We start from the raw sequence: 57,671 nt of genomic DNA, 5'->3' as shown, positions 1-57,671 counted from the left end.
TACTTCCGTACGACTGACGTGACCGGTTCGATCGAGCTGCCGGCAGACAAAGAAATGGTCATGCCAGGCGACAACGTGTCGATCACCGTCAAGCTGATCGCTCCGATCGCGATGGAAGAAGGTCTGCGCTTCGCAATCCGCGAAGGTGGCCGTACCGTCGGCGCCGGCGTGGTTGCCAAGATCCTGGCTTAATAGCCAAGGTAGAGGGAAGCAGAACAACGCTTCCCTCGAACAGCATTGTCTGGTACGCGCGTACCATGTATAATGCTGGATTCAGCGAGAAGTTTTCGTAGGGGTGTAGCTCAATTGGCAGAGCGTCGGTCTCCAAAACCGAAGGTCGCGGGTTCGATTCCCTCCGCCCCTGCCACCGAATTCTGGTGCGCAGCACCGAAAGTAAAAAAGAATGTCTAATCAATCCGTGCAAACTGTCAGCACCTCGAATGACAAGTTCAAGGTCGCACTGGCGGTGGTTGCTGTGATTGCAGGCGTCGTCGGGTTCTTCTACCTGACTGGCCAGAACAAACCAGCCTTGGTCGCCGCCGGCGCCCTCTTGGCTGGTTTAGTTTTTGCTGTCCTGCTTTTGTGGACCTCCACCACCGGCCGTGATTTCCTGAGCTTCGCCAAGGAGTCGGTGCGCGAGACCAAGAAAGTTGTTTGGCCGACCCGTCGGGAAGCCACCCAGATCACCGGCATCGTGTTCGCCTTCGTGGTCGTGACGGCGATTTTCCTGTGGGGCACGGATAAGGTTCTTGAATTCCTGTTGTACGACCTGGTCCTGGGGTGGAAAAACTGATGAGCGATAACGTGCAAGACAACGCGCCGGGCCAAGACCCGGCGCAAGACGCTGGTGCGGCTCCTGTGAGTGTCCCGGTCAACAACAAGCGCTGGTACGTCGTCCATGTCTACTCGGGCATGGAAAAGAGCGTGATGCGCGCGCTGACCGAGCGCATCGAGCGCGCCGGCATGCAGCAGCAGTTCGGCCAGATCCTGGTTCCGACCGAGGAAGTCGTCGAAATGCGCAACGGCACCAAGGCCGTCTCCGAGCGTCGTTTCTTCCCGGGCTATGTCCTGGTTGAGATGGAAATGACGGACGAGACCTGGCACCTGGTCAAGAACACGTCCAAGGTCACCGGCTTCATTGGCGGCAAGTCGAACAAGCCGACGCCGATCCCGGCGCGCGAGATCGACAAGATCATGCAGCAAGTCCAGGAAGGCGTCGAAAAGCCGCGTCCGAAAGTGCTGTACGAAGTGGGCGAGCAGGTGCGTATCAAGGAAGGCCCGTTCACCGACTTCAACGGCAACGTCGAGGAAGTCAACTACGAAAAATCGAAGGTGCGTGTGTCTGTCACCATCTTCGGCCGCGCAACTCCGGTGGAGCTGGAGTTCGGGCAGGTAGAGAAAGTCTAAAACGCCATTACGGAGCGTCGCAGCAGCAAGGCGGAATCCGGAAAGAGGAGCCCCGCCGAAGAGTAGTAGCGGTGGGGCGCTACTACTCAATGCCAACTTAGGAGCCAGACATGGCAAAGAAGATTATTGGCTTTATCAAGCTGCAAGTCGCAGCCGGTAAGGCAAACCCATCCCCACCGATCGGCCCAGCACTGGGTCAGCGCGGCCTGAACATCATGGAATTCTGCAAGGCGTTCAACGCCCAGACCCAAGGTTTCGAGCCGGGCATGCCGATCCCTGTCGTGATCACCGCGTTCGCCGACAAGTCCTTCACCTTCGTGATGAAGACCCCGCCGGCAACCTACCTGATCAAGAAAGCCGCTGGCATCACCAAAGGTTCGCCGAAGCCACATACCGACAAGGTTGGCACGCTGACCCGTGCCCAGGCTGAAGAAATCGCAAAAACCAAGCAGCCGGACCTGACCGCCGCCGACATGGACGCCGCAGTGCGTATCATCGCCGGCTCGGCACGTTCGATGGGCATCACGGTGGAGGGTGTGTAATGGCTAAGCTGTCCAAGCGCGTCAAAGAAATGAAAGCAAAAGTGGATCGTAACAAGGTCTACGCGTTCGACAACGCTGTGTCGATCATCAAGGAATTCGCAACCGCCAAGTTCAACGAGTCGATCGACGTCGCCGTGCAACTGGGCGTGGATCCGAAGAAGTCGGACCAAGTGGTCCGCGGTTCGGTCGTGCTGCCAGCTGGCACCGGCAAGACCGTGCGCGTCGCTGTCTTCGCATCGGGCGACAAGGCTGAAGCTGCTAAAGCAGCCGGCGCCGACATCGTCGGTATGGAAGACCTGGCAGAGCGCGTGAAGGCCGGCGACATGCCGTTCGACATCGTGATCGCTTCGCCGGACACCATGCGTATCGTCGGTACCCTGGGCCAGATCCTGGGCCCGCGCGGCCTGATGCCGAACCCGAAGGTCGGCACCGTGACCCCGGACGTCGCTACCGCCGTCAAGAACGCCAAAGCCGGTCAGGTCCAGTACCGTACCGACAAGGCTGGTATCGTCCACGCTACCATCGGTCGCAAGTCGTTCTCGGACGAACAGCTGAAGACCAACCTGGTCGCGTTGATCGATGCCCTGAACAAGGCCAAGCCGGCAACCTCGAAGGGCGTGTACCTGCGTAAGGTCGCCCTGTCGTCGACCATGGGCGCTGGCGTCCGTGTCGATCACGCTTCGATCGCTGCTTAATCGACAAGGGCTTGCCCTTGTCATTCCCGGCACTGCCGGGAATGACTCCCGGCGAAGGCCGGGATCCAAGGGCGGTAAAAGTTTAAGTCCCCGCTGAACATCGCGGGGCGCATCTTTGGGCTGTCGGGGCAGATCAGCGCTCCGGCAGGCAATCAAAGACCGTTGGGCCGATGGCAGAGGTTGAGCCGGAGGTTAATAGACCACCCAACGCAGATGGTGTACCCGAACAAGTTTTGTAGTCCACGCTGCGTGAATTCATCCGCGTTAGTTTTGACTTCTTAACTTCGGACGCCGTGTTCGAACCGATGCAGACATGTTGTCCGCATCATTTAAGGAGATTGACCGTGGGTCTTAATCTGAATGACAAAAAGGCCGTCGTCGAAGAGGTGAGCGCTAAGGTTTCGACCGCGCAAACCATCGTCGTGGCTGAGTACCGTGGCATCCAGGTTGCTCACTTGACCAAACTCCGTGCAACCGCACGCGCCCAGGGCGTCTACCTGCGTGTTCTGAAGAACACGCTGGCACGTCGCTCTGTGGAAGGCACCCAGTTTGCCGCGCTTGCCGATTCCATGACCGGCCCGCTGATCTACTCGATCTCGGACGACGCCGTTGCAGCAGCGAAAGTCATCAACGACTTCGCCAAAACCAACGACAAGCTGGTTGTGAAAGCCGGTAACTACGCTGGCAAGCAGCTCGATGTGGCTGGCGTGACCGCGCTGGCAAGCATCCCGAGCCGCGAAGTCCTCATCGCCCAGCTGCTGGGCGTCATGCAGGCACCGGTGTCTGGCTTTGCACGAGTTCTGGCTGCAGTCGCAGCACAAAAAGGCGAAGGCGCCCCTGCTCCGGCAGCGGAAGCCGCCGAAGCGTAATCGCTTCGCGACTTTTTGTTCAAGTAGAACCAATCCTGTACTACACACACACAATATTTGGAGTTTCAAATGGCAATTAGCAAAGAAGAGTTCCTGGACGCAGTTGGCGCAATGTCGGTCATGGAACTGAACGACCTGGTCAAGGCTTTCGAAGAGAAGTTCGGCGTGTCGGCAGCTGCAATGTCGGCACCGGCAGCTGGCGGCGGCGCTGCTGCAGCTGCTGCTGAAGAGCAGACCGAATTCAACGTCGTGCTGACCGAAGTCGGCGCGAACAAGGTCGGCGTCATCAAAGCCGTCCGTGAAATCACCGGCCTGGGCCTGAAGGAAGCCAAAGACGTCGTCGACGGCGCACCGAAGACCGTGAAAGAAGCCCTGCCGAAAGCTGACGCTGAAGCCGCTAAGAAGAAGCTGGAAGAAGCTGGCGCCAAGGCCGAGCTGAAGTAATACATATGCATTGGGCACTCTCGCAGTGCCCAGCGCGGGAGTCAAAGCTTGCGGAACCTGCCGAAAGGGAGGGGATGCGGCTTTGGCTCTTTTGTCGTCCCTGCAGCAAACGTCCGCGTCAGGTGCCGATAAGCAACATCAGCAGTAAGCAGTACCGGGTTCAGAAATATCGTAACACAGCAGTACGGCTGTCTTAATCACTTGGCGGGAAAGCAGAGGCTTCAGGCCTTGCGTGTGGTGTGACCACCACTGGCAATTCCTGAATTCTCATCCTTTCTGTCACTCACGGAGTGTCCATGCACTACTCATTTACTGAGAAGAAGCGCATTCGCAAGTCGTTCGCGAAGCGCGCCAACGTTCACAACGTTCCTTATCTTCTGGCTACCCAGCTCGAATCCTACGAGAATTTCCTGCAAGCGGACGCCGTTCCCTCCGTGCGCAAGAACGAGGGCCTGCAGTCGGCCTTCAGCTCCATCTTCCCTATCGTGTCGCACAATGGTTTTGCGCGCCTCGAGTTCCTGTCCTATGTGCTGGGCGACCCCGCGTTTGACGTGAAAGAGTGCCAGCAGCGTGGCCTGACCTTCGCGTCGCCGCTGCGCGCCAAGGTGCGTCTGGTGATCCTGGATAAGGAATCGCCGACCAAGCCGGTCGTGAAGGAAATGAAAGAGCAGGAAGTGTACATGGGCGAACTGCCGCTGATGACCACGAACGGTTCGTTCGTCATCAACGGTACCGAGCGCGTCATCGTCTCGCAGCTGCACCGCTCGCCTGGCGTGTTCTTCGAACACGACCGCGGCAAGACCCACTCGTCGGGCAAGCTGCTGTTCTCGGCTCGTATCATTCCTTACCGCGGCTCGTGGCTGGACTTCGAATTCGATCCGAAAGACATCCTGTTCTTCCGCGTCGACCGCCGCCGCAAGATGCCGGTCACGATCCTGCTGAAAGCCATCGGCATGACGCCGGAGCAGATCCTGGCGAACTTCTTCGTCTTCGACAATTTCACCCTCCGCAACGAAGGCGGCGAGCTGGAGTTCGTGTCCGAACGCCTGCGCGGCGAAGTCGCGCGCTTCGACATCGTCGATCCGAAGTCGGGCAAGACCATCGTCACCAAGGACAAGCGTATCAACGCCAAGCACGTCCGTGACATCGAAGCCGCCGGCATCAAGAGCATCTCGGTGCCGGAAGACTACCTGCTGGGCCGCGTGCTGGCCAAGAACATCGTCGACCAGGACACCGGCGAAGTCATCGCCGTCGCCAACGACGAGCTGACCGAAGAACTGCTGGGCAAGCTGCGCGACGCCAGCGTGACCGACATCCAGACGCTCTACACGAACGACCTGGACCAGGGCGGCTACATCTCGCAGACCCTGCGCACCGACGACACCGCCGACCAGACCGCCGCTCGCGTGGCGATCTATCGCATGATGCGTCCTGGCGAACCGCCGACCGAAGAATCGGTGGAAGCCCTGTTCAACGGCCTGTTCTACAGCCCGGAACGCTACGACCTGTCGGCTGTCGGCCGCATGAAGTTCAACCGCCGTATCGGCCGTGACGAACTCGTGGGCGACATGACCCTGTCGAACGAAGACATCCTGGCCGTGATCAAGATCCTGGTCGAGCTGCGCAATGGCCGCGGCGAAGTCGACGACATCGATCACCTGGGTAACCGCCGCGTGCGTTGCGTCGGCGAACTGGCTGAGAACCAGTTCCGTGCCGGCCTGGTGCGCGTGGAACGCGCCGTCAAGGAACGCCTCGGCCAGGCCGAAGCGGATAACCTGATGCCGCATGACCTGATCAACAGCAAGCCGATCTCGGCCGCGATCCGTGAATTCTTCGGTTCGTCGCAGCTGTCGCAGTTCATGGACCAGACCAACCCGCTGTCGGAAGTCACCCACAAGCGCCGCGTCTCGGCCCTTGGCCCGGGCGGTCTGACCCGCGAACGTGCAGGCTTCGAGGTGCGCGACGTGCACCCGACCCACTACGGCCGCGTGTGCCCGATCGAAACGCCTGAAGGCCCGAACATCGGCCTGATCAACTCGCTGGCACTGTACGCCCGCCTGAACGAATACGGCTTCCTGGAAACCCCGTACCGCAAGGTCGAAGGTTCGAAGGTCACCGAGCAGATCCACTACCTGTCCGCGATCGAAGAAGGCCGCTACATCATCGCCCAGGCGAATGCTGCCATCAACGAAGAAGGCCAGCTGGTCGACGAACTGGTGTCGGCACGTGAAGCAGGCGAAACCATCCTGGTCTCGCCGGAACGCATCCAGTACATGGACGTGGCCCCGGGCCAGATCGTGTCGGTTGCAGCTTCGCTGATTCCGTTCCTCGAGCACGATGACGCGAACCGTGCACTGATGGGCGCCAACATGCAGCGCCAGGCCGTGCCTTGCCTGCGTCCGGAGAAAGCCTTCGTCGGTACCGGTATCGAGCGCACCGTGGCGGTCGACTCGGGCACCACCGTGCAGGCCCTGCGCGGCGGTGTGGTGGACTACATCGATGCAGGCCGTGTGGTGATTCGCGTCAACGACGACGAAGCAACCGCGGGCGAAGTCGGTGTCGACATCTACAACCTGATCAAGTACACCCGTTCGAACCAGAACACCAACATCAACCAGCGTCCGATCGTGCAAGTGGGCGATCGCGTGGCACGCGGCGACGTCATCGCCGACGGCGCCTCGACCGACCTGGGCGAGCTGGCACTGGGCCAGAACATGCTGGTGGCCTTCATGCCGTGGAACGGCCTGAACTTCGAAGACTCGATCCTGATCTCGGAAAACGTGGTCAAGGACGACCGCTACACCTCGATCCACATCGAGGAACTGAGCGTCGTCGCACGTGACACCAAGCTGGGCGCGGAAGAAATCACCCGCGACATCTCGAACCTGGCCGAGAACCAGCTGGCTCGCCTGGACGAGTCGGGCATCGTCTACATCGGCGCCGAAGTGCAGGCTGGCGACGTGCTGGTCGGTAAGGTCACCCCGAAGGGCGAGACCCAGCTGACCCCGGAAGAGAAGCTGCTGCGCGCGATCTTCGGCGAAAAAGCCTCGGACGTGAAGGACACCTCGCTGCGCGTGCCTTCGGGCATGGTCGGCACCGTCATCGACGTGCAAGTGTTCACCCGCGAAGGCATCCAGCGCGACAAGCGCGCCCAGCAGATCATCGACGACGAGCTGAAGCGCTACCGCCTGGACCTGAACGACCAGATGCGTATCGTGGAAGGCGACGCCTTCCAGCGTCTGGAGCGCATGCTGATCGGTAAAGTGGTCAACGGCGGTCCGAAGAAGCTGGCGAAGGGTGCCGCGATCACCGCCGAATACCTGGCGGACCTGGACAAGTTCCACTGGTTCGACATCCGTCCGGCCGACGACGACACTGCGAACGCCCTCGAAGCGATCAAGGAATCGATCAACGAGAAGCGCCACCAGTTCGACCTGGCCTTCGAAGAGAAGCGCAAGAAGCTGACGCAAGGCGACGAGCTGCAGCCTGGCGTGCAGAAGATGGTCAAGGTCTACCTGGCCGTCAAGCGCCGCCTGCAGTCGGGCGACAAGATGGCAGGCCGCCACGGTAACAAGGGTGTGGTCTCGCGTATCGTGCCGGTGGAAGACATGCCGTTCATGGCAGATGGTACCCCGGCCGACGTCGTGCTGAACCCGCTGGGCGTCCCGTCGCGTATGAACGTCGGTCAGATCCTCGAAACCCACCTCGGTTGGGCGGCGAAGGGCCTGGGCCTGCGTATCGGCGACATGTTGCGCGCTCAAGCGAAGGCAGAAGAAGTCCGCGGCTTCCTGGGCAAGATCTACAACGAGACCGGCCGCAAGGAAGACCTCGACAGCTTCAGCGATGAAGAGATCCTGACCCTGGCGAACAACCTGAAGAACGGCGTGCCGTTCGCTACCCCGGTGTTCGACGGTGCGCATGAGTCGGAAATCCGCCGCATGCTGGACCTGGCCTTCCCGGACGAGATCGCGAACCACCTGGGCATGACCCCGTCGAAGAACCAGGTCACGATGTTCGACGGCCGCACCGGCGAAGCATTCGAGCGCAAGGTCACCGTCGGCTTCATGCACATGCTGAAGCTGCACCACCTGGTCGACGACAAGATGCACGCCCGTTCGACCGGTCCGTACTCGCTGGTGACGCAGCAGCCGCTGGGTGGTAAAGCCCAGTTCGGCGGCCAGCGCTTCGGTGAGATGGAGGTGTGGGCACTGGAGGCGTACGGCGCATCGTACGTGCTGCAGGAAATGCTGACCGTGAAGTCGGACGACGTGAACGGCCGTACCAAGGTGTACGAGAACCTGGTCAAGGGCGATCACGTGATCGACGCCGGCATGCCGGAATCGTTCAACGTGCTGGTGAAGGAAATCCGTTCGCTGGGTATCGACATCGATCTCGAGCGCAACTAAGCAGGGCCGCATGGCCGCCAGCCTTCGGGCTGGTCCGCGACCTTCGAGTCGTCGCCCCGGCGCAGGCCGGGGCCTAAGTCCGGTGAATAGCCGGCAAACTTGGATCCCGGCCTGCGCCGGGATGACGTTTTCAAGGGTAGCGGGCTCAGCAAGCACCGGCGAAAATCGGTGAGAAGCGGCGGTAGTAGTACTCAGTAAAGAATTCAATCACCTGGAGTGATACATGAAAGCACTGCTCGATCTATTCAAGCAAGTTCAGCAAAACGAGAGCTTCGACGCCATCAAGATTGGCCTGGCGTCGCCCGAGAAAATCCGTTCGTGGTCCTACGGCGAAGTCAAGAAGCCGGAAACCATCAACTACCGCACCTTCAAGCCTGAGCGCGACGGTCTGTTCTGCGCCAAGATCTTTGGCCCGATCAAGGACTACGAATGCCTGTGCGGCAAGTACAAGCGCCTGAAGCACCGCGGCGTCATCTGCGAGAAGTGCGGCGTCGAAGTCACGCTGGCCAAGGTGCGCCGTGAGCGCATGGGCCACATCGAGCTGGCCTCGCCGACCGCGCACATCTGGTTCCTGAAGTCGCTGCCGTCGCGTCTGGGCATGGTCCTGGACATGACCCTGCGCGATATCGAACGCGTGCTGTACTTCGAAGCATACGTCGTGACCGATCCTGGCATGACCCCGCTGAAGAAGTGCCAGATCATGTCGGAAGACGACTACGCCGCCAAGTACGAAGAGTACGGCGACGACTTCACCGCATTCATGGGCGCCGAAGGCATCCGTGAACTGCTGCGCTCGATCGACATCCACCGCGATGCCGAAGCCCTGCGCGTCGAGCTGAAGGAATCGAAGTCCGAAGCGAAGATCAAGAAATACGCCAAGCGCCTGAAAGTGCTCGAGGCGTTCCAGCGCTCGGGCATCAAGCCTGAGTGGATGATCATGGAAGTGCTCCCGGTCCTGCCGCCGGAGCTGCGTCCGCTCGTCCCGCTGGATGGTGGCCGTTTCGCGACCTCCGACCTGAACGACCTGTACCGCCGCGTCATCAACCGTAACAACCGCCTGAAGCGCCTGATGGAACTGCGCGCTCCGGAAATCATTACGCGTAACGAAAAGCGCATGCTGCAGGAAGCGGTCGACTCGCTGCTGGACAACGGCCGTCGCGGCAAAGCGATGACCGGCGCCAACAAGCGTCCGCTGAAGTCGCTGGCTGAAATGATCAAGGGTAAGGGCGGCCGTTTCCGTCAGAACCTGCTGGGCAAGCGCGTCGACTACTCGGGCCGTTCGGTCATCGTGGTCGGTCCGCAGCTGAAACTGCACCAGTGCGGTCTGCCGAAGCTGATGGCCCTGGAACTGTTCAAGCCTTTCATCTTCAACAAGCTGGAACTGATGGGTCTCGCGACCACCATCAAGGCGGCGAAGAAGCTGGTCGAAATCCAGGAACCGGTGGTCTGGGACATCCTGGAAGAAGTCATCAAGGAACACCCGGTCATGCTGAACCGTGCACCAACCCTGCACCGTCTCGGTATCCAGGCGTTCGAGCCGGTCCTGATCGAAGGTAAAGCCATCCAGCTGCACCCGCTGGTCTGCGCGGCGTTCAACGCCGACTTCGACGGTGACCAGATGGCAGTCCACGTGCCGCTGTCGATCGAAGCGCAGATGGAAGCGCGCACCCTGATGCTGGCGTCGAACAACATCCTGTTCCCGTCGAACGGCGAACCGTCGATCGTGCCGTCCCAGGATATCGTGCTGGGTCTGTACTACGCGTCGCGCGAGGCGATCAACGCCAAGGGCGAGGGCATGCTGTTCCCGGACGTGTCGGAAGTCATCCGCGCGTACGACAACAAGGAAGTCGAACTGGCGACCCGCATCACCGTGCGTATCGTCGAGAACCCGAAGGACCCGGTCACCGGCGAATTCGTGCAGACCCTGACCCGCTACGAGACCACCGTCGGTCGTGCGATCCTGTCCGAGATCCTGCCGAAAGGCCTGCCGTTCTCGGTGCTGAACCGCGCGCTGAAGAAGAAGGAAATCTCGAAACTGATCAACACGTCGTTCCGCAAGTGCGGCCTGCGTGCGACCGTCGTCTTCGCGGACAAGCTGATGCAGTCGGGCTTCCGCCTGGCGACCCGCGCCGGCATCTCGATCGCCGTCGACGACATGCTGATCCCGGACGTCAAGAAGGGCATGATCGCGACCGCCGAAGCGGAAGTGAAGCAGATCGAGCAGCAGTACGCTTCGGGTCTGGTCACCGCCGGCGAGCGTTACAACAAGGTCGTCGACATCTGGGGCAAGACCTCGGATGAAGTCGGCAAGGCGATGATGGACCAGCTGAAAGTGGAGCCGGTCATCAAGCGTGACGGCACCGAAGGCACCCAGGAATCGTTCAACGCGATTTACATGATGGCCGACTCGGGCGCCCGTGGTTCGGCAGCCCAGATCCGCCAGCTGGCCGGTATGCGAGGCCTGATGGCCAAGCCGGACGGTTCGATTATCGAAACGCCGATTACCGCGAACTTCCGCGAAGGCCTGAACGTTCTGCAGTACTTCATTTCGACCCACGGCGCCCGTAAGGGTCTGGCGGATACGGCACTGAAGACCGCGAACTCGGGTTACCTGACCCGTCGACTCGTCGATGTGACCCAGGATCTGGTGGTGACCGAAGACGATTGCGGCACCAGCAACGGTACCCACATGAAGGCGATGGTCGAAGGTGGTGAAGTCATCGAAGCCCTGCGCGACCGTATCCTCGGCCGCGTGACCGGCACCGATGTCGTCAACCCGGAAACCCAGGAAACCGTGTTCGAAGCCGGCACCCTGCTGGACGAAGACATGGTCGAAGAGATCGAACGTCTCGGTATCGACGAAGTGAAGGTCCGCACCCCGCTGAACTGCGACACGCGCTTCGGCCTGTGCGCAATGTGCTACGGCCGTGACCTCGGCCGCGGCATGCTGGTGAACAGCGGCGAAGCAGTCGGGGTGGTTGCAGCACAGTCGATCGGTGAGCCGGGTACCCAGCTGACCATGCGTACCTTCCACATCGGTGGTGCGGCATCGCGTGCAGCAGTGGCATCGTCGGTCGAAGCCAAGTCGAACGGCACGGTCCGCTTCACCGCGACCATGCGTTACGTCACCAACGGCAAGGGCGCGCAGATCGTCATCTCGCGTTCGGGCGAAGTCCTGATCACCGACGACCACGGCCGTGAGCGTGAGCGTCACAAGGTGCCGTACGGCGCGACCCTGATCGTCAAGGACGGCCAGGTAGTCAAGGCCGGTACCGCGCTGGCGACCTGGGATCCGCTGACCCGTCCGATCATCACCGAGTACGCAGGTACCATCAAGTTCGAAAACGTGGAAGAGGGCGTTACCGTCGCTCGCCAGGTGGACGAAGTGACCGGCCTGTCGACCCTGGTGGCAATCGATCCGAAGCGCCGCGGTTCGGGCAAGGTCCTGCGTCCGCAGGTCAAGCTGCTGAACGAAGAAGGCCAGGAAGTGAAGATCGCCGGCACCGAACACGCCGTGACGATCGGCTTCCAGGTCGGCGCACTGATCATGGTCAAGGACGGTCAGCAGGCAACGGTGGGTGAAGTGCTGGCACGTATCCCGACCGAATCGCAGAAGACCCGTGACATTACCGGTGGTCTGCCGCGCGTTGCCGAACTGTTCGAAGCACGTTCGCCGAAAGACGCGGGCATGCTGGCGGAAGTCACCGGTACCGTCGCGTTCGGTAAAGAGACCAAGGGCAAGCAGCGCCTGGAAATCACCGACATGGACGGCGCCAAGCACGAGTTCCTGATCACCAAGGACAAGCAAGTGCTGGTGCACGACGGCCAAGTGGTGAACAAGGGCGAGATGATCGTCGATGGTCCGGCCGATCCGCAGGACATCCTGCGTCTGCTGGGTATCGAAGCGCTGGCACGTTACATCGTCGACGAAGTGCAGGACGTGTACCGTCTGCAGGGCGTGAAGATCAACGACAAGCACATCGAGGTGATCGTTCGCCAGATGCTGCGCCGCGTGCAGATCGTCGAAGCCGGCGACACCGACTACATCGTCGGCGAGCAGGTGGAGCGTTCGGAGCTGCTGGAAGAGAACGACAAGGTCGTCGCTGCTGGCAAGCTGCCGGCAACCTACGAAAACGTGCTGCTGGGTATTACCAAGGCATCGCTGTCGACCGACTCGTTCATCTCGGCCGCATCGTTCCAGGAAACCACCCGCGTGCTGACCGAAGCGGCGATCATGGGCAAGCGCGACGGTCTGCGCGGCCTGAAGGAAAACGTCATCGTCGGCCGCTTGATTCCTGGCGGTACCGGTCTGGCATTCCACCGCGCCCGCAAGGAGAAGGAAGTGTGGGAGGCGGAAGAGCGCCAGGCACTGCTGCAGCAGGAGAAGGCCAACATGGCTGCCGAACTGCAGGCGATGGAAGACCAGCAGAATGCTGCGGCTCCGGCGGAGCAGCATCATGGTGAGGGCGAGTGATCGTTCTAGCTAGCTGAAATGAGGACGGCACCCAGAAGGGTGCCGTTTTTTTTCCGGCATCAGACTACCGGGGCGCTTACGCTGCAATACAAACGTACGACGCTTTTAAGAGTTTCACGGTAGAATGAAAAATTAACATTGTTGACGACGTGTTTTTGGATGGGGTTTGCGATGTCTGTTTTAACGAGAAATAACGTCCAGGTTGCCGGCAATGGGGCCGCCACCATGGTATTTGCGCACGGTTTCGGCTGCGACCAGACCATGTGGCGTTTCATTACTCCTGCGTTCGGCGAACGTTTCCGCACGATTGCATTTGACCTTGTCGGCAGCGGGCGCTCCGATCTCAGCGCCTACGACAAGACGAAGTACGGCACGCTGCATGGCTATGCCGACGACCTGCTCGAGATCCTGGACGAGTGCGCCACAGGACCGGTCGTCTTCGTGGGACATTCGGTCAGTACGATGATCGGCCTGCTGGCGACCATCAAGGCGCCCGAGCGCTTCGTTGCCCAGGTCATGGTCGGTCCATCGCCCTGCTACATCAACGACGGCGACTATATCGGCGGATTCAAGCGGGAAGACATCGAAGAACTGCTCGAGACACTCGATGCCAACTATCTGGGGTGGTCGAGCAGCCTGGCGCCCGTCATCATGGGCGCACCGGACCGGCCCGAGCTGCGCGAGGAACTGAAGAACAGTTTCTGCCGCAATGATCCCGACATTGCCAAACATTTTGCGCGTGTCACCTTCCTGTCGGACCACCGTGCCGATCTGCCCCAATCGCAGGTGCCCGCACTCATCCTCCAGTGCAGCGACGACCTGATCGCACCCCGTGCCGTCGGCGACTACCTGCACCGCCACCTGCCCAAAAGCACCCTTCATATCATCGAGAATGTCGGCCACTGTCCACATATGAGCGCGCCTACCGAAAGTTCGCGGGCGATCGATGCCTTCCTTGCCAACACCCTCCGCTGACCCAGGCAGCGACGGGCTGCCTTCGGACCAGCTGTTTTTCGCGCAGGCCGCTTGCGCACTGGCGGTGACGAACGCCGATGGACTGATCCTGAGAGCGAATGCAACGGCCTGCCGCTGGCTCGGCTACGACAACGATGAACTGGTCGGCAGGCTGCGCATGCCGGACCTGTTGCCGATCGGCGCACGCCTGTTTCACCACACGCATTGCCTGCCTATCCTCCAGGTCATGGGCTCGGTGGCGGAGATACAGGTTGACTTGCGCAACCGGCAAGGCGAGCGCATCCCCATGCTCATCAACATCATGCGCGTGGTGGACGAGGGACGGGTGTTCGACCAGTGGGCGCTGTTCAAGGCGTCCGATCGCAGGGCATACGAGCGTGAGCTGCTTATCGCGCGCAAGACGGCCGAAGCCGCACTTGAGGCACGCCAGGGCGCGGAAGCGCAGCTGAAAGCCCTGAACGAGCAGCTGTCCGCCGCCGACCGCCGCAAGGATGAGTTCCTTGCGACCCTGTCGCATGAATTGCGCAATCCGCTCGCGCCGATGCGCAGCGCCCTCGACGTCCTGACGATGAAGTTGAAGGGGGTGGCAGACGAACGCCTCCTGTCGGCCTTCGACCGCCAGCTCCGCCACCTGACCCGGCTGGTCGACGACCTGATGGAAGTGTCCCGTATCACCCAGGGGCGCATGCAGCTACAGCAGGAACCTGTCGAGCTCACCGCACTGGTGCAGAGTGCCGCCCAGGACGTCACGCCATTGATGCAGGCCGCCGGCCATACGCTGCGCGTGTCGGCGCTACCGCCGCCTGTGGTCGTCAATGGCGATGCCACGCGCCTTGCGCAGGTGATTTTGAACCTCCTGACCAATGCCGCAAAGTACACGCCGGACGGCGGCCTGATCGATCTATCCTTGTCGTGCAAGGAAGGACATGCCGAGATCCGGGTCCGCGACAACGGCATCGGCATTCCCGCCGAAGCCCTGGGCAGCGTGTTCAACATGTTTTCCCAGCTCGAGCCGGCGCTCGAGCGGGCCCAGGGCGGACTGGGTATCGGCCTGGCCCTGGTGCGCGGCATCGTCAAACTCCACGGCGGCACCATCCGCGCAGACAGCGCCGGGCCAGGGAAGGGCAGTGAATTTACCCTGCGATTACCGCTCGTGGCGGAAACCGTACGCGAGCAAAGCCCACAGTCCGATGGGCCGGCGGCTGCCGGACTGCGCGTCATGGTTGTCGACGATAATCAGGATGCTGCCGAGACGTTGACTATGGCGTTAGGAATGTTCGGTTGCGAGGTCAGGGTGGCACACTCTGCGGAGGCCGCACTGGATATCGCAGCCCGCTTCACACCGCAGGTCGCCTTGCTCGATATCGGTCTGCCCGACATGAACGGCTACGAACTGGCCCGGCGCCTGCGAGGCATGCCCGCCATGGCGCAAGCCGTTCTCATTGCCACGACCGGATGGGGGCAGGAAAAGGATCGTGAAATGGCGTTCGGTGCCGGGTTCAATCACCACCTGACCAAGCCGATCGATTTCGAGCAGTTGCGTCGCTTGCTGGCCTCATCCATGTGACGCAGCAGGCGCTGCCGCCGGCGCACACGCATTGGTGCAGCGCTTGAAGCTCGCATTGCAGGCATCGACCCGTTCGCTGTTCCGCCGTTGCGCCGCACGGCGATCGTTCGCCCGCGCCGACTCGGACCACACCTGGCCTGCTCCGTCCGCAGTCCGCGCAAACGGGTTCTTCTCTTCCAGCTTGGGCAAGGTATCGAGTTCGGTCAGCCTGCCTGCGCGCTTCGTGCATTGTTCCTTTTCAGACGTACACACCGATGTGCACACCGAGGCTTCCTCAGCCTGGGCCAGAGGGGCCGCCATGACGCCGAGCAGGGCGACGAGCAGAATAGAAGGGTTCACCTGGATTCCTTTCGCTGACGAAGCAGCTTTTCAATGCAATGCCTGAAGTACCACAAGCATTCTAAATCGACTCGACGCCTCAATAGTTCATCCGAAGACCGGGTCAGCGCAACTTATCCTCCGAGGGTAGGAAGCGATGCGTCCCGCACAATGTTGGCCATCTAACTCAGCCGTACGCCCCCTCCGTGTAATGACTGCTATGATGCACCGCTGAGTTAACGATCCATCACACTTCTTGCCACACGAGCAATATGCCTTGGCCCTTTGATGCAACCCCGGACGCCGCAAGCGCATCGAGCCACTTGACGGAGATGGAGCGCCGCATGCGCGCCTTTCCTTGGGAGACCACCGCCGTCGGTCCGGTCGGCGGCTGGCCGCACAGCCTGAAACAGGCCGTCCGCACCGTGCTCGACCTGCGCCTGCCAGCCTATCTCGCTTGGGGCGATTCCTACGTCCAGTTCTTCAACGATGCTTATGTACCCATCCTCGGGGACAAGAACGACGAGGCCCTCGGCAAGGATTCGCGTGCTACCTGGGCCGAGATCTGGCCGACGATCGGCCCGATGTGGCAGCAGGTGCGGAAGGGCGAGGCGCTAGGCTCCGAAGGGATGCCGCTGACGATCAACCGCTTCGGCTATTTCGAGACCTGCTACTTCAGCTACTCGTACAGCCCGATTTACGGCGACGCCGGCACCGTCGAGGGTGTGCTGGTTACCTTCGCCGAGACAACCAAGGCCGTGCTGGGCGAACGACGCCGGGACTACCAGGTGAAGCTGGCCGACACCCTGCGCCGCGAAACCGAATTCGGCCCGATGCTGAAGGCGACCATTCGCCTGACCAGCGAATACTTCAGCGGCTCCAACGTCGCCTACGTCGAGCTGGACGAGCAAAAGCGCACCTTCACCGTCAAGGAAGAATGGAAGGACGGCGTCGAAACCGGTGGCGCCCAGGGCACGCTGCCGATCGACATGCTGTCCCCAAGCCAGCTCGACGCGCTGCGCGCCGGCACCACCATCTGCATCGACGACGTCTCGACCGATCCGGACTGCGCGGCCGTCGCCAAGCCCTGCCTGATGCTCGGCATCCGTTCGGTGATCGTCATCCCGCTCAAGGATGGCGACCGCCTGCATGGCGCCGGCTTCCTGTACAAGGACCTTGCCTACCGCTGGAACGAGGACGACCGGACCCTGGCCGAAGACCTGGCGCGCCGTACCTGGGAGGCCCTGCGCCGCATCCGCGCCGAGGAAGCCCTGCGTGAAGAGACGCGCATGCTCGAACTCCTGAACCGGGCCGGCAAGGTGCTGGCCTCCACGCTCGACATCGACACGCTGCTGCAGGCGATCACCGACGCCGCCACCGAACTGACCGGCGCCGAATTCGGCGCCTTCTTCTACAACGGCAAGGACGCCAACGGCGACGCCTACCTGCTCTACACGCTGAGCGGTGCGCCGCGCGAAGCTTTCGAGCAGTTCGGCCACCCGCGTCCGACGGCCGTCTTCAGTCCGACCTTCGAAGGCGCCGCGCCGATCCGCAGCGACGACATCACCAAGGACCCGCGCTACGGTCGCATGGGCCCGCACCATGGCATGCCGAAAGGGCATCTGCCGGTGCGCAGTTATCTGGCTGCCTCGGTCTGCTCGCGTTCAGGCGACGTACTGGGCGGCCTGTTTTTTGGCCATTCGCAGCCGAAGATGTTCGACGAACGCACCGAACAGCTGATCACCGGCTTCGTGTCCCAGGCCGCGGTGGCGATCGACAACGCGCGCCTGTACGACCTCGCCCAGCGCGCGGCGAAGGAGCGCGAAGGCATCCTGGCCAGCGAGCGCGCCGCGCGCGCCGAGGCCGAGCGCCACAGCAAGATGAAGGACGAGTTCCTCGCCATGCTGGCGCACGAGCTGCGAAATCCGCTGGCGCCGATCACCAATGCGGCCCAGCTGCTCAGGATGCCGACCGTGGACGAGAACCTGCGCCTCAAGGCCGGCAACATCATCTCGCGCCAGGTGCGCCACATGACGGAGCTGGTGGACGACCTGCTGGACGTCTCGCGCGTCACTCGCGGCCTGGTCAAGCTGGAGACCGAGACGCTGGAGCTGAACACCATGCTGCGCTCCGCCGTCGAGCAGGCGCGCCCGCACATCGAAGCCAAGAACCATGTCTTGAGCGTGGAGGCGCCGCTGCATCCGGTGCTGGTCCGGGGCGACCGCACGCGCCTGGTGCAGGTGCTGGTCAACCTGCTCAACAACGCGGCCAAGTACACGCCGGCGGGCGGACAGGTCACGCTGCGCCTGGAGTCCGGTCCAGAGCAGGCGCGCCTGACCGTGATCGACAACGGCGCCGGCATCGACGCCAAGCTGCTGCCGCACGTGTTCGACCTGTTCACCCAGGCCGAGCGCACGCCGGACCGCTCGCAGGGCGGCCTCGGGATCGGCCTGGCCCTGGTGAAAACCATCGTCCACATGCACGGCGGGCAGGTCGAGGCGCACAGCGACGGCCCCAACCTCGGCGCCTCGGTATCGGTGCTGCTGCCGCTGGCCACCGCGCTGGATGGCGCCGCCGCGCCTGCGCCGCTGCACCTGCATACCCGCACGCAGCAGGTCGCGCCGTGCACGCTCACCATCGTCGACGACAACGTCGATGCGGCCCAGTCGCTGGCGGTGCTGCTGCGCGAGCAGGGGCATACCGTGCACGTCTTCGACGGCGCCATGCGCACGCTCGCCTCCAGCGAGATCGCGCATACCCAGGCCTTCATCCTCGACATCGGCCTGCCCGACATGACCGGCTACGAACTGGCGCGCCGCCTGCGCCGCGACCATCCGGGCGCCAGTTTCATCGCACTTACCGGCTACGGCCAGGCGCGCGACCGCGACCTGTCGAAGCAGGCCGGCTTCGACCACCACCTGGTCAAACCGGTGGAATTCCGGGCACTGGCCGACATCCTGGCCCAGCTGCCGCAGTGCCGGCCGGCGCTTGACGAGGAACAAAAAGCTGTGGCGCAGGAAGCGGATATTGCAGGCATAAGCTGATTGCGTTTGACTTTGTTGCTATAACTCAGCAATATTGTTGAATCTTCGACATCTTTACCTGAGCTGTGTCCCGTAAAAAGAACAGTCGCCAGTGGGCGCGCCTGCGAATCCTGTGTTCCGGCGGCCTGCACCTGATGACCCTCATCCCCGATGCGCTGGACCTGGTGCGCGAGCTGATTCCCAACAGCGCGTCCCAGCTGTTCCTGCTCGCCCAGCAGTCGCCCGAAGACCTGCACGAGGCCAACGTACTGGGCGTGCTGCCGCCGCCCAACGGCTACTTCTATGGCGACTCGGTGGACTTCGGCATGCCCCCGGCGGAGGCGCGCGCACGCGCGGCCCACGTGCTCGAAGCGCGCCTCGGGCCGGCCGCGAATCCGGTCGGCACCCTGACCCTGCTGCGCGACGACGGTCCGCCCTTCGACATGGACGACGAGGAAGACCTGGGACGCGTCGCCAATTACTTCGACCATGCGCTGCGCAATGCGGCCGTGGCCGGCAACGGCTTGTCAGGGGTGATCGAGGACGAGGCCATGCTGCTGGCCACCACCAATGGCGACATCCTGTTCCTGAGCGATTCGGCCGGCGCGCTGCTCGGCCAGCTGGCCTCGCAGGAGCAGCAGGTGTTCGACCGCCGCAGCCTGCCGCCGTTCTGCCTGCGTCTGGTGGAGTCGGTGGTGTACGGCGAGCGCTATCCGTGGCGCCTGCCGGCGGGCACCCTGGAGCTGGCCGGCGGCGTGCTGGAAGCGCGCGCGCAGTGGATGAGTGCCGGTTCCTATGACGCCATCCATAGCCGCACCGTCGGCATCTTCCTGAAGTTCGTGGTGCCGATGCCGCTGCGGATCTGGCGTGCGCTGGGCAGCGTCGAATTGTCGCCGCAGCAGATGGAAGTGGCCTTCTGGATGGGCCTCGGCGGCGGACGCGAAGCGGCCAGGAGCCGCATGGACGTCAGCGACGCCGTGCTGCGCGACTGCGTCAAGGCGGTCTACGAGAAGTTCGGCTGCACGTCAGAAGCCGGGCTGCTGGCCATTCTGCGTCCCGTAGTCTCGCGCATGTAAGCCGGCTGGCTGGCTCCACTGTCGGTAAATTTAACACCCTGGCCGCCGGGCTGGCCCGCCGCAGGCGCAAGTGGCTGAAAGTATAGAAATATTTATTGCTGGCATTGATTTTGCTATCCCTCTGCTCATCAATAAAAACCTGAGGAGAGATCCATGTCGATCAAGCGTCTGCTGATGTCCACTTTTGCAACTGTCCTTCTTGCCGCAGCCGGCAGCGCCTCCGCCGCGCCGTTGCTGCAGTATGCCAGCACGGTCAAGGGGTTCAGCTCGGAATACGGCACCGGCGACAACAGCTGGAGCTCGCGCCAGGTGCTGGGCGCGCCGAACACCTTCGGCTATGGCGACATCGGCACCTCGTGGGCGCCGCGGCCGCGTGACGGCACGCTGGAGTACATCTCGGTCGGCTTCGACACCGCCGTCTTCGCCACCGGCGCCACCATTCGCGAAACCTGGGGTAACGGTTTCGTGTACCAGGTCGACCTCATCGATACCCTCGGCAACCTGCACCAGGTCTGGAGCGGCGTCGACCCCAGCACCGCTGGCGCGCCCTACGATTTTTCGATCTCGTGGGATGCCACCGCCTTCCTCGTCAATGGCCTGAAGGTGTACGTGAACACCTCGCTGTCCGGCGATTGGGAAGAAATCGACTCGATCCAGCTGGCCGGCAATGCACCCGCCCAGGTGCCCGAGCCGACGTCGCTGGCCCTGATGGGCGCCGGCCTCGCGCTGTGCGGCGGGCTACGCCGCCGCCGCCGCGCCTGATTCGCCACGCACGCTTGCGCAGGAAGCAAATGCCCCGGCCCGTGCCGGGGCATTTGCTTTGGGCTGCGTCCCCGTTCCCGGTGGACATCCCCCACGACAGGGGGTGGAATGCAGTTGTTTCATTTTTTATCATACCGTCCATACCCACATGAGGACGACACGATATGAAACCGCATTCCCTGATCGCCGCGGCGCTGCTGGCAGCCGCTGGCGCCAGCCACGCCGGGCTGATCCACCAATACGAGCTGAATGGCAAGCTGAACGACGCGAAGAACGGCGACCCCTTGATTGCGCTCGGCGGCACCCTGGGCCCGAGCGGCTATGCGTTCACCGAGAACAAGGGGCTGGCGCTGCAGTATGCGCTCGGCTCGGTATATACGATCGACATGGTCTTCAAGCTTTCCAGGAATGATCTCAACTACCAGCGCCTGCTGAATTTCCAGTATGCGACGACACCGGACGACGGCATGTACGTCTCGACCGACCACTTCTGCTTCTACCGGGGCAGCTGCCTCAACGGCGCGACCTTCGCGCCGCAGCAGAGCATGCGCCTGACCCTCACCCGCGACAGCAACGCGCTGGTGACTGCCTACTACAACGGTGCGGAGATGTTCAGCTTCGACGACAGCAGCGGCATCGGCCAAGCCAATCTGGCTGGCGACCGCAAGCTGAGCTTCTTCAAGGACAACGGCGCCGGCGAATACGCCACCGGCTCGGTCGACTTCATCCACCTCTACGACAACGCGCTGACGAAGCAGGAGGTCGCCGCGCTCGGTTCCGCCGACGTGCCGGAACCGGCATCGGTCGGCCTGCTCGGCGCCGGCCTGGCGCTGCTCGGCTGGACGCGCCGCCGCCGGCAGTGCGCCGCATAAGGAGCCGCTCCGGAACATCCCCCATCCAAGGGGATGGAATACACTTGCGGGACTGCTTATCATCTCAACTACACAAAGGGGTTTGACATGAACATTCGATGGATGTGCGCCGTCCTGCTGGGCGCCACCTGCGCCGTTGCCAATGCCGCCGACATGAAGGTCACCATGAAGATGGCGACCGACAAAGGAGCGGGCGCTGAGGTCGGCACCGTGACCATCAGCGAGACGCGCCATGGCCTCGTGTTCACGCCGGCGCTCACCGGGCTGCCGGCTGGCCTGCATGGCTTCCACGTGCATGAAAACGGCAGCTGCGGTCCGAACCAGAAAGACGGCAAGACGGTGCCCGCGGGCGCCGCCGGCGGCCACCTCGATCCCAACAAGACCGGCAAGCACGGCCTGCCTTGGGGCGAGGGCCACCTCGGCGACCTGCCGGCCTTGAGCGTCGACGACAAGGGTGCGGCCACCAACCCGGTGCTGGCGCCGCGCCTGAAGCTGGCGGACGTCAAGGGCAAGGCCCTGATGGTTCACGCCGGCGGCGACAACCACGCCGACCACCCGGCGCCGCTCGGCGGCGGAGGCGGGCGGATGGCCTGCGGCGTCATCCAGTAAGCATCGAGCTACTGCCCTGGCCCGCCCTGTGCTGGCTGGACTGAACGAGGCGGCAGCTCCACCTGGGGCACCGGCGTCGCCTGCGCCGCGATGAAGCCACTCAGCGCATTCGACAGATCGTCGAGCACCGGCTTGCCCCAGGCCTTTTCCATCAGCCGGTACTGGCGCTCGATCAGGGGCGCGATCTCGTCGAACAGGCGGTCGCCCTTCGGCGCCAGCCTCACCATCACCCGGCGCGCATCCGCCGCCACGCGTTCGCGCCGCACCAGCTCCATTTCTTCCATGCGCGCCAGCACGCCCGCCATGCTCGGGCTCAGGATCTGGCACAGTTCGCACAGCTCGCGCGGCTCCAGTTGTTCGTGCGCGTCCAGTGCGCGCAGGATGCGCCACTGCTGCTCGGTCACGCCGAAATGGTTCAGCACCGGGCGGAAATGCGACATCAGCGCATCGCGCGCCATCAATAGCTGCTGCGGCAGGTCGCGGTTGGTGATGCGGCGTTGACGGCGGTGGGGGAACAAGGGGAAGACTCCATTCTTTGGTTTGATGAGCTTGACTCGCTAACATATTAGTGATTAACTTACGAACATGTTAGCGAATATCGGCCTGCGCCGGTATCTTTTTTCAAGCGGACGACCGTGATTATCCGAGACAGGCCCTCCGGCCTCAAGCTGTTCCTGCTGCTGCGCGGTTCCGTGCTGCCGCGCATCCTGCCCACGCTCGCCGTCAACGTGGCGATCGCCACCCTGGTCACCTGGTCGCATGGCGACCTGTGGGACCTCAAGATCACGCTCACCACCATTCCCTTCACGCTGATCGGCCTGCCGATCGCGATCTTCCTTGGCTTCCGCAACAACTCGGCCTACGACCGCTTCTGGGAAGGGCGCAAGCTGTGGGGCGAGCTGCTGCTGCGCAGCCGCAACCTGGCGCGCCAGTGCACGGGCCTCATTGAGGGGGACGGGCCGGCCCTGGCCCGTAAGGGCCTGCAAGATGTACGCGTGCGCATGGTCATGCGCGCCATCGCTTATAGCTGCGCGTTGCGCGACATGCTGCGCCACCGTCCGCTCGACCCGCAGCTGGCCGGCCTGCTGCAGCCCCAGGATTTCGCGCAGCTGGAAGGGCAGCGCAACCAGCCGGATGTCCTGATGCGGCAAATGGGCCAGGACCTCGGCCAGTGCATCCGCGACCGCCGCATCGATCCCTGCCTGGCCGCGAACGTCGACCACACCCTGTCGGCGATGACGGCCGCCGCGGCCTCGTGCGAGCGCATCAAGAACACGCCGATCCCGTTCTCGTACTCGGTGCTGCTGCACCGCACCGCCTACCTGTACTGCTTCCTGCTGCCTTTCGGCCTGGTCGACACCATCGGTTTCATGACGCCGGTGGTGGTGGCGATCGTGGCCTATACCTTCTTCGGCCTCGACGCCCTCGGCGACGAGCTCGAAGAGCCCTTCGGGATGGAGGCCAACGACCTGCCGCTGGACGCCATCTGCCGCGCGATCGAGATCGACCTGCGCAGCGCCCTGGGCGACGAACACGTCCCGCCGCCGCTGGAGGCGGTCGATTTTTGCCTGATGTAGTAGAGCCGATTAAGTAGACCCACCGAGGAACCCATGCACCACGATGAACACATCCAGACCGACCGCATCCGCCTGCCGCTGCTGCGCGAGCGCGTCACCAGCGCCGACAAGGCGGCCGAGTGGATCCGCGACGGCATGACCGTCGGGATGAGCGGCTTCACCCGCGCCGGTGACGCCAAGGCGGTGCCGCTGGCGCTGGCCGAGCGCGCGCGCCGCGAACCGCTGAAGATCACCCTGATGACCGGCGCCTCGCTCGGCAGCGACGTCGACAAGACGCTGGCGGAATCCGGCGTGCTGGCGCGCCGCATGCCCTTCCAGGCCGATCCGGCCCTGCGCGCGGCGATCAACCGTGGTGAGGTCATGTTCGTCGACCAGCACCTGTCCGAGACGGTGGAGCTGCTGCGCACGCGCCAGATCGCGCCGGTCGACGTCGCCGTCATCGAAGCGGTCGCGATCACCGAGACCGGCGCCATCATCCCGACCACCTCGGTCGGCAACAGCGCCAGCTTCGCCATCCTGGCCGAGAAGGTGATCGTCGAGATCAACCTGAGCCAGTCGCCGGCGCTGGAAGGCCTGCACGACATCTTCATCCCGCGGCATCGTCCGCAACGCCAGCCGATGCCGCTCATGAACGTGAGCGACCGCATCGGCAGCACCACGATCGACATCCCGCCGGAGAAGATCGTCGCCATCGTCATGACCGAGAAGCACGACAGCGCCTCCACCATCCTTCCGCCGGACGCCGAAACGGCGGCGATCGCCGCGCACCTGACCGGTTTCTTCGTCGACGAGATCGCGCAAGGTCGCCTGACCGAACGCCTGATGCCGCTCCAGGCCGGCATCGGCACCATCGCCAATGCCGTGGTCTCGGGGCTGATCGACGGCCCGTTCAAGAACCTGACGATGTATTCGGAAGTGCTGCAGGATTCGACCTTCGAGCTGTTCGACGCCGGCAAGCTCGATTTCGCCTCCGGCTCCTCGATCACGCTGTCCGAGGCCAAGGGGCGCGAGGTGTTCGGCGACATCGAGCGCTACAAGGACAGGCTGGTGCTGCGCCCGCAGGAGGTGAGCAACCACCCGGAAGTGATCCGGCGCCTCGGCATCATCGCCATCAACACCGCGCTGGAATTCGACATCTACGGCAACGTGAACTCGACCCACGTGTCGGGCACCCACATGATGAACGGGATCGGCGGCTCGGGCGACTTCGCGCGCAACGCCTACTTGTCGGTATTCGCCACCAAGTCGGTGGCCAAGGGCGGCAAGATCTCGAGCATCGTGCCGATGGTCTCGCACGTCGATCACAACGAGCACGACGTCGACATCGTCGTCACCGAGATCGGCCTGGCCGACCTGCGCGGGCTGGCGCCGCGCGAACGGGCGCAACGCATCATCGACAACTGCGTGGCCGAGCCGTACAAGGGGATGCTGCGGGAGTATGTGGAAGAGGCGAACCGGGGAGGAGGGCAGACGCCGCACGTGCTGGAGAAGGCGTTCTCGTGGCACGTGCGGTATCGGGAGACGGGGTCGATGCTGCCGGCGTAGCGGCAGCACCGGAAAAATTACTTCGCCGCCGTACGCGCCTTCCCGAACGGATCCCCTTCCTTCCACGCCGGCGCCTTCGGTGCATCCGCCACCATGCGGCCCAGGTTCAGCGTGAACTGCGCCTGCTGCACCATGCCCGACAGGTCCCAGCTCGGATCGTATTCATCCGTCACCTGGTGGTAGCGCGCACGGTAGGCCTGCTGCTTGGCGTTGCTGGCTTCGACATCCTTCACCCAGCCGTGGCCCGCGCCCACCGAGAATGCCGGCACGCCGGCCTTGGCGAAGCTGAAGTGGTCGCTGCGGAAGTAGCCGCCGCCGAGGTCGGGTTTGGCCGGGGCGATGCTCAGGCCCATGCTCTGCGCGGTGGCGGCCGCCATCGCGCCCAGGTCGGTGCGCTCGCTGCCCGGGGTGTTGACGTCCTTGACCAGGCCGACGAAGTTCAGGCTGTCCAGGTTCAGGTTGGCGACCGTCTTCTCGATCGGCCACAGCGGCTTGGCGGCATAGGCCGCGCTGCCCAGCAGGCCCTGTTCCTCGGCCGCGACCCACAGGAACATCTGGCTGCGCTTGGCCGGGTTGCGCACGGCTTCCTGCGCCATCGCCAGCAGGGCGGCGGTGCCGGAGGCATTGTCGACCGCGCCGTTGAAGATGGTGTCACCCTCGGTGCCCTGCTTGCCCATGTGGTCCCAGTGCGCGCTGTACACCACCAGCTCGTCCTTGAGCGCCGGGTCGGTGCCCGGCACGATGCCGGCCACGTTGAATTCGTTCAGGGTGCGCACTTCGGCGCGCGCCTGGCCCTTCACGCGGGCCTTCAGCGCAACCGGCTTGAAGCCTTTTTCCTCGGCCGCGGCGCGCAGCTTGTCGAGGTCCTGGCCGCCGGCGGCGAACAGCTTGCGCGCGGTGGCGTCGGTCATCCAGCCCTGCAGGCCGGTGCCCAGCTTGCCCTCGGCCAGCTGGAAGCGCTCCGCACTGGCCCAGCTGTTCTGCACCACGCTCCAGCCGTAGGAGGCCGAGGCATCGGTGTGGATCAGCAGGACGCCGGCCGCGCCCTGGCGCGCCGCTTCTTCCAGTTTATAGGTCCAGCGGCCGTAGTAGGTCAGGCCGTCGCCGTTGAAGCGCTTCGGCTCGGCGGCGGTCGGCTTGGGATCGTTCACCATCATCACCAGCACCTTGCCCTTGAAGTCCTGGCCCTTGAAGTCGTCCCAGCCTTCTTCCGGCGCATTGATGCCGTAGCCCACGAAGACCATCTCGGCGTCGAGCGCGTGGTCGGCCTTCGCATCGCCCGGACCCCAGACCCAGTCGGTGCCGAACTGCAGCGGCAGCTTCTTGCCGCCGGCGACGAGGGCGATATTGCTCTTCTGCGGCAGCGAGCGCACGCCGGCGATCTTCACCGGCTGGCGGAAGCTGCCGTTGTTGACGGGCAGCAGGCCGGCTGCGGCAGCCTGGGTTTCAAGGTAGGTGACGGTCAGTTCGCCGCCGCGCTGGCCGGTGCCGCGTCCTTCGACGGCGTCGGACGACAGGAAGGCGAGGTGGGCGCGCAGCGGCGCTTCCTTGACGGTCGCGGCCTGTGCTGGCTGCGGTGCATCGGCTGCAAAGGCCGGGTAGGCCAGCGCCAGGCTGCTTGCGAGGGCGGTAAGGACAACGGAGGAGACGATCTTGTGCATGGCTTCCTGCTGCTTGGGTTGATTGGATGGTGCACGGTGTGCGTCGGCCATTGTATGCCAACTGCTCAGTAAAACCGCAACACATCCGAGGACACCGTCGTGCCGGTGCCCGGCATCCGCGCCGGCGCGCCGGGCGGCAGCAGGTGCTCGGGCAGGCCGGGCATGCGTTCCTCGACGATCACCGCCAGGATGTCGTCCGCCGGGGCGTCGATCGTGAAATGCAGCAGCCCGTCTTCCATCCCGTACAGCGACAGCGACCACGGGCTTTCCTTCGACGTCAGCACGCGTCCGTTGAGGGTCGAGCGATGGGGCTTGGTGCCGGCCACCCACATCTTGATGTGCGGCGCGCGGTTCTTCGAGCGCAGTGTGAATTCCACCTGCCGCATGCCGGGGTTGATGGACGACATGGCCAGCGCCGGGTTTTTGAGCATGTAGGCTTCCGGGAAGGCGATCCGGTCCTCGCGCGGCGCGATCGCGAACCACTGGCGCGGGCTGTGCCAGCCGAACACGTCGACGTAGATCGACGGCTTGTCCAGGTTCGGGAACAGCTGTTTCGACCAGGCGTCGAGCGGCTCGGGAGGAAGCAGCCAGTAGGCGCGCCAGCTGTTCATGTCCTTGAAATAGACCAGGCGGTTCGGCTCGAGCCCTGCACGCTCCGGCGGCGGCAGCGGCGCGGAGGCCTGGCCCGGCAGCGCCAGGCAGCCGGCGAAGGCCAGCGCCGACGCGCCGATGACGACGCGCCCGAGCGGCAGCAGCAGGAACAGGCTGGCAAAGCACAGCATCAGGACCGCCACCAGCAGGGCCGGCAGGTACAGCCCGTGTGGGGCGAAGGCCATCCACGCGTCGCGCAGCACCGGTACGAACAGCAGCAGCACCGGGGCGAGGCCGGCGGCAAGGATGGCCAGGCGCGGCGCGGGCGGGCGCGGCGCCTGCAGCGCCGTGAAGGCCGCGAGCGCCGCGGCCAGCGGCCAGGCCAGCAGCCAGGCGGCGTCGGGCGCTGACAGGAGGGTGAGCAGCAGGGCTACGGCCAGCCAGGTCATCGCCCCCAGGAACACGGAAGCCGCGCCGGTCGCCCTGCGCAGCAGGTAGAGCGCGCCGACGAACAGGCAGGCGCTCGCCACCAGGAACACCAGCGCCGCCGCGCTGTCCTGTGCCAGCGTCAGCGTGGCCAGCTCTTCGCGCCGCTCCCACAGCAGCATGCGCGTCGCCAGCAGGATCAGCGCCATGCCGAAGAAACCCTGCACCAGCGGCGCCACCGTGTCGCCGGACCGCTCCAGCGCCTGGCGGTAGCCGTGCACCAGCATCAGGCAGGCCAGCGCGCCCAGGCCCCAGGACAGGATGGCCGGATGCTGGACCTTGCCCGCCAGCGGCAGGCTGAAATACGCGCGCGGCCGGTAGGCGCCGCGCGCCAGCGGCGCATCGCCGAAATGGCGGGCCAGGCGCAGCATGCTGCCGCCCAGCTGGGCCAGCATGGCCGGATCGAGGCGCTCCACGGTATCGAGACTGCGGCCCTCGAAGCGCCGCCCGGTGTTGGCGAACAGCAGGGCAGGGGCATCGATCGCGGCCAGTGGGCCGACGCGCGGCATGTCCGGCAGCAGCTTGTACAGCCGCGTCATCAGCGACGATCCCGCCACCTCGGGCGCCGCCCGGGCCCAGCCGCGCAGCGCGTCGCCGCCCGCGCCGCTGGCGTCGGCCAGCACCAGCGGCCCGGCGCTGCCGGCGGCGTCGAACCTGAGCGTGAGCCCGACCTGGCGCGCCAGCGCATGCTGCTCGGCGAAGCCCTTGGCGCCCAGGCCGCCGACGTCGTCGCCGTCCGCGAACAGCATCACGATATCGTTGGCATGCGCCGGGCCGGAACGCAGCGCCCGTGCGGTCTCGAGCATGGCTGCCACCTGCGCCGCCCCGCGTGCCGCACCCGGGGTCGCATTGCCGCTGTCGTAATGGCTGGCCAGCAGCAGGGCCGGACGGCGCTGCCCTTCGGGCGCGCTGCCGGGCAGGCGCGCGACGATGTTGTGCACCACGCCGAGCGTCACGCTGGTGCCGCCCCAGTAGCGGATGGTGGTCTTCTGGACCGTGGTCCGCTGCACCGACGCTGCCACACCCATATCGCGCAGCTGCGCCAGGATGTAGTCGCGCGCCTCGGCATTGGCGCGGGTGGCGATCGGCCGTGGCGCCGCCGCCAGTACCGACACGTGGCCCATCATGCGGTCGAGGGGCGGCGGCGCCGTCGGTGCGGATGGGGCGGCGGGGCCAATGGCGGTCCAGGCCAGGACGGCCAGCACCAGCAGGGCAAGCAGGCCGGCCGCCAGCGCGGCCAGGCTCGGGACGCGCGTCGGCGCCGTCGGTATTCCAGCGGTAAGCATTGCTTCTGTCTCCTCGGGCGAAAAAAAGCCCGCGATGAAAGCGGGCGAAGAAGGGAACCGGTGTGTTTATTCCAGTGTCCAGACGTAGGCGATCTGTCCCCAGCCGGCTTCAGCGACGCCATTGTTCATGGCGGGCTTGAACTGGCACAGGCTCAGGGCGCTCAGGGCGGCGCGGTCCAGTTCGCGGTGGCCGCTCGACTTCTGGACCCGTGCATCCTGTACCCGGCCATCGGCGCCGACCAGCAGCGCCAAGGTCACGGTGCCGGTGTCGCCGTTGCGCGCCGCACTGACCGGATAGGCCGGCGTGGCACAGCCATCGGCGTTGGCCAGCACGGCACTGCGCATCTGGCCCGGATTGCTGTTGGCGGGCGCCGGCGGGGCGGGCGGCGCGTCGTTGGCGGAGGGCAGCGCCTGTTCCGGCGCCGGGTCGGGCTCGGTGCTGGCCTGCACCTGTTCTTCGACCGGCGGCGGCGGCAGCTCGACTTCCGTTTTCGGTACCGTGATCTTCGGCTTGACCACCCGCTGCTGGGGCTGAGGCGGTTGCGGCGGGGGCGGCGGCGGCACTTTGGGCTGGATCCAGACCGTGGCGTCCTCGATCAGCTTCGGCAGGGTGATGCTCTTGGAGTTCATCACATTGATGAGGCCCATGGCCACCAGCACGTGCAGGCCGGTGATGACCGCGAACTTGCCGGCTTTGCCGCCGGTTCCATCATTAAGTTGCGTGAAGTGCATGGTGTTCTCCTCTTCTTGTTGGGTCCGGCGACGGGGTCGCAGAACTTTTTGCTTAAGGAAAGATATGCATCTGACAGCTGATGGAATCAATATATGCTAGAGCCTAGCAATATGTAAAGCGCTTTCTTGGTAATTTTACTTCCGGTTGTAAGACTGCTTGGGCCGGGAGGCGATAATGGATGGGTACTCGCGTCACGGCCCGTTGTATGAAATAATCCTCTTATAACCCGCATGCTTTCTGTCGCTTGGCACACAGTTCTGCCAGAGATTGGTAAGCGAATGTAAATGTGCAAATGAGTGCGCCAAACGGCGGGTGATACACAGGAGTGAAAGTCGTGTCCGAACAGAAAAACCCGATCCGCGTGATGCTTGCGGACGACCACCCGATCGTGATGACCGGGTTTGCGATGTCCCTGGAAGCGGCCGGCATGCAGGTGGTGGGTCAGGCCAAGACCCCGAGCGAGGCGGTGGCGCTGTATGCGGCCCAGCAGCCCGACGTCGTCATCCTCGACATGCGTTTCGGCACCGAGCTGACCGGCCTGGATGCCGCGCAGAGCATCTTGAAGGACGACCCGCGCGCCAGGATCATCTTCCTGAGCCAGTTCGACCAGGACAGCCTGATCAAGGAAACTTACCGCATGGGCGCGCACGCCTTCGTCACCAAGGATTGCGATCCGTCCGACCTGGTGACCGCGGTGCGCCACGCGAACGACGGCAAGCTGTACTTCCTGCCGCAGATCGCCTCGCGCCTGGCCAGCATGGCGGTGCGCGGCGACGTGACGCCGCAGTCGCAGCTGGACGAGCGCGGCCTCGAGATCTTCAAGCTGATGGCCGAAGGCATGACCAACGCCGAGATCGCCGAAAAGCTCGACCTGTCGACCAAGACCATCAGCAACATCAGCCAGTCGATCAAGGAAAAGCTGGGCGTGCACCGCCAGGCCAACATCACCCTGCTGGCCGTGAAGCACGGCCTGATCGAGCCTTAAGACAGCGATGCGCCTCCCGACGTCCTTGTGCGCGGCCGTGGCCGCGCTTGCGCTCCTTGCCGGCGTGGCCCAGCCCGTGGGGGCCCAGCCTGCCGACCAGGGGCGCAAGGACGAGGAAGTCACCGGCTTCCGCTTTCAGATCCTGACCGGCGACGACAGCGAGGTCACGCGCCGCATCGCCGAAGACCTGTACAAGCGCCTGGTGCCCACCTTCGCCGCCTTCCGCACCGAACTGGGCCAGCGCCGCCGCATGCTGTACGTGGCAATCGGCCCGGCCGCGCTGCGCGACGCCGTGGCGCGCCGCTGCGACTGCGTGATCATTTCCGCCTTCACCTCCAGCCAGGTCTGGCGCGCGCTCACCGACAAGACCCCGGGCGTGCGCGCCGGCCTGACCACCGCCGTGTATGCCGAGCCGGCGCCGGCCGACCAGCTGCGCCTGGCCGCGCTGCTGTACGGACGGCCGGTGCGGGTCGGCGCCATCCTCGGCGAAGACACCACCTTCCTGCGCCCGGCGCTGGAGGCCGAGGTCGATGTGCAGCCCTTCGCCGCCGGCGACGACATCAACCACACGCTCAACCGCATGACGCGCTCCGAGGTGCTGCTGGCGATGCCCGACGGCGACGTCTACAACCCCGAGAACGTGCGCAACATCCTGCTCTCGACCTACCGCCGCAAGCAGGGCGTGATCGGCTTCTCGGCCGACATGGTCAAGGTCGGCGCGCTGGCCACCACCTATTCCGAGATCGAGGACATCAACACCCAGGTGGCCGAGATCGCGGCCGCCTTCGTCGTCACCGGCAACCTGCCGCCGCCGCAGTTCCCGCGCTACTTCCGCACCGTGGTCAACGAAGGCGTGGCGCGCTCGCTCGACGTGCGCGTGACCGACGGCGCGCGCCGCTTTGCGCACCTGCCGGCGAAACTGCCCGTGCGGCCGGCGGCCAAGCCATGAACCTGCGCTTCTGGCGCGGCTGGAGCATCGGCCGGCGCATGGCCTTCATCACCATGCTGCCGGTGACCTTCCTGTTCACCGCCTTCGTGTGGTACTCGTATTACTCGCATCGCGCGCAGGTGGCCGAGGAGCTGGCCGAGCGCGGGCGCACCCTGGCGCGCGCGCTGGCCGAGACCAGCGAATACAACGTCATCTCGGGCAACCTGTCCGACCTGCGCCTGACCATCAACGGCCTGGTGCAGTCCGACAGCAGCATCTACCGCATCGAGGTGGTGGGCACCGACGGCACCCAGGCGGTCCGGGTCGATTCCGAATCGGCCATCGACGCCCAACCCCACCACTACGAGGCGCCGATCAAGAAGCAGGTGGTGTGGATCAACCTGTTCACCGACAACGGCACGCCGCACGTCTCGGCCTCGAGCGACCTGCGTCCGCCCACCCTCACCACCGAGATCGTCGGCTGGGTGCGGGTGACGATGTCGCCCTCGAACATGATGGCCAAGCAGACCCGCCGCTTCCGCTTCGAGGTGAGCATCGCCGCGCTGGCGCTGGTGGTCAGCGGCGTGCTGGCCTGGGTGCTGGCGCGCTCGCTCACGGTACCGCTGCGCGAGGCGATGGGCGCGCTGAGCCGCATCCGCAACGGCGACTTCCGCGTGCACCTGCCGGTCAATTCCGGCGGCGAGGTCGGCGAGCTGCAGGCCTCGATCGGCGAGATGTCGCTGGCGCTCGACGAATCCAAGCGCGACCTCGAAAACAAGGTGGCCGAGCGTACCCGCGACCTGCTTGCCTCGCGCAACGAGGCGCTGCGCGCCGACGCCGACAAGCGCAAGCTGATCCAGAAGGTAAACTCGATCATCGAGGACGAGCGCAAGAGCATCGCGGTCGAGATCCACGACGAACTGAACGCCTCCCTGATCGCCGCGCGCCTCGAAGCCCAGTCGATCGGCGCGCTCGCCGCCAAGGTCCCGCCGACCCCGGAGATCGAGGAAATCGGGCGCAAGTCGCAGGCCATCACCAAGCTCGCGCTCGACCTGTACGCCAACGGCCGCCGCCTGGTGCGGCGCCTGCGTCCCGAGGTGCTCGACATGCTGGGACTGCACGGCGCGGTGGAAGAGATGGTGCGCCACTACGACGGCAGCGCGGGCTGCGGTTTCGAATTCCACGGCGAGGGCGATTTCTCGCGCCTGTCGAACGAGCTGGCGATCTCCGCCTACCGCATCGTGCAGGAAGCCCTGTCGAACGTGATGAAGCACGCCCACGCCACCTCGGCCCAGGTGCGCCTGGTGCTGGACGAAGGCGCCCAGACCCTGCGCATCGTGGTCGCGGACGACGGCAACGGCTTCGACCCGGCCAGCGCCTCGGAAGGCATCGGCATCATCGGCATGCGCGAGCGCGTGTATGCCGTGCACGGCGTGATGGACGTGCGTTCCAGCCCAGGCGGCGGCACCGTGGTGGCGATCACGCTGCCGCTGCACGCCCCGGTGACCGTCATGCCCGTCCCCTCGGTTTAACCCAACATACATCTACCATGTCCATTGAACTGCTGACGCCCTATGAGAAGGGCAACCTGAACCAGACCACCACGCACGCCGAGTGCATCGCCTGGTATGAAGACCTGGCGCGCCGTTATCCGGGCGTGCTGCGCTTTTACCAGGTGGGCGTGTCGGATGCGGGCGTGCCGATCCACGCCGGTGTGGTGAGCAGCGACGGCGTGTTCGAGCGCGACGAGATCAAGCGCGCCGGCCGCTCGGTCTTCTTCAACAACAACGGCATCCATCCGGGCGAACCGGAAGGCGTCGATGGCTGCATGGCGCTGGTGCGCGATTTCTGCACCCAGCCGGAGCGCCTGGCGGCGCTGGGCAAGACCGTGTTCCTGTTCGTCCCGCTGTACAACGTGGACGGCAGCCTGAATCGCGCCGACACCTCGCGCGTGAACCAGGACGGCCCCGAGCAGTTCGGCTTCCGCGGCATGAGCCGCCACCTCGACCTGAACCGCGACTTCATCAAGTGCGACTCGCTCACCGCGCAGGTGTTCAACAAGCTGTTCACCGCCTGGGACCCGGACGTGATGGTCGACACCCACACCTCGAACGGCGCCGACTACAGCTACACCATGACCCTGATCCACACCCAGCCGGACAAGCTGGGCGGCGAGCTGGGCGACTTCCTGCGCGACACCATGCTGCCGGCGATGTACGCCGACATGGAAGCGCGCGGCTGGCCGACCTGCCCCTACGTGAACCCGGTCAAGGACAGTCCGGACCACGGCATCGCCGACTTCCTCGAGACGGCACGCTTCTCGACCGGCTACGCGGCCCTGCACCACACGATCGGCTTCATGCCGGAGACGCACATGCTCAAGCCGTTCAAGGACCGCTATGAGTCGATGCGCGCGCTGGTCGAGACTGCGCTTTCATTCACGGTGCAGAACGCAGAGCAGATCCAGGCGCTCCGCCGCGCCGCCAAGCAGGCCGGCCGTACGCGCCGCGAATGGCCGGTCCACTGGGCGATGGATGCGGCGAATCCGTCGACCTTCCGCTTCAAGGGCTACGAGGCCGGGTACAAGCCGAGCGTGCTGGGCACCTATTCGCGCCTGTGGTACGACCGCAGCAAGCCATGGGAGCGCGACATCGCCTGGTACAACCGCTTCCCGGCCGACATCCATGTTTCGGCGCCGCGCGCCTACGTGGTGCCGCAGCAGTGGCGCGAAGCGATCGAGCGCCTGCAGTGGAACGGTGTGCATCTGGAATGCGTGGAAGCCGATCGCATGGAAGAGGTGGACTACTACCACGTGGTGTCGGTCAGCTCGCGCCCGAACGCCTACGAGGGCCACATGTTCCATGACGACGTGGTGCTGGAAAAGCGCCGCGCATCGGTGCTGCTGCGTGAGGGTGACTACATCGTGCCGCTCGACCAGGACAATGCGCGTTATGCGGTCGAGACGCTCGAGCCACTGGGCCACGACAGCTTCTTCCGCTGGGGTTTCTTCAACAGCGTGCTGGAAAAGAAGGAAGCGTATTCGGATTATGTGTTCGAGGACCACGCGGCCGAGCTGCTGAACGACGAGGCGGCGCTGGCGGCGAAGTTCGAGGCGTGGAAGGAGGCGAATCCGGGGCTGCTGGGGAATCAGGAAGCGGTGCTGGATTTCATCTTCGCGAATTGCGAGCGCTATCGCGAGCCGGAGTGGCGGCGGTATCCGGTGGTCATGATCGGTTGATCGAGGCAGCGCATCGATTGATTCGCTGGATTACAGGCTGGGGTCCCGGCTGAGGTCCCGGCTGGGGTCAGGTCTGACATTCAGACACAAACTCATCCGCAGGCGAACGTTTCCTACAGTGCAAATGAAAATCCATATTGATGAGTGCGTGTCTGATTGTCAGACCTGACCCCACCTGGACCCCTGTCTGATTGTCAGACCTGACCCCACCTGGACCCAAATGAAAATCCATATTGATGAGTGCGTGTCTGATTGTCAGACCTGACCCCACCTGTGCTGCTGGGTGGGGCTATGGGCTTGGCATTTCACGTGATCGGAAACATGCATTTGCTTAGCCGCTGATCGCATTCCCAGCCGCAGGGGCCGCAGCCGTGTGACACGTCTTCAATGCCCCCGCCGGATACCAGCGCGCCCGCAGCCGCATGAACGGCATCTCCACCACCCGATACAATACCCAGCCACCCAGGACGCCGGCCCCCATGATCGCCGCAATGTTCAAAGGCGCACTAGGATCAATGCCCCTGCTTGCCAGTTCCGGCCGCAGCGCCATGAACACCGGCTTGTGCACCAGGTAGACCGCATAGGACCACAGCGCCAGACTGCCCGCGCCGGGAATGCGCAGGCGGTTCAGCAGCGAGCCGGGGCTGAGCGCAGCGCAGGTCAGCAGCGCGAAACTCGCAGCGACCAGCGAAAACCCGAAGGTGGACGCCATGAAGGCGCTCGGCGCCTCGTTCATCACACCGTAGAGGACCGCAGAAGCCATCGCCAAGCCCGCTACCAAGAGCGCGTTCCCGTGGCGCAAAATGCGCGCAAACGCAGCAGGGTGAAAGTTCTTCAGCATGGCAATCGCCACACCCGGCAGCAATTCGTCGAAGCGGCAGAAGCTCGAGTAGTACACCGGCGCCGCGAAGACATCCTTGCCGTCCATGAAGGCGGCGCCACGCGCCATCATGCCGGCGCCGATGGCGGCAAACAGGGCGCACCACAGCAGGTGCGGCGAGCGCCGGTTGCCGACCAGCGCCAGCACCGCCAGCGGCAGCACCAGGTAGAACTGCTCCTCGATGCACAGCGACCACGAGTGCGTAAACGTCTCCCCGTAGTTCAGCCCGAAGTTCTGCGTGAAGGTGAGAAAGCGCCAGGCCGGCGCCATGCTCTTGCCGGCGATCGGGCTATCCGGCAGCAGCAGGTAGATCGTCAGCACCGCATAGTAGTTCGGCAGCGTGCGCAGCAAACGGCGTGCGAAAAAGCTCTTCACATCCAGGCTCTCGCCGCGCGCGGCCGGCGCCAGCAGCTGGTTGCCGATCAGGTAGCCGCTCAGAACGAAGAACAGGTCGACACCGGCCCAGCCGATGCTGCCGATGACGCCGAAGGTCGGCGCCTGGCTGACGAAGCTGTTGTAGTGAGACATCAGGACCAGCGCGATGGCGAGCGCGCGCAGGGTGTCCAGCCCGGCGAGCCGGGCGGGTTTCGATTCAGGCTGCATCATGCGGATTGTTTGTTGAGGTGTTGTAGTGCTTCCGCCAGGGCGGGCATATAGCTGCGGCTGGCGCGCAGCACGCTGCCGTCGCGCAGGCGCAGCAGGGCATCGCGGTTGGTGAGCGAGCGCAGTTCGGCGATCATGTCCAGCCGCACGATGGTCGAGCGGTGCACGCGGTGGAACTGGCGCGGATCGAGTTGCGTGGCAAGCTTGTGCAGGCGTTCGCGCACCAGCCAGGTCTTGCCGTTCGCGTGCAGGGTGGCATAGTCGCCGTCGGCCTCGATGCGCTCGACTTCCGCAACCGGCACCAGCACGGTGCGTGTCCCGACCCGCACGCTGAAGCTGCGCGTCGTCGGCGCGGCAGGCGGCGCGCTACGGCCCTGGCCGCGGTAGGGAAAGGCCTGTTGTGCGCGGTCCAGGGCTTCGTCCAGGCGGTCGTCATCGACGGGCTTGAGCAGGTAATCCAGGGCGGCCAGCTCGAAGGCTTGCAGGGCGAAGCCGTCGTAGGCGGTCAGCAGGATCGCCATCGGCCGCTGCGCCGGCGGCAGCGCGGCCAGCACCTCGAGCCCGGTCTTGCCCGGCATCGCGACGTCGACGAAGACCAGGTCGGGCCGCAGCGCCGCGATCCCCTCGTACGCGCTGTCGCCGTCGGCGAATTCGCCAACCAGCTCGAAGCCGCTGCGTCGCGCCAGCCTGAGCTTGACCGCCAGCCTGGCCAGCGGTTCGTCGTCGACAACCACGACCCGGATGTTCATGCCGCCGCCTCCATGCAGCGCAGCGGCAGTGCGATGCGCACGCCGAAGCGGCCATCGCGGCCCCATCCCGCGTCGACCTGATGATCGTCGCCATACAGGTGGCGCAGGCGTTCCCGCACGTTGGCCAGGCCGATGCCGCTTCCGGCCTGCATCGGCTGGCAGCCGTCGTTCTGCACGTCGACCAGCAGGTGGGTCCCGGCACGCTCGAGACGGATGTCGAGCCGGCCGGGAACGGCCAGCGGCGCGATGCCATGGCGGATCGCGTTCTCGACCAGCGGCTGCAGCATGAGGTAGGGCACGACGCTGTCCAGCAGGTCGGGGCCGGCCTTCATCGTCAGGCGCAGGCGCTCGCCGAGCCGCGCCTTTTCGATTTCGAGGTAGGCATCGAGCAGGGCCAGTTCTTCGGCGAGCGAATGCTCGTGGCGGCCGTCGTGCGCAAGGGTGGCGCGCAGGAAGTCGGACACGCAGGCGAGCATGCGCTTGGCCTCGCGGTTGGACTGGGCCGACACCAGCGCGGAGACCGCGTTCAGGGAGTTGAACAGGAAGTGCGGGTTGACCTGCAGGCGCAGCGCGCGCAGCTCGGCGTCGCGCGCCGCGGCCTGGGCCTGGGCGAGGCGCAGGTGGACCTGCTGCAGCGACAGGTAATAGGCCGCCACCGCATGCACCGCGCAGAACGCGATCAGGGCCAGCCAGCAGCCGTCCAGGCCCTGAACCAGCTCACCCCACTGGTAGCCCGTTTCCAGCCCGAGCGAGATCGCGAGGCGCTGTCCCAGCACGGCGTTCAGGATCGACATCGCGTAGCTGGCCACCAGCAGTACCAGCGCCATCCGCAGCCAGGGCCAGTCGCGGCGCCACATGGCGCGCTGCAGCAGCGCCAGCGGAATCAGCCACGCCAGGCAGGCGATGAAGTACAGCGTGCGGAAGGCGGCGGCATAGCCGTGGCCGAAAGCCGGCAGCCCGAGGATGGCCATGCAGGCGCAGACCGGCAAGGCGGCCAGCACGGGGACGAGCAGGGGCGTTTCGACTTTCATGCTGGATTCCGGAACTGTCATCGTGCGATTCTATCGCCTCAGTCGCCCATCGAGAACAGCATCGAGCTGATCTTCCAGCCGTCTTCGGCACGCACCATCTGCCAGCTCTCGCTGCCGCGGTTGGTCACCTTGCCGTCTTCCAGGAAATCGAAATCGAACCAGACCGAGGCGACGGCGCCGTTGGTGTCGATGCGCACGTTGTAGAAGCGTTCCTCGATCGGTTTATTGGAAGTCTGGACGAATTCGGCGAAGGACTTCCAGGTGGAGGGGAACACCTTGCGCGCCTTCGGGTTGCGCGCCTTGACCTGCGCCCAGGCCGCCTCGTCGGCGACCGACAGCCAGCTGTTGTGATCCTGCAGGAACAGGCTGCCGAGGGTCTTGCCGTCATGGGCGATAATGGCGGCCTTGAATTGCTCGACGACCGCGTGGATCGCCGCCACGTCGGCCACACGGGCGCCGGTGGCCGCCTGGTCGGCGGCGTGGGCCGGGCCGGCCAGGCACATGGCGAAAAGGATGAAAGAAAGCAGGGCGCGCATGGGAACTCCCGAGTTTGGAAAGTCCCCACCTTAGGCGGCGGCCGGACGGCGGTCCAGTGGAATGCGCCGACCCGTGCACGCCTTGCGGCAAAGCGGTGGTGCATCATGACATCGATGATTCAGGCGTGGCGGAAGCCCGGCACTTCTGCCGGGTCAACAAGGCGATCAGCTGACGACCTGTTTCGCTACATATGGCGGGATGCCACTTGCCGCGTGCCATACGTTTTGCGACATAGGACTGGAATTCGGCAGGCGGCAAAACCCGATCAACTGGACGGTTGTGACGTCGCCTATTGCAGTAGAGGCAGGCGGCAACGATGTTTTCAGCGGTATCCCGTCCCCCATCCTGTCGCGGAAGCAGGTGTTCGGCAGTACATTGCAGAAGCCTGCACAATGCAAGCTCGCGCGATGAAGCAGCATTGCCGGAGTGGAGAGGGAGTTCGCAGTAATAGCAGCGGCCACGCTGCCGCTTGCATGCCTGCTGACGCAGGTGGACCAGGGTCTTTTGGCTCATAGGAATCACTTAAATAAATAAGCAAATCCCCGATGAGCCTCGAGCTACTTCGGGCGCCGGCGGTCATCCGTATCGGCTATGCACCGGCTCACCCGAGTGCGGTCAGGGTTGCGGACCTGAGCGCTATTAATGTAGCGTGAATGACGAGCCAGCGCAATAAAGAAACCGGGATGCTGTCCCGGTTTCTCACGCCGCCCGTAAGATGTCGCTTACTTCGACTCCGCAATCCACCGGTCCACCTTCGCCTCCAGCACCGCCAGCGGCAGCGTGCCTTCGCCCAGCACGATCTCGTGGAACTTCGGCAGGCTGAACTTGCTGCCCAGCGCGTCTTGCGCGCGCTTGCGTAGCTCCATGATCTTCAGCGACCCGATCTTGTACCCCAGCGCCTGGCCCGGCCACACCATGTAGCGCTCGATCTGCGCGCGCGCCTCGGCTTCCGAATAGCCCAGCGTATCCTGGAAATACTTGATGGCGCGGTCGCGGCTCCAGCCCTTCGCATGCAGCCCGGTATCCACCACCAGGCGCGCCGCACGCAGCATCTCGTCGTTCAGGTGGCCGAAATAGTCTTCCGGCTTCTCGAACAGGCCCATCTCCTTGCCCAGGGTCTCGGCATACAGCGCCCAGCCCTCGGTGAAGGCATTGTTGCCGCCGAACTTGCGGAAGTTCGGCAGGCCCAGCTCCTGCACCAGCGCGATGTGGAAGTGGTGGCCCGGCTGGCCTTCGTGCAGGTAGAGCGTGACCATGCCGGTGCTGCCGTACAGCTTCGGATCGTTCACCACCGACCAGAACACGCCCGGACGCGAGCCGTCCGCGGCCGGCGGGGTGTAGTGGTCCGAGGCGGTGGCGCGCGACAGTTCCGGCTCCAGGCGCAGATCGAGCGGCGCCTTCGGCATCAGGGTGAACAGCGCCGGCAGCTTGGCGCGCACCTTGGCGTCCAGGTCGCGGTAGACGTCGATCACCTGCTGGTCCGAGGTGAAGGGCTTGAACTTCGGCTGCTCCGACACCCAGCGCGGCAGGCCGGCGGCCGGGCCGTTATAGCCCATCTTCGGACCGGTGACGGCGTATTCGCCCTGGATGCGCGCCACTTCCTTCAGGCCGATCTCGTGGATCTGTTCAGGCGTCAGGTCGGTGGTCGTCATCGCCGCGGCGCGCGCCGCATACCAGGCGGCGCCGTTCGGCAGCGCGTTCCAGCCGGCGCTGCTGCGCGTCTTCGGCAGGTAGTCCTTCTCCAGGTAGGTCGCCAGGCGGGCCAGGGCCGGATTGAGCTTGTCACCGATGGTCTTGCGGTAGGCTTCCCTCAGGCTGCGCTTCTCGGCCTTGGAAAAGCTGGCCGGCATGTTCTTGACCGGCGTGTAGAAAATGCTGTCCTGGGTCTTCTTGGTCACCAGCTGCTTGAACTGGGGCAGGGCGGACTGCATCGGCTCGCGCGGCTGCACCACGCCGCGCCGGACCCCTTCGCGCATGTTGACGATCGACTGGTCGATGTGGGGCACCAGTTGGGCCAGGCGGCTCAGGTAGGCGCGGTAGTCGCGCACCGTGTTCAGCGGCTGGGCGCCCTGTCCGCCCGCGTAGTTCGCCAGGATCACCGGCATGCTGACCATCTGGTCGATCGGGATCAGGTGTTCCGGGTAGGCGGCCAGGCGCAACGCGCTGTCCAGCTCGAACTTGAGGATGTCGTAGCTGGTCTGGTCGCGGCTGCCGAGGCGCTCGCGCGGAATGTTTGATAAGCGCTTGAGATAGCTGCGGTAGCGCGCGAACTGTTGCTCGCGCAGCTTGGGCGAGATCGACAGGCCCAGTTTGTCGTTGAAGCGGCTGTCGCCGTTCTCGGTGGCCCACACCGGCTCGAAACGCGCCAGCGATTCGTAGTATTCGTCGGCCAGGGCGTTGATCGCGCGGCTTTCCGGCGTTGCCGCTGCAGCGGCGGGCTTGGGGGCATCGGTCTGTGCGGCCGAAGCAGGCGCGCACACCAGCAGCGCGGCGGCGGACAGGGCCGCCAGCTTGAACATGGCTTTCATGGCGTTTCCTTGCGAATCAATAGCTGGCCAGCGGCGTCAGGGCGCCGTTCCTGAAGGTGTAGACCGTGACGGTCGTCTTCTTCAGGTTGCCCTTCGGGTCATAGCCATAATTGCCCACCACGCCCTGGTAGCTGATCGTGCGCATCGCGGCGCCGACCTTGGCGGCATCGACGGAATTGGCCGACTTCATGGCCTGGGCGATGAACCTGGTCTGGTCGTAGAACGAAGGCGCATACACGTCCGGGTCGCGCTTGAAGCGCGCCTTGTAGGCGTCGATGAAGGCCTGGCCGCCCGGCTGCTTGGCGACGATGGCGCCGGCCTGGGCGCAGCGCACGTTCTCGCCGACGGCCGCGCCGCCGAGTTTCGCCATCTCCGGGCTGCACAGGGTGTCGCCGCCCAGCAGCGGCACGTTCAGGCCGAGCGCCTTCATCTGGCGCGCCATCGGGGCGCCCTGCGGCGCGTAGCCGCCGAAGAACACCGCATCGACGCGCTTGGCTTTCAGGGCGGTGAGGATGGCAGCGAAGTCGGTCGCCTTGTCGGTGGTGTATTCGTGGCCGGCGACCTTCATGCCCTTGCCCTGGGCCTGGCGCTTGAATTCCATCGCGATACCCTGGCCGAAGGCGGTGCGGTCGTCGATCACGCCGACGTTCTTGACCTTCAGTTCCTTGGCCGCGTAGGCCGCCATCGAGCCGCCCACCTGGGTGTCGCTGGCGACGATGCGGAACACGGTCGGGTAGCCGGACTGGGTGATCTTGGGGTTGGTGCCGACGGTCGACATCAGGATGCCGTTGTCGTTGTAGACGCGCGAAGCGGGAATGGCCACGCCCGAGTTGTAGGGGCCGAGCACGAACTTCACCTTGGCGTCGGCGAACTTCTGCGCCACGTTCACGCCCTGTTTCGGGTCGCCCTGGTCGTCTTCGGACTGCAGCTCGAAGCGCAGCGTATTGCCGCCCACCTGGAGCTTCTGCTTGTTCAGTTCTTCGATGGCGAGGCGCACGCCGTTCTCGTTGTCCTTGCCGGCGAAGGCATTGGAACCGGACAGCGGGCCGCTGATGCCGATCTTGACGACTTGTTCGGCGGCGTTGGCGCCGGTTGCGACGAGCAGCGCGGCCAGCGCCAGCGGCGCCATGTGCAGTTTGGATGGCATTCCTGGGTCTCCGTTATGTTCAATCAAACGGACGCCATCATCGCACGAAACCCGCCAGTGGTTAAGCCGGAATCCCGTGCGAGATCAGCTCCAGCGGCAGCGCGGTGGTGCACTTGATCTGCTCCATCGAGAAGGCGGACGAGACCCCGGTCAGGCGCGCGGCCTTGATCAGCTTCTTGTAGAAGCGGTCGTAGCCCGCGATGTCGGTGGTGACGACCTTGAGCAGGTAGTCGACGTCGCCGCTCATGCGATGGAACTCGAGCACTTCCGGCAGCGCCACCACGGCCGAGGCGAAGCGCGCCAGCCATTTTTCATCGTGTTCGCTGGTACGCACGCTGACGAACACGGTCACCGGCAGACCCACTTTGTCGCGGTTGACGATGCTGACCCGGCTCTCGATGTAGCCCTCTTCCTCGAGGCGCTTGACGCGCTTCCAGCAAGGTGTGCTGGACAGGCCGACCTTTTCGCTGAGGCCGGAAATGGAGAGGGTTGCGTCCGCCTGTAATGCGGCAAGAATAGCGCAATCAAACTTGTCGAGTGAATTCATTTTCCCTATATCGATATATGGAGAACGTATATGCCAATTCCGCGCCATAAAGCGGAAAAATTAGGATATGTTTACCGGCACGACTCCGTAACATATTCGCTAACGATAACACGATCCGCAACAACTAATTACTTTTTTGTAATTATGAATATGAACACTGAACTTTACCTCGACGCCAACGCCACTTCGCCGGTCCTCCCGGCGGCCATCGAAGCGGCGACGGCGGCCATGCAGGCCTGCTTCGGCAACCCGAGCAGCAGCCATGCCTGCGGCCTGCGCGCCAAGGCCCTGCTCGACGCCACGCGGGCGCGGGCGCGCCGGGTGCTGGGCGCCGCCAGCGGACGGGTGATGTTCACGAGCGGCGCCACCGAAGGCATCCAGACCGCGGTACTGTCGGCGCTGTGCGCAGTGCAGGAAAGGCGCCGGCGCGGCGCGGCCTGCGGCGACCTGCTGGTGGTGGGCGCGACCGAGCACAAGGCCGTGCCGGAAAGCCTGGCGCACTGGAACCGCCTGCTCGGCACCGGACTGGAGCTGCGCGTGCTGCCGGTCGACGGCGACGGCCGCCACCGCCTGGACGTGCTGCGCGAGCTGGCGCCGCGCGCCGCCTTCGTGTGCACCATGGCCGCGAACAATGAGACCGGCGTCGTGTCCGACCTCGACGGCATCGCCCGCGTACTCGCCGAGACCGACAGTCCGGCGCTGTGGATGGTCGACTGCGTGCAGGCCCTCGGCAAGCTGCCCCTCGCCCTCGACGCCACCCGCATCGACTATGCGCCGTTCTCCGGCCACAAGCTGTATGCCCCGAAGGGCGTCGGCCTGCTCTACGTGCGCGAAGGCGCGCCCTACACGCCGCTGATGTGCGGCGGCGGCCAGGAAGCGGGGCAGCGTTCCGGCACCGAGAACATGGCCGGCATCGCCGCCCTGGGCGCCGTGCTCGGCGCGCTGGAAGAAGGCGGCACGTTCCGCTCCCATGCGCAGCTGCACGCCTGGCGCGACCGCCTCGCGGCGGCACTGCGCGAAGCCTTCCCCGGCCTGGTGTTCAATGCGCCGCTCGCGCATGCGCTGCCGACCACGCTGAACTTCTCGGTGCCGGGCATGAGCAGCAAGGAGCTGCTCGACCTGTTCGATGCCGCCGGTGTGCGCGTCAGCGCGGGTTCCGCCTGTTCGGCCGCCAAGGCGGCGCCGAGCTACGTGCTGGATGCGATGGGCGTGCCGGCGGTGCGCAGCGCATCCGCCGTGCGCCTGTCCTTCGGACCGCTGGCGGACGAGGGCTTCATCGAGGACGCCTGCGCCCGCATCCTGCACTGTGGCCGCGCACTCGGGGTGGCCAAACCCGCGGCGCGGCTGCAGCAGCTCGAATCCTGCGGCGCCAGCGGCTGGCTGCTGTTCGACGACGCCGGCCACCACTGCATCGCGATCGATCCCCCGGCGGCGCTGGCGCAGCGCATCGCCGCCGACCTGGGCGCGCGCGGCTGCCGCCTGCTGGCCTGTTTCGACACCAGCCACGGGGCCGGCGGCGCCGACGCACTGTGCGAGATCCTGGGCGTGAAGCCGGGCTGGCCGGGCGGGGCGCAGCACGTGGTTTTCGCCGGGGCCATGATCGACGCCATCGCGCTCGGCCAGGACGTGCTCGCGAACGCCGGCGACGCCTGGCTGCTGGGCCGCGCGGAGAACGGCATGCTGGCGCCGCAGGGCGTGCGCTTCGTGTTCGGCGCCGCGCCGGCCGATGCCGCCCTCGATGCCGCGCTGTGCTGTCACCGCATCGGCGAACCCGCCGTGTCGCGTCCCGGGGCCGCTGCGCTGCCGGACGAGGACATCGATCTCGACCCGGCCTCGGCCGCCGCCTACCTGGCGGCCCACCCCGACGCCCTGCTGGTCGACGTGCGCGAGCTGCCCGAACATGCGGCAGCCTGCGCCCAGCTGCGCGGGCGCAGGGCGCAGCACGTACCGCTGTCGCAGCTGGCCGGCCAGGCCGCGCAGTGGCTGCGTGAACCGCGTCCGCTGGTGTTCCTGTGCCGCAGCGGCAACCGCAGCGCACGCGCCGCGCGTCTGCTGCGCCGCCTCGGCCATGCCCAAGCCTGGCACGTGGCCGGCGGCCTGGCCCTGGCCGGCTGATCCAGGCCTGAAACCACGGGCGCATCTGCCGCCTGTGTACGCCACCGCACAGTAAGCACGGCCGGCTTCTTCTAGCATGACGGTGGCCGTGCGCGCCCTGCGTTTCCCTTCCCATCGACCTGCTTCGGGCGCACTGTGTGCCGGCGGTCGACAGCGCGCGCCTCTGTGTCGAGGTCCCTGTTTTGAAGCAAGTGAAGAATCCGAAGGCCGAATCCGGCGCCGCAGCAACGCGAACTCCTGCTGACGACGACGGTGCGCCGGGCCTGCGGGCGCAACTGGCCGAACTGGCCGATGCGCTCGACGCCGCATGCGATGCGCTCGATGGCGCACGCCGGCGCGGCAGCGATCTTCCGCCTGCCGCCGGCCTCATCCTCGACAACTCTCCCCTGATCGATGCCCAGCTGCGGCAGGCGCGCGGCCAGCTGCTGCACGACCGCGGCGTGCTGCCCTTGCAGGCCGGGGGCGGCGCCCGCATCCTGGCGCTTGCGCGCGACGCGGTGGAGCGGGACGACGGCCGCATCGAACGCGAAGGCCTGGCGCGCTTCCTCGCCGACTGCCAGAAGGACGCGCCGCTGCGGCTGGCCGAACTGCGCCTGTTCCCGGCGGCGCTGCGGGTCGCGCTGCTCGACGGACTGCGCCAGATCGCCGTGCGCTGCGCCCGCGCCTGCGAAGAGCGGATCCTCGCCGCCGACTGGGCCGGCCGGATGCTCGACACCGCCACACACCGATCCGGCGACCTGGTGCTGCTGGTGGCCGACATGGCGCGCGCCGTACAGCCGCTGGGCAGCAGCTTCGTGGCGGAGCTGGCGCGCCGCCTGCAGGGGCAGGGCGCCGCCGTCGCGCAGGCGCTCACCTGGATCGACGCACGCCTGGCGGACGCCGGCTCCAGCATCGGCCAGCAGGTGCAGCACGAGCGCGACACCATGGCGGCCGACGGCAGCAGGGCTGCGCACAGTCTGGCCAGCCTGCGCCTGCTGGGCGGGATCGACTGGCGCCTGCTCGCCGAAGGCGCCAGTGCGGTCGAGGTCTTGTTGCGGGCCGACCCGGACGGCAGCTACCCGCGCATGGACGGCGCGACGCGCGACCTCTATCGCCTTGCCGTTGAAAAGCTGGCGCGGCGCAGCGGCCGCAACGAAGCCGAGGTGGCGCAGGAGGCACTTGGCCTGGCAGGCGTGCACCGCGCCCCGAGCGAAGGCGGGCTCGATGCGCGCCGCCGCCATATCGGCTACTACCTGCTCGGTCCCGGCCGGCCGGCGCTGGAAGCGCGGCTGCAGCCGAAACCGGCCCTGGCTACCCGTTTCAGGCGGCGCCTGCATCACGCGCCATTGGCGGCGCGCATCCTCGCGATGGCGCTGCTCACGCTGCTGTTCGCGGCGGCGGTCCTGGTCTGCGCGCGCCAGCAGGGTGCCGGTTCGTGGCTGCAGGCGCTCATCGGCTTGCTGGCGCTGCTCGGTGCGAGCGGCCTGGCGCGCGCGCTGGTGGACATGATGGCGGGCTGGCTGGCGTCGCCGGCAGCCAGTGTGCGGATGGATTTCGGCGACGGTATTCCGCCGGAAGCGCAGACCCTGGTGGCCGTGTCGGCGCGCCTGGCCAGCCCCGGCCAGGTCGACGCCCTGTGCCGCGACCTCGAAGTGCGCCATCTCGCCAACCGCGATCCGCGCCTGCGTTTCTGCCTGCTGGCCGACCTGCACGATGCGCCGGCCGAACACCTGCCGGGTGACGAAGCGCTGGTGGCGCATGCCGTCGCCGCCATCGACGCCCTCAATCGCCGGCATGCGCGCCGGCACAGCCTTGCCACGCTCGACGAGGACGGCCAGACCGCCACCAGCACGCTGCTGGTCGAACCCTTCCTGCTGCTGCAGCGCCCGCGCACCTGGAACAGCGGCGAGCAGGAATGGATCGGGCGCGCGCGCCGCCGCGGCCAGCTGGCCGACCTGAATGCCTTCCTGGCCGGCACCGGACGCGAGCGGTTCGCGACCGTCGCCGGGAACACGGCCGGGCTGGCCGAAATGCGCTACGTGATCGCCCTCGACGCCGCCACCGACCTGCCGCGCGATGCCGCGCGGCGCCTGGCCGGCGCCATGGCCCACCCGCTCAACCAGCCCGCGCTCGATGCCGGCGGCACCCGCGTGGCCGAGGGACACGCGATGCTGCGTCCCGCCGTCGGCGCCGCGCTTCCAGGTCCCCAGGCCTGCCGCTACCAGCGCATGTGGCTCGAAGCCCGCGGCACCTGGGCCGCCGGCCTGGCCGGACCCGAATGCGAAGCGCAGGGCATGGTCGGCTGGTCCGCCATCTACGACGTCGATGCCTACGAACGGGTGCTGCGCGGCCGCCTGCCCGAGGACGCGCTGCCCTTGCCGGGGGCGGTCGAAGAGGGCTGCCTGCATGCGGCCAACGACTGCGAAGTGCGGCTCGAGGAAGCACTCCCCGCCAGCTATGGCGAACACGCGGTGCGCCGCCATCGCGCGGTGCGCGCGGCTTGGCAGGCGGCGGGCTGGCTGCGTCCTCATATCGACCACGGCAAAGGCAGGCGTGAATCCAATCCGATGACGGCGGGCTCCCGCTGGCAGTTGTTCGACACCCTGCGCGACAGCCTGGTGGCGCCGGCGCTGGCCACGCTGCTGGTGCTGTGCTGGAGCACGCTGGCGGCGCCCGCGTTCTGGACCGCCATGGTGCTGTCGGTATTCTTCCTGCCGGCCCTGCTGGGCGGCCTGGTGGCGCTGGTCGACCGCCCGCACGACGCGCCCTGGCGCCAGCACCTCGACAGCTGGATGCGCGGCGCCCGCGTACCGCTGGTGCGCGCCGCGCTGGCGACCAGCTTCTTGCCGCATGCGGCCTGGTGCCAGCTCGACGCGGTGCTGCGGGCGGTGTGGCGCCGCCACGTGTCGCGCCGGCGCCAGCTGGAGTGGCGCGCGGCGGGACTGGCGCGCTCCGCCCTCGTGGTAGCCAACAACTGGCTGACGATGTGGTTCGCGCCGGCCCTGGCGGTGGCGACGGCGTTGCTGCTGACTTTCGCCAATCCGTATTCGCTGTTCACGGCCGCGCCGGTCCTGCTGGTGTGGTTCCTGTCGCCGCTGCTGGCATGGTGGACCAGCCTGCCGCTGCGCTTCCAGCTGCCGCGCCTGTCCACGGCGCGCCACGCCTTCCTGCAGCGCCTGGCACGCCGCAGCTGGAGCTTCTTCGAAGACCACGCCGGCCCGGCCAGCAACTGGCTGCCGCCGGAAAGCATGCAGGAGCATCCGCACCCCATGCTCGACGCCCGCACCACGCCGTCCGGCATGGCGGTCTTCCTGCTGTCCACCCTGGCGGCACGCGACTTCGGCTATGTGCCGGCGGGCGAGCTGCTCCGGCGCCTGGACGCCTCGCTGGCCTCGATGGCCCTGCTCGAGCGCTGGAAAGGCCACTTCCTGGCTTCCTACGACAGCGCCACCCTGGCGCCGGGCGAACCGGCCTATGTATCCGCCCGCGACAGCGGCTGGCTGGCGCTCGGCCTGCGCACCCTGGCCTCCGGCCTGGACGAGCTGCCGGACGCGCCGGTCACCGGGCCGCAGGCGCTGGACGGCATCCGCGGCGCGCTGCACGTCGTGGACGAACTGGCGCAGCATCAGGCGCATGGCGTGCGCGCACTGGTGGCCGCCGTGTGGGGCGCGCTCGATCCGCAGCGCTGCCGCGCGGCCGACACGCTGCCCGGCCTGTCCGACTGCCTGCGTCACGTCGCGGCCGCCGCCGATGCCCTGGCGGCTGGCCTGCCCGGCACGGCCGACGCCGCCCTGCGTGACTGGGCCGCGCGCCTCGCCACGCAATGCCACGCGGTGCAGGACGACCTGCTGGCGCTGGCGCCGTGGATGCGCGCCGAACAGGAATACGTGCTCGACGCCAGCCTGACGCGCATCCCCACGCTGCGCGAGCTGGCGGCCCTCGAGGCCCCGGCGGGCAGCCACCATGGGCTGGCGCGGCTGGTGCGCGACGGGCGCCAGCATGCGCAAGGCCTGCTGTCCGAGTGCGCACGGCTGGCGGGACAGGCGCGCGGCTTTGCCGAGATGGACTTCTCCGCGCTGCTCGACCGCGAGACCGGCCTGCTGGCGGCCGGCTGCAACGTGCGCGAGGAGCGCCTGGATGCCGGCAGCTGCGACCTGCTGGCCTCCGAGGCGCGCATGGCCAGCTTCCTGGCGGTGGCCCAGGGCCAGCTCGGGCAGCGCCACTGGTGGGCGCTCGGACGGCCGCTGCGCATCGCCGAATCGGAGCAGCTGCTGCTGTCGCGCAGCGGGGCCTTGTCGGACTACCTGGCGCCGCAGCTGCTGCTGCCGGTGTGGCGCGAGACCCTGCTCGACCACGCGGGCCGGGCCGCCGTGCGTGCGCAAGTGGCGCATGGCGCCCGCCACGGCATGCCATGGGGTTTTTCGGAATCGGCCTGCAACGCGGTCGATGCGCAGCTGCGCTTCCAGTTCAGCCAGTTCGGCATTCCCGCCGCCAGCCTGGCGCGCAGCCCGGATGCCGGCCTGGTCGCCGCGCCCTATGCGGCCATGCTGGCCCTGCCGGCCGCGCCGGCCCCGGCGCTGGCCAACCTCGAGCGCATGGCGCAGGAAGGCCTGCTCGGCGACTATGGATTCTTCGATGCGGTCGACCATACCCCGGGCCGGCTGCCGCATGGCGAGCAGCGCCACGTGGTGCGCGCGGTCGCCACCCGCCACCAGGGCATGGGCCTGCTCGCGCTGCTGCAACTGCTGCACGACGCGCCGATGCAGCGCCGCCTCCAGCGTGACGCCGAACTGCGTGCGGCGCTGCCGCTGCTGCAGGAGCCGCCGCCGGCCAGCGGCGCATCGCGGCCCGCGCCCTACGACACGGCGGCACGGCACGCCGGCCCCGCCCAGGGACGGCTGATCGACCGGCTGGACACGGCGGCGCCGGACATCCAGCTGCTGTCGAACGGCAGCTACCACCTGATGGTGAACAGCGACGGCAGCAGCCGCAGCCGCTGGGGAGACTTGCCGCTGACCGACTGGAAGCCGGATCCGCTCGGCGCCCGCGGCGGCCTTGCCTGCGTGCTGCGCGATACCGGCTCCGGCGGGCTGTGGTCGGCCACGCTGGCGCCGGTCTTCGGCACGCCGGAACGCTACGAAGCGGTGTTCGCCGAGGGCCGCGCCAGTTTCCGCCGCGAAGAGCGCGGCTTGTCGCTCATGAGCGACGTGGTGGTGGCGCCCGAGGATGACGTCGAGCTGCGCCGCATCCGCATCCGCAATACCCTCGATGCGCCGCGCACGCTGGAGCTGACCAGCCACGTCATCCTGGCCGCGCCGGCGACGGTGCGCATCGACGAGGCCGCGCAGGCCATGCTGTGCGCCTTCGGGCCGGGCGCGCCGACCGTCCTGCACCTGATGGCGGTGCGCGGCGAAGCGGGTGCGCCGGACTTCAGCAGCAGCTGCCTCGATCCTGCCGGTCCGCTGCCGCCCCTGGATGGCACGCCGCATCCTGCTGCGGCGCTGGCGATCCGCCGCGGCATCACGCTGGCGCCGGGCCAGGAAGTCAGCATCGACCTGGTGCTGGGCGCGGCGCCGACGCCCGCCGCGGCGCGCGAACTGGCCGCGCGTTATGCCGGAACCCAGGCGGTGGGGCAGGCCGTGGAAGCGGCATGGACGCATGGCCAGGCCTTCCTGCGCGCGTCCGGCCTCGGCGAAGCCCAGGCCCAGCTCTACAACCGGCTGGCCGGCTGCCTGCTCGACCCGCTGCCAGGCTTGCGGGCCGAAGCCGGCGTCATCGAACGCAACGTGCGCGGCCGCGCGGCCCTGCGGCCCTATGGCGTGGACGGCAGCCGTCCGCTGCTGGTGCTGCAGCCCGGTCCGGACAGCGGCCTGGCGCGCGAGATCCTGCAGGCGCATGCCTACTGGCGTGCGCGCGGCTTCGCGGCCGATCTGCTGGTGCTGTGCGAGGACCGCGCGATCCTCGAGCAGGTGAGGGCGCTCGCGTCCGGCGATCCGGAAGGCATCCACCTTCACCTGCTGGCGGACCTGCCGCAGGAAGACCGCATCCTCTTGCGTGCGGCGGCGCACGTGCTGTTGCTGGAGGAGCGCGGCAGCCTGGCCGAACAGCTGGGCCGTGCGGCGCCGGTGCTGCGCGCGCTGCCGACGCCCTTTGTTCCGGAGGCCGAGCCGCCGTCCTGGGACAGCGACGCCGCCTTGCCGGCCGACGAAGGCAGCAGCGGCTTCTCGCAAGACGGGCGCGAAGCCCTCATCCGCAGCAGCGCGGCGGCCTGCGAGAATGCCCTGGCCAATGGCGTTTTTGGTGCCGTGCTGCCGGAATCCGGCCCGGGCAGCACCTGGTGCGGCCGCCGCACCCAGCTCTTGAGCGCGACCCAGGGAGAAGCCTTCTACCTGCGTGACGATGACAGCGGCGCGGCATGGTCGCCGACACCCTGGCCGATGCCGTCCGGCGCGCCTTACCTGACCCGCCACGGTTTCGGCTACACCCAATTCGAGCATGTGGCGCAGGGCATCCGTTCCGAACTGCGCTGCTACGTGGCGCCCGGCGCGCCGCTGAAATATGCGGTGCTCAGGCTGCGCAACGCCTCCAGCGCGCCGCGCCGCCTGTCGGTGACGGGCTATGTCCAGTGGTGGATGGACGATGCCGAATCGGCACCCGGGCTGCAGATCGTCACCGGCGTCGACGTGGCCAGTGGCGCGCTGGTCGCACGCAATGCCTTCGGCGAGGGCTTTGGCGACAAGGTCGGCTTCTTCCACCTCGATGCACCCCAGGTGGCCTCGACCTGCGACCGGGATGAATTCGTCGGCCGCCACCGCAGCCTGGCACGGCCGGCGGCGCTGGAACGCAATGGGCTGGCGGGCACGGCCGGCGCCGGGCTCGATCCTTGTGCGGCCCTGCAGACCCGGATCGAGCTGGCGCCGGGCGCCGAGACCGAACTGGTGTTCGTGCTTGGCGTCGCCGGGCCCGATAGCCTGGCGGCCAGCCGCAGCGTGCAGGAGCACGGCGGCGCGAAAGCGGCGGCGCGGGCGCTGCGCCAGGTGCATGCGCTGTGGGATGAACTGCTCGGCAGCGTGCGCGTGTCCACGCCGGACGCGGCCTTCGACCTGTTCGCCAATGGCTGGCTGCCTTATGCTGCGCTGGCCGGCAGCATGGGCGGCACCCCGGCCCAGCAGTTGCAGGGGGCGATGGCGGCGGTGCATGGCGGCCCGGAACTGTTGCGCGACGCCCTGCTGCGTGCCGCGCGCGAAGACATCGGCGCGGCCGGTGCACCGGTCGAGGACTTCCTGTGGCTGCCCTACGCCCTGCAGCGCTACGTCAGCGTGACCGGTGACTACGGCATCCTGCGCGAGCCGGCCGGCGGCGACCCGTCCAGCGGCACCCGCCTGGCCCGCGACGACCTCTACCAGTACTGCGTGCACGGCCTGCGCGGTTGCCTGCGCTTCGGGCTGCACGGCATGCCGCTGCAGGATGCGCGCATGCACGAGGACGAGCAGGAGCTGGATGCCCGGCCCGAGAACGCGGGCCTGGCCTTCCTGCTCGCCACGGTGCTGCAGCGCTTCGCCGAGGTGGCCGACCGCCGCGCCGATTTCGGCTTCGCCACCACCTGCCGCGGCGCCGCGCTTGCGCTCAAGGCCCAGGCCGAGGAATATGGCTGGAACGGCGCCGCTTATGGCGATGCAGGGGGCGACCCGGCGGCCCAGGCCTGGGCCGCCATGGCCGGCGCCGATCCCGAGCGCGTCAAGGCGGCGCTGGGCGCGCTCGCCGCTGCCGATGCTCAGGATGGGCGTTCGGCGGCCTGGACGGCGCTGGCCCTGGCCGGCGAGGGCGCCGGCACGAGCGCCTGGGAGCTTGCCTGCAGCCTGAATCCGCTTGGCGGCCGGGACAAGCCCGAGGCATCCGTGCGCTGCGGCGCTGCGCCTTGCTTCATGATGGATGGCGCGCACGCCGGACCGGTGGCCGGCTGGACCTATGTGCTGCTGACCGACGCGCTGCTCGGCCTTGGCCGGTCGGTCGACCGCATGGCGCTGGCGCCGCTGCTGCCCGTCGGCTGGGACAGCCTGCGCTTCCGTTACCGCAGCGGGCGGACCGGCTACCAGGTCACGGTGTTGCCGGCCACGGTGGGCGAACTGCTCGTGCTCGACGGCGAGCCGCAGCAGGGCACGGCGATCGAGCTCGTTGACGACGGCCGCGAGCATAAGCTAGAACTGTATGTGGAACGCAGGCCGGGAGATGCGCTCGCCGGCCATCACGACAACCAGCCAGGGACGACAACATGAGAAAAAAAGCGACTGGAGCGGCCTGCGCCGCCTTGCTGATCTGCGCGCTGCCCGCCAAGGCGGTGGACTGGAGCGACAACGCCATCAGCTACCGCTACGGCACCCGCTTCGCCGAACCCTTCAATCCGGAGCACATCAAGAAGCACATCGTGGCCTTCACCCACGCCAGCGGCTACAAGTACGGCAGCAACTACCTCAATCTCGATATTCTCAAATCAGACAGTACCGATCCGCGCTCGCTCGGCAGCGACAGCGGCGCGCGCGAAGCCTACTTGCTGTACCGCCACACGCTCGACATCGGCGCGCTGCGCGGCTCCGAGATCCGCTTCGGCAAGGTCAAGGGCATGGGGCTGACGGTCGGCTTCGACGTCAACCACAAGGACGACGTCGGCTACAACTCGCGCAAGCGCATGCTGGTCGCCGGCCCGACCCTGTTCTGGGACGTGCCGGGCTTCCTGAATACCAGCATCCTGTGGCTGCGCGAATCGAATGCGCCGAGCGGGCCCTTCCCGCCGATCGCCAACGTGCGCGGGCGCTACACCTACGACACCCACCCGATGTTCGGCGCCAGCTGGGGTATCCCGGTGGCCGAGGGCTGGTCCTTCGAGGGCTTCCTGAACTTCATCGCCGCCAAGGGCCTGGACGAGACCGGGGCTCCCACCAGCGCCGAGACCAACCTCGACATGGCGCTGATGGTTGACATCGGCCCGCGCCTGGGCTACGCGAAGAAGAAAATCCGGGTCGGGGTTGGCTACCAGTTCTGGAACAACAAGTTCGGCAATTCGCGCCGGACCACGGGCGGGGCGGGGCAGCGCGCCAGCACGCCGATGCTGCGGGCGGACTTCCATTTCTGAGGACGGCTACCGGCGCTTCATCTTCTTGAACATGCTGGTCATGGTGGCTGCATCCAGGGTCTGCATGTCCACCAGCTTCAGCGATTTGACCATGTGAAGCGTCGTGGTTTTGTATTTTTGGAAATGCGGCGTCTTGAGGTGGGCCTCATAGGCCTGGCGGTCGGCATACATCTCGAGAATCCGGAACTCGGTGGCGTTTTCTCGCTGGACCATCGGGAATATGGCGATCACGCCCGGTTCCAGCCTCACCGAGGCTTCGGCCTCCTCCTTGAGAATTGCCTTGTACTGATCGAGATGCTCCGCGTGTACCTGTATCTCCGAAATCCGGACCATCATCTGCTGCTCTTGGGCGTGAGCCGGGTGAAAGCTGAACAGCAGCCACGCAGGGATCGCCAGTGCAAAGCATTGACGGATCAGCTTCTCCATACCTTCGGTTTTCCAGCCTGTCATTCTTGACTCCTGTAGTGTTCACAACATAGCCAGTGGGCGCCGCTAGGCGCCTTCGCCCACCACGCGCAATGCGCGCACGTCGCGCATGGGCGGTTGGCCAAAGACACGGCAGTATTCGCGGTTGAACTGGCTGGCACTTTCATAGCCGACCTCGAAGGCGGCACTCGCGGCATCGAGGCCGTCCACGAGCATGCGCCGCCGCGCTTCATACAAGCGAAGCTGCTTTTGATACTGGAGCGGCGTCATGGACGTGAGCGCCCGGAAGTGGTGATGCAGTGTCGACACCCCCCTGCAGGCGATCCGGGCCAGCGTTTCCATGCGCAGCGGCTGTGTGTAGTGTTCCCTGATCCATTCGATGGCCCTGGCCGTCCGTTGGTTGCTGTCTCCCAGGGTCGCGATCGCGCGGAGGCGTTGCCCTTCGGCGCTTTGAAGGATCCGATAGATGATTTCGCGCTGGATCAGTCCACTCATGAAGCCGATGTCTTGCGGAGCATGGTGCAGGTCCATCAAGCGGCAGAAAGCGTCGAGAAGTTCGGCAGTCGTCTCCGCGGTCGCCATCGCGGGTTCGCTTTTGCGGGGCCACGGGGCCGGATCAGGGTCGCGGCTGAGCAGTTCCCCGACCACGGCAATGTCCAGCTTCAGCCGCAAGCACAGGTAGGGCGCTTCAGGGCTTGCCCCGATGACCTGGCTGGTGACCGGCAGATCGAGCGAGGTCAGGAGGAAACGCGAAGGACCATAGTCGAAGTGCGTGCCGCCCAGGATGACGCGCTTTTTTCCCTGGACGACCAGGGCAATGCTCGGTTCGTAGCTTACCCAGTCCGGCACTGACGGGGCGGTGTAGCGATACAAGGTCAGGTTGGGAATCGAGGTCGCGAGGCTCGCTGCGGAGCCGATCAAGGATGCAGTACGGCCGGCCAGTTGCGCCCGCAATTCTTCGCGGCGACGGGCCGAAGACGAGGGCGGCGGGGTGGGGGCAAGCAGGTGCACGGTAGCGGTCTCCATTTCCATCACAAGAATAAGGCGGAATCGGATCGATGCCTATGCAATTGTTACTTAGTCAGAGGATCAGGCAACAAATCGGCAGGATGAGGATACCGCCTGAAGCCTGCTGCCCACATGATGCTCGTACCTGCCGAAAACGCAGTTCGAAACTGGTCAGAAGGAAACACTATGAAGATGAAACCCGGCATGCGGCGCTGGATCGCCACGGCCCTCATTGGCCTCAGCGCGGCCACCGCTCTGCACGCAGCGGCGCCGGCAGGCACGCCGCGTGCGTTCTACGTCTCCGAATTCGTGGTGACCGACCGTGAAGGCATGAAGCCCTACAGCGCCCAGGTCGAATCGACCTTCCGGCCGTTCGGCGGCCGCTACATCGTGCGCGGCGGGAACATCAGCGCGCTCGAAGGAGACGGTCCCAAGGGAGGGATGGTCGTCATCGAGTTCGACAGCAAGGAACAGGCGCAGGCCTGGTACGACTCTCCCGCTTACCGGAAGCTGATGTCGATCCGCCATCGATCGTCGAGCTCGCGCGTGTACATCGTCGAGGGCAGCGTCACGCCACCTGCGCACTAGGCAAGGCAACTGTGTCGAATCAGAATGTGTGTCGAATGCCAAGGTTGAAGGCACGATCGCCCGAACCGGCTTCCGAATTGTTGGCAACGGTATATCCCGCCCCGTTCTCGTTATCGATTGCGCCATATACCGAATATAGCGTCGAGCGTTTGGATAACTGATACAGGTAACCAATACCCAGCGAGCGTGCATCCTGGTTCCGCAGGGTCTTGTCGTCCTTGCGCTGCAGCGTCACCACCAGCTTGCCGGGGCCGGCCGGCACCACGGCGCCGAGCAGGATCTCGTTGCCGCCGGTTGACGCGGTCGGGGCGACGCCGCCATACGGGTTGTTGTTATTGCCCAAAGGCGCGCTGTTGAAGCCCTGATCGACACTGAGGGCAAGGTAGGCCTTGAGTATCTTGAAGTCGTAGTTCGCCGCCAGCAGCTTGTTGCTGCCATTGCCGCGGGTGGCCCCGGTGACGCCGGGTGCAGCGGCGACGTCGGCATTCTTGTGGTTGTACGCAAGGCGTACATTCAGCGGGCCTGCAGAATAGCCCAGCGAAGCGCCCATCTGGCGGCCGGATGCCGTACTGCCGGCCTGTTCGCCGGCGCTGTATGCCACCTCCGCCGTGAAGCCCTGGATGGCCGGCGTCGCGTACAGCACCGTATTGCTGGTGCGAACATTGGCGCCGAAATCCGGGAACAGGTTCTTCGCACTGCCCGCATAGCCGGTCGAGAAGGGATCGCCCACCTGTACCAGGGCCTGGTGCCAGGGCGTATGCTGGCGGCCGATCGTCAGCTGGCCGGCCCTGCCCTTGATGCCAACATACGCCTGGCGGTTGAAGATCGTGCCCTCTGCGTCAACCGCGCCCGTGTCCAGGCGATGACCGTTCTCGAGCAGGAAGAGGACCGAGGTTCCGCCTCCGAGGTCTTCCGTGCCGCGGAAACCGATGCGCGAGGCCGAGCCGACGCCGCTGCTGATCTTGTTGACGCTACCGGCCGTGCCACCGCTTTCGTGGACGAAGCCGGCGTCGGCGATGCCATAGATCGTCAGTCCGGTCTGGGCTTGCGCTGCAGCGGAACTGACAGCCAGGATGGCTGCTGCGATGATTTTCACTTCCATGTCTCCTCCTTGTCGGGACAAAGCCCCTTTTATTGTTGGGCAGTAGGCTTGATCGCGACCACGGCCCCGACCAGCACCGCCGTCATGTTCACGATCCGGCGGACGGTCGCGGAAGGCGTCAGTACCTGCACCGGCTTTGCTGCGCCAAGCAGGATCGGGCCAATGGCAACGTTATTGCCGGCAGCAACCTTGAGCAGGTTGTAAGAGATATTCGCAGCGTCGATATCGGGCA

43 protein-coding genes and 1 tRNA gene (2 of these 44 running past the window's edge) are annotated in these 57,671 nt (G+C 65.9%); 27 read left to right on the top strand and 17 right to left on the bottom strand.

What is annotated here, in order from left to right:
- From tuf to ACSQ25_RS23255, 12 genes are all read left to right on the top strand, one after another.
- Nucleotides 1–192 carry part of the coding region annotated (gene tuf, locus ACSQ25_RS23310) for an elongation factor Tu (protein ID WP_436108001.1) on the top strand (this coding region is incomplete at its 5' end). The annotated region extends 712 nt beyond the left edge of the window, so 192 of the 904 annotated nt are shown.
- Nucleotides 193–291: 99 nt separating this feature from the next.
- Nucleotides 292–367 (top strand) — tRNA-Trp (locus tag ACSQ25_RS23305).
- Nucleotides 368–403: 36 nt separating this feature from the next.
- A complete protein-coding gene (gene secE, locus ACSQ25_RS23300) occupies nucleotides 404–793 on the top strand; it encodes a preprotein translocase subunit SecE (protein ID WP_436108000.1) in 390 nt (129 codons plus the stop codon).
- Entirely contained in the window at nucleotides 793–1,407 is a 615-nt protein-coding gene (gene nusG, locus ACSQ25_RS23295; protein ID WP_436107999.1) for a transcription termination/antitermination protein NusG, read from the top strand. The genes secE and nusG overlap by 1 nt, the downstream gene beginning before the upstream one ends.
- Nucleotides 1,408–1,517: 110 nt before the next feature.
- Nucleotides 1,518–1,949 (top strand): 50S ribosomal protein L11, encoded by a 432-nt coding sequence (gene rplK / locus ACSQ25_RS23290; protein WP_020653552.1) that lies wholly within the window; start codon nucleotides 1,518–1,520, stop codon nucleotides 1,947–1,949.
- On the top strand, nucleotides 1,949–2,644 hold the full coding sequence (rplA, locus tag ACSQ25_RS23285) for a 50S ribosomal protein L1 (RefSeq protein ID WP_436107998.1): 696 nt from the start codon (nucleotides 1,949–1,951) through the stop codon (nucleotides 2,642–2,644). Before rplK ends, rplA begins: the two co-directional genes overlap by 1 nt.
- A gap of 344 nt (nucleotides 2,645–2,988) precedes the next feature.
- On the top strand, nucleotides 2,989–3,513 hold the full coding sequence (rplJ, locus tag ACSQ25_RS23280) for a 50S ribosomal protein L10 (protein ID WP_436107997.1): 525 nt from the start codon (nucleotides 2,989–2,991) through the stop codon (nucleotides 3,511–3,513).
- Nucleotides 3,514–3,582: 69 nt separating this feature from the next.
- Complete coding sequence (gene rplL / locus ACSQ25_RS23275; RefSeq protein WP_436107996.1) at nucleotides 3,583–3,957, top strand: 50S ribosomal protein L7/L12; 375 nt, start codon at nucleotides 3,583–3,585, stop codon at nucleotides 3,955–3,957.
- Nucleotides 3,958–4,253: 296 nt separating this feature from the next.
- Entirely contained in the window at nucleotides 4,254–8,363 is a 4,110-nt protein-coding gene (gene rpoB, locus ACSQ25_RS23270) for a DNA-directed RNA polymerase subunit beta (RefSeq protein WP_436107995.1), read from the top strand.
- A gap of 223 nt (nucleotides 8,364–8,586) precedes the next feature.
- Nucleotides 8,587–12,837, top strand: coding sequence for a DNA-directed RNA polymerase subunit beta' (rpoC, locus tag ACSQ25_RS23265; RefSeq protein ID WP_436107994.1), 4,251 nt, complete (start codon nucleotides 8,587–8,589; stop codon nucleotides 12,835–12,837).
- A 171-nt stretch (nucleotides 12,838–13,008) separates the two neighbouring features.
- A complete protein-coding gene (locus ACSQ25_RS23260; protein WP_436107993.1) occupies nucleotides 13,009–13,812 on the top strand; it encodes an alpha/beta fold hydrolase in 804 nt (267 codons plus the stop codon).
- The gene (locus tag ACSQ25_RS23255; RefSeq protein WP_436107992.1) at nucleotides 13,784–15,379 is read left to right on the top strand and encodes a hybrid sensor histidine kinase/response regulator; all 1,596 of its coding nucleotides are present in this window, start codon (nucleotides 13,784–13,786) and stop codon (nucleotides 15,377–15,379) included. Before ACSQ25_RS23260 ends, ACSQ25_RS23255 begins: the two co-directional genes overlap by 29 nt.
- Here the strand turns inward: ACSQ25_RS23255 and ACSQ25_RS23250 are convergent.
- Entirely contained in the window at nucleotides 15,368–15,718 is a 351-nt protein-coding gene (locus ACSQ25_RS23250) for a hypothetical protein (protein ID WP_436107991.1), read from the bottom strand. The two genes, ACSQ25_RS23255 and ACSQ25_RS23250, sit on opposite strands and share 12 nt — an antisense overlap.
- Before the next feature lie 323 nt (nucleotides 15,719–16,041).
- On the opposite strand from ACSQ25_RS23250, the gene ACSQ25_RS23245 reads away from it, so the two are divergent.
- From ACSQ25_RS23245 to sodC, 5 genes are all read left to right on the top strand, one after another.
- The gene (locus ACSQ25_RS23245) at nucleotides 16,042–18,741 is read left to right on the top strand and encodes an ATP-binding protein (protein ID WP_436107990.1); all 2,700 of its coding nucleotides are present in this window, start codon (nucleotides 16,042–16,044) and stop codon (nucleotides 18,739–18,741) included.
- 134 nt (nucleotides 18,742–18,875) lie between these two features.
- Nucleotides 18,876–19,796 (top strand): helix-turn-helix transcriptional regulator, encoded by a 921-nt coding sequence (locus ACSQ25_RS23240; RefSeq protein ID WP_436107989.1) that lies wholly within the window; start codon nucleotides 18,876–18,878, stop codon nucleotides 19,794–19,796.
- A 153-nt stretch (nucleotides 19,797–19,949) separates the two neighbouring features.
- The gene (locus ACSQ25_RS23235) at nucleotides 19,950–20,558 is read left to right on the top strand and encodes a PEP-CTERM sorting domain-containing protein (protein ID WP_436107988.1); all 609 of its coding nucleotides are present in this window, start codon (nucleotides 19,950–19,952) and stop codon (nucleotides 20,556–20,558) included.
- A gap of 164 nt (nucleotides 20,559–20,722) precedes the next feature.
- On the top strand, nucleotides 20,723–21,430 hold the full coding sequence (locus ACSQ25_RS23230; protein ID WP_436107987.1) for a LamG-like jellyroll fold domain-containing protein: 708 nt from the start codon (nucleotides 20,723–20,725) through the stop codon (nucleotides 21,428–21,430).
- An 87-nt stretch (nucleotides 21,431–21,517) separates the two neighbouring features.
- Nucleotides 21,518–22,039 (top strand): superoxide dismutase [Cu-Zn] SodC, encoded by a 522-nt coding sequence (gene sodC / locus ACSQ25_RS23225; protein WP_436107986.1) that lies wholly within the window; start codon nucleotides 21,518–21,520, stop codon nucleotides 22,037–22,039.
- Between the two features lie 8 nt (nucleotides 22,040–22,047).
- Here sodC and hpaR read toward each other — a convergent pair whose 3' ends face one another.
- On the bottom strand, nucleotides 22,048–22,557 hold the full coding sequence (gene hpaR, locus ACSQ25_RS23220) for a homoprotocatechuate degradation operon regulator HpaR (protein WP_436107985.1): 510 nt from the start codon (nucleotides 22,555–22,557) through the stop codon (nucleotides 22,048–22,050).
- 117 nt (nucleotides 22,558–22,674) lie between these two features.
- Between hpaR and ACSQ25_RS23215 the strand changes: the two genes are divergently transcribed.
- Nucleotides 22,675–23,616: a bestrophin family protein gene (locus tag ACSQ25_RS23215; protein ID WP_436107984.1), complete on the top strand. Its 942-nt coding sequence runs from the start codon at nucleotides 22,675–22,677 to the stop codon at nucleotides 23,614–23,616.
- A 33-nt stretch (nucleotides 23,617–23,649) separates the two neighbouring features.
- On the top strand, nucleotides 23,650–25,161 hold the full coding sequence (locus ACSQ25_RS23210; protein ID WP_436107983.1) for an acetyl-CoA hydrolase/transferase family protein: 1,512 nt from the start codon (nucleotides 23,650–23,652) through the stop codon (nucleotides 25,159–25,161).
- A gap of 17 nt (nucleotides 25,162–25,178) precedes the next feature.
- Here the strand turns inward: ACSQ25_RS23210 and ACSQ25_RS23205 are convergent, their stop codons facing one another.
- The 3 genes from ACSQ25_RS23205 to ACSQ25_RS23195 form a co-directional block, all read right to left on the bottom strand.
- Nucleotides 25,179–26,822, bottom strand: coding sequence for a M28 family peptidase (locus ACSQ25_RS23205; RefSeq protein WP_436107982.1), 1,644 nt, complete (start codon nucleotides 26,820–26,822; stop codon nucleotides 25,179–25,181).
- Nucleotides 26,823–26,887: 65 nt separating this feature from the next.
- On the bottom strand, nucleotides 26,888–29,185 hold the full coding sequence (locus ACSQ25_RS23200; RefSeq protein WP_436107981.1) for a M28 family peptidase: 2,298 nt from the start codon (nucleotides 29,183–29,185) through the stop codon (nucleotides 26,888–26,890).
- Between the two features lie 66 nt (nucleotides 29,186–29,251).
- On the bottom strand, nucleotides 29,252–29,917 hold the full coding sequence (locus ACSQ25_RS23195; RefSeq protein WP_436107980.1) for an energy transducer TonB: 666 nt from the start codon (nucleotides 29,915–29,917) through the stop codon (nucleotides 29,252–29,254).
- 335 nt (nucleotides 29,918–30,252) lie between these two features.
- Here ACSQ25_RS23195 and ACSQ25_RS23190 point away from each other — a divergent pair, with 335 nt between their 5' ends.
- From ACSQ25_RS23190 to ACSQ25_RS23175, 4 genes are read left to right on the top strand one after another with little or no spacing between them, the layout of a single operon-like run.
- Nucleotides 30,253–30,903 carry a response regulator gene (locus tag ACSQ25_RS23190; RefSeq protein WP_436107979.1) on the top strand — a complete coding sequence of 217 codons (651 nt, stop codon included), beginning with the start codon at nucleotides 30,253–30,255 and terminating at the stop codon, nucleotides 30,901–30,903.
- 7 nt (nucleotides 30,904–30,910) lie between these two features.
- A complete protein-coding gene (locus tag ACSQ25_RS23185) occupies nucleotides 30,911–31,852 on the top strand; it encodes a hypothetical protein (protein ID WP_436107978.1) in 942 nt (313 codons plus the stop codon).
- On the top strand, nucleotides 31,849–33,363 hold the full coding sequence (locus ACSQ25_RS23180; RefSeq protein WP_436107977.1) for an ATP-binding protein: 1,515 nt from the start codon (nucleotides 31,849–31,851) through the stop codon (nucleotides 33,361–33,363). Before ACSQ25_RS23185 ends, ACSQ25_RS23180 begins: the two co-directional genes overlap by 4 nt.
- Nucleotides 33,364–33,380: 17 nt before the next feature.
- Entirely contained in the window at nucleotides 33,381–35,069 is a 1,689-nt protein-coding gene (locus tag ACSQ25_RS23175; protein WP_436107976.1) for a M14 family zinc carboxypeptidase, read from the top strand.
- 331 nt (nucleotides 35,070–35,400) lie between these two features.
- On the opposite strand, the gene ACSQ25_RS23170 is transcribed toward ACSQ25_RS23175, so the two are convergent.
- From ACSQ25_RS23170 to ACSQ25_RS23135, 8 genes are all read right to left on the bottom strand, one after another.
- On the bottom strand, nucleotides 35,401–36,555 hold the full coding sequence (locus ACSQ25_RS23170) for an acyltransferase family protein (RefSeq protein WP_436107975.1): 1,155 nt from the start codon (nucleotides 36,553–36,555) through the stop codon (nucleotides 35,401–35,403).
- Entirely contained in the window at nucleotides 36,552–37,301 is a 750-nt protein-coding gene (locus ACSQ25_RS23165; protein WP_436107974.1) for a LytR/AlgR family response regulator transcription factor, read from the bottom strand. The genes ACSQ25_RS23170 and ACSQ25_RS23165 overlap by 4 nt, the downstream gene beginning before the upstream one ends.
- Nucleotides 37,298–38,332, bottom strand: coding sequence for a sensor histidine kinase (locus tag ACSQ25_RS23160; RefSeq protein ID WP_436107973.1), 1,035 nt, complete (start codon nucleotides 38,330–38,332; stop codon nucleotides 37,298–37,300). The genes ACSQ25_RS23165 and ACSQ25_RS23160 overlap by 4 nt, the downstream gene beginning before the upstream one ends.
- A 38-nt stretch (nucleotides 38,333–38,370) precedes the next feature.
- Entirely contained in the window at nucleotides 38,371–38,868 is a 498-nt protein-coding gene (locus ACSQ25_RS23155; protein WP_436107972.1) for a hypothetical protein, read from the bottom strand.
- Nucleotides 38,869–38,971: 103 nt separating this feature from the next.
- Nucleotides 38,972–39,382, bottom strand: coding sequence for an HNH endonuclease (locus ACSQ25_RS23150; protein WP_436107971.1), 411 nt, complete (start codon nucleotides 39,380–39,382; stop codon nucleotides 38,972–38,974).
- A gap of 209 nt (nucleotides 39,383–39,591) precedes the next feature.
- Complete coding sequence (locus ACSQ25_RS23145) at nucleotides 39,592–41,397, bottom strand: DUF885 domain-containing protein (protein WP_436107970.1); 1,806 nt, start codon at nucleotides 41,395–41,397, stop codon at nucleotides 39,592–39,594.
- Between the two features lie 16 nt (nucleotides 41,398–41,413).
- Entirely contained in the window at nucleotides 41,414–42,544 is a 1,131-nt protein-coding gene (locus ACSQ25_RS23140) for a branched-chain amino acid ABC transporter substrate-binding protein (RefSeq protein ID WP_436107969.1), read from the bottom strand.
- Nucleotides 42,545–42,605: 61 nt separating this feature from the next.
- Nucleotides 42,606–43,091, bottom strand: coding sequence for an Lrp/AsnC family transcriptional regulator (locus ACSQ25_RS23135; protein ID WP_436107968.1), 486 nt, complete (start codon nucleotides 43,089–43,091; stop codon nucleotides 42,606–42,608).
- A gap of 150 nt (nucleotides 43,092–43,241) precedes the next feature.
- Here ACSQ25_RS23135 and ACSQ25_RS23130 point away from each other — a divergent pair, with 150 nt between their 5' ends.
- The 3 genes from ACSQ25_RS23130 to ACSQ25_RS23120 all read left to right on the top strand — a co-directional run bounded on the left by ACSQ25_RS23130 (nucleotide 43,242) and on the right by ACSQ25_RS23120 (nucleotide 54,315).
- Nucleotides 43,242–45,206 carry an aminotransferase class V-fold PLP-dependent enzyme gene (locus ACSQ25_RS23130; RefSeq protein WP_436107967.1) on the top strand — a complete coding sequence of 655 codons (1,965 nt, stop codon included), beginning with the start codon at nucleotides 43,242–43,244 and terminating at the stop codon, nucleotides 45,204–45,206.
- Nucleotides 45,207–45,397: 191 nt separating this feature from the next.
- Complete coding sequence (locus ACSQ25_RS23125; RefSeq protein WP_436107966.1) at nucleotides 45,398–53,461, top strand: GH36-type glycosyl hydrolase domain-containing protein; 8,064 nt, start codon at nucleotides 45,398–45,400, stop codon at nucleotides 53,459–53,461.
- Nucleotides 53,458–54,315, top strand: a complete 858-nt coding sequence (locus tag ACSQ25_RS23120; RefSeq protein WP_436107965.1) for an outer envelope protein — start codon at nucleotides 53,458–53,460, stop codon at nucleotides 54,313–54,315. Before ACSQ25_RS23125 ends, ACSQ25_RS23120 begins: the two co-directional genes overlap by 4 nt.
- A 6-nt stretch (nucleotides 54,316–54,321) precedes the next feature.
- Here the strand turns inward: ACSQ25_RS23120 and ACSQ25_RS23115 are convergent, their stop codons facing one another.
- A complete protein-coding gene (locus ACSQ25_RS23115) occupies nucleotides 54,322–54,765 on the bottom strand; it encodes a putative quinol monooxygenase (RefSeq protein WP_436107964.1) in 444 nt (147 codons plus the stop codon).
- Between the two features lie 42 nt (nucleotides 54,766–54,807).
- The gene (locus tag ACSQ25_RS23110) at nucleotides 54,808–55,767 is read right to left on the bottom strand and encodes an AraC family transcriptional regulator N-terminal domain-containing protein (RefSeq protein ID WP_436107963.1); all 960 of its coding nucleotides are present in this window, start codon (nucleotides 55,765–55,767) and stop codon (nucleotides 54,808–54,810) included.
- Nucleotides 55,768–55,935: 168 nt separating this feature from the next.
- On the opposite strand from ACSQ25_RS23110, the gene ACSQ25_RS23105 reads away from it, so the two are divergent.
- The gene (locus ACSQ25_RS23105) at nucleotides 55,936–56,337 is read left to right on the top strand and encodes a DUF1330 domain-containing protein (protein WP_436107962.1); all 402 of its coding nucleotides are present in this window, start codon (nucleotides 55,936–55,938) and stop codon (nucleotides 56,335–56,337) included.
- A 19-nt stretch (nucleotides 56,338–56,356) separates the two neighbouring features.
- Here the strand turns inward: ACSQ25_RS23105 and ACSQ25_RS23100 are convergent, their stop codons facing one another.
- Together ACSQ25_RS23100 and ACSQ25_RS23095 are read right to left on the bottom strand one after the other, a co-directional pair.
- Nucleotides 56,357–57,439: a porin gene (locus ACSQ25_RS23100; protein ID WP_436107961.1), complete on the bottom strand. Its 1,083-nt coding sequence runs from the start codon at nucleotides 57,437–57,439 to the stop codon at nucleotides 56,357–56,359.
- A gap of 29 nt (nucleotides 57,440–57,468) precedes the next feature.
- A protein-coding gene (locus ACSQ25_RS23095) for an NADP-dependent malic enzyme (RefSeq protein WP_436107960.1) crosses the window boundary here: on the bottom strand, nucleotides 57,469–57,671 show its end. Its footprint extends 2,104 nt past the window's final position; the window shows 203 of its 2,307 coding nt (coding positions 2,105–2,307); its start codon lies beyond the right edge, outside the window; the stop codon is at nucleotides 57,469–57,471.

Source organism: Massilia sp. LjRoot122, assembly GCF_964252725.1.
Taxonomy (GTDB): domain Bacteria; phylum Pseudomonadota; class Gammaproteobacteria; order Burkholderiales; family Burkholderiaceae_D; genus Telluria.
Note: the sequence above shows the minus strand (reverse complement) of the source record. Positions and strands in the feature narration are given on the sequence as shown.

Coding starts and splice junctions, on each gene's coding strand:
- secE (WP_436108000.1), top strand. CDS start 404: ATGTCTAATCAATCCGTGCAAACTGTCAGCACCTCGAATGACAAGTTC.
- nusG (WP_436107999.1), top strand. CDS start 793: ATGAGCGATAACGTGCAAGACAACGCGCCGGGCCAAGACCCGGCGCAA.
- rplK (WP_020653552.1), top strand. CDS start 1,518: ATGGCAAAGAAGATTATTGGCTTTATCAAGCTGCAAGTCGCAGCCGGT.
- rplA (WP_436107998.1), top strand. CDS start 1,949: ATGGCTAAGCTGTCCAAGCGCGTCAAAGAAATGAAAGCAAAAGTGGAT.
- rplL (WP_436107996.1), top strand. CDS start 3,583: ATGGCAATTAGCAAAGAAGAGTTCCTGGACGCAGTTGGCGCAATGTCG.
- rpoB (WP_436107995.1), top strand. CDS start 4,254: ATGCACTACTCATTTACTGAGAAGAAGCGCATTCGCAAGTCGTTCGCG.
- rpoC (WP_436107994.1), top strand. CDS start 8,587: ATGAAAGCACTGCTCGATCTATTCAAGCAAGTTCAGCAAAACGAGAGC.
- ACSQ25_RS23260 (WP_436107993.1), top strand. CDS start 13,009: ATGTCTGTTTTAACGAGAAATAACGTCCAGGTTGCCGGCAATGGGGCC.
- ACSQ25_RS23255 (WP_436107992.1), top strand. CDS start 13,784: ATGCCTTCCTTGCCAACACCCTCCGCTGACCCAGGCAGCGACGGGCTG.
- ACSQ25_RS23245 (WP_436107990.1), top strand. CDS start 16,042: ATGCGCGCCTTTCCTTGGGAGACCACCGCCGTCGGTCCGGTCGGCGGC.
- ACSQ25_RS23240 (WP_436107989.1), top strand. CDS start 18,876: ATGACCCTCATCCCCGATGCGCTGGACCTGGTGCGCGAGCTGATTCCC.
- ACSQ25_RS23235 (WP_436107988.1), top strand. CDS start 19,950: ATGTCGATCAAGCGTCTGCTGATGTCCACTTTTGCAACTGTCCTTCTT.
- ACSQ25_RS23230 (WP_436107987.1), top strand. CDS start 20,723: ATGAAACCGCATTCCCTGATCGCCGCGGCGCTGCTGGCAGCCGCTGGC.
- sodC (WP_436107986.1), top strand. CDS start 21,518: ATGAACATTCGATGGATGTGCGCCGTCCTGCTGGGCGCCACCTGCGCC.
- ACSQ25_RS23210 (WP_436107983.1), top strand. CDS start 23,650: ATGCACCACGATGAACACATCCAGACCGACCGCATCCGCCTGCCGCTG.
- ACSQ25_RS23205 (WP_436107982.1), bottom strand. CDS start 26,822: ATGCACAAGATCGTCTCCTCCGTTGTCCTTACCGCCCTCGCAAGCAGC.
- ACSQ25_RS23200 (WP_436107981.1), bottom strand. CDS start 29,185: ATGCTTACCGCTGGAATACCGACGGCGCCGACGCGCGTCCCGAGCCTG.
- ACSQ25_RS23195 (WP_436107980.1), bottom strand. CDS start 29,917: ATGCACTTCACGCAACTTAATGATGGAACCGGCGGCAAAGCCGGCAAG.
- ACSQ25_RS23185 (WP_436107978.1), top strand. CDS start 30,911: ATGCGCCTCCCGACGTCCTTGTGCGCGGCCGTGGCCGCGCTTGCGCTC.
- ACSQ25_RS23180 (WP_436107977.1), top strand. CDS start 31,849: ATGAACCTGCGCTTCTGGCGCGGCTGGAGCATCGGCCGGCGCATGGCC.
- ACSQ25_RS23175 (WP_436107976.1), top strand. CDS start 33,381: ATGTCCATTGAACTGCTGACGCCCTATGAGAAGGGCAACCTGAACCAG.
- ACSQ25_RS23170 (WP_436107975.1), bottom strand. CDS start 36,555: ATGATGCAGCCTGAATCGAAACCCGCCCGGCTCGCCGGGCTGGACACC.
- ACSQ25_RS23165 (WP_436107974.1), bottom strand. CDS start 37,301: ATGAACATCCGGGTCGTGGTTGTCGACGACGAACCGCTGGCCAGGCTG.
- ACSQ25_RS23160 (WP_436107973.1), bottom strand. CDS start 38,332: ATGAAAGTCGAAACGCCCCTGCTCGTCCCCGTGCTGGCCGCCTTGCCG.
- ACSQ25_RS23155 (WP_436107972.1), bottom strand. CDS start 38,868: ATGCGCGCCCTGCTTTCTTTCATCCTTTTCGCCATGTGCCTGGCCGGC.
- ACSQ25_RS23150 (WP_436107971.1), bottom strand. CDS start 39,382: ATGAGCCAAAAGACCCTGGTCCACCTGCGTCAGCAGGCATGCAAGCGG.
- ACSQ25_RS23145 (WP_436107970.1), bottom strand. CDS start 41,397: ATGAAAGCCATGTTCAAGCTGGCGGCCCTGTCCGCCGCCGCGCTGCTG.
- ACSQ25_RS23140 (WP_436107969.1), bottom strand. CDS start 42,544: ATGCCATCCAAACTGCACATGGCGCCGCTGGCGCTGGCCGCGCTGCTC.
- ACSQ25_RS23135 (WP_436107968.1), bottom strand. CDS start 43,091: ATGAATTCACTCGACAAGTTTGATTGCGCTATTCTTGCCGCATTACAG.
- ACSQ25_RS23130 (WP_436107967.1), top strand. CDS start 43,242: ATGAACACTGAACTTTACCTCGACGCCAACGCCACTTCGCCGGTCCTC.
- ACSQ25_RS23120 (WP_436107965.1), top strand. CDS start 53,458: ATGAGAAAAAAAGCGACTGGAGCGGCCTGCGCCGCCTTGCTGATCTGC.
- ACSQ25_RS23115 (WP_436107964.1), bottom strand. CDS start 54,765: ATGACAGGCTGGAAAACCGAAGGTATGGAGAAGCTGATCCGTCAATGC.
- ACSQ25_RS23110 (WP_436107963.1), bottom strand. CDS start 55,767: ATGGAGACCGCTACCGTGCACCTGCTTGCCCCCACCCCGCCGCCCTCG.
- ACSQ25_RS23105 (WP_436107962.1), top strand. CDS start 55,936: ATGAAGATGAAACCCGGCATGCGGCGCTGGATCGCCACGGCCCTCATT.
- ACSQ25_RS23100 (WP_436107961.1), bottom strand. CDS start 57,439: ATGGAAGTGAAAATCATCGCAGCAGCCATCCTGGCTGTCAGTTCCGCT.